This window comes from Streptomyces sp. CB02009 (genome assembly GCF_001905825.1).
In the GTDB taxonomy this organism is placed as follows: Bacteria; Actinomycetota; Actinomycetes; order Streptomycetales; family Streptomycetaceae; genus Streptomyces.
This window is the reverse complement of the sequence record NZ_LIVV01000002.1, coordinates 217,375-275,045: the sequence shown is the minus strand read 5'-3', so window position 1 is coordinate 275,045 and position 57,671 is coordinate 217,375. Positions and strand designations below refer to the sequence as shown.

General features: G+C 73.0%; 41 protein-coding genes and 3 pseudogenes (2 of these 44 only partly in view). 26 read left to right on the top strand and 18 right to left on the bottom strand.

Annotated features, from left to right (window positions below; genetic code table 11):
• The 3 genes from AMK27_RS08630 to AMK27_RS08620 form a co-directional block, all read left to right on the top strand.
• Positions 1-784, top strand: partial view of a GNAT family N-acetyltransferase gene (locus AMK27_RS08630; protein ID WP_073904446.1) — the 3' portion only. It extends 89 nt beyond the left edge of the window; 784 of the gene's 873 nt are visible here — the last part of the coding sequence; its start codon lies off the left edge, out of view; it ends in the stop codon at positions 782-784.
• Positions 785-1,527: 743 nt separating this feature from the next.
• A complete protein-coding gene (locus AMK27_RS08625) occupies positions 1,528-3,222 on the top strand; it encodes a S8 family serine peptidase (RefSeq protein ID WP_073905847.1) in 1,695 nt (564 codons plus the stop codon).
• A gap of 228 nt (positions 3,223-3,450) precedes the next feature.
• Positions 3,451-6,387, top strand: a complete 2,937-nt coding sequence (locus AMK27_RS08620; protein ID WP_073904444.1) for a helix-turn-helix transcriptional regulator — start codon at positions 3,451-3,453, stop codon at positions 6,385-6,387.
• A 7-nt stretch (positions 6,388-6,394) separates the two neighbouring features.
• On the opposite strand, the gene AMK27_RS08615 is transcribed toward AMK27_RS08620, so the two are convergent.
• Positions 6,395-7,210, bottom strand: coding sequence for a caspase family protein (locus AMK27_RS08615; RefSeq protein ID WP_073904443.1), 816 nt, complete (start codon positions 7,208-7,210; stop codon positions 6,395-6,397).
• Between the two features lie 123 nt (positions 7,211-7,333).
• Between AMK27_RS08615 and AMK27_RS08610 the strand changes: the two genes are divergently transcribed.
• From AMK27_RS08610 to AMK27_RS08600, 3 genes are all read left to right on the top strand, one after another.
• Positions 7,334-8,221: a DNA/RNA non-specific endonuclease gene (locus tag AMK27_RS08610; protein WP_073904441.1), complete on the top strand. Its 888-nt coding sequence runs from the start codon at positions 7,334-7,336 to the stop codon at positions 8,219-8,221.
• 181 nt (positions 8,222-8,402) lie between these two features.
• Positions 8,403-13,823: a trypsin-like peptidase domain-containing protein gene (locus tag AMK27_RS08605; RefSeq protein WP_079188303.1), complete on the top strand. Its 5,421-nt coding sequence runs from the start codon at positions 8,403-8,405 to the stop codon at positions 13,821-13,823.
• Positions 13,824-13,830: 7 nt separating this feature from the next.
• Positions 13,831-14,910 (top strand): trypsin-like serine peptidase, encoded by a 1,080-nt coding sequence (locus AMK27_RS08600; RefSeq protein WP_073904440.1) that lies wholly within the window; start codon positions 13,831-13,833, stop codon positions 14,908-14,910.
• Positions 14,911-14,957: 47 nt separating this feature from the next.
• On the opposite strand, the gene AMK27_RS08595 is transcribed toward AMK27_RS08600, so the two are convergent.
• Positions 14,958-15,635 carry a maltokinase N-terminal cap-like domain-containing protein gene (locus AMK27_RS08595; RefSeq protein ID WP_073904438.1) on the bottom strand — a complete coding sequence of 226 codons (678 nt, stop codon included), beginning with the start codon at positions 15,633-15,635 and terminating at the stop codon, positions 14,958-14,960.
• A gap of 157 nt (positions 15,636-15,792) precedes the next feature.
• Between AMK27_RS08595 and AMK27_RS08590 the strand changes: the two genes are divergently transcribed.
• Entirely contained in the window at positions 15,793-17,076 is a 1,284-nt protein-coding gene (locus tag AMK27_RS08590) for a serine hydrolase domain-containing protein (protein WP_073904436.1), read from the top strand.
• A 45-nt stretch (positions 17,077-17,121) separates the two neighbouring features.
• Complete coding sequence (locus tag AMK27_RS08585; protein WP_073904434.1) at positions 17,122-17,589, top strand: GreA/GreB family elongation factor; 468 nt, start codon at positions 17,122-17,124, stop codon at positions 17,587-17,589.
• Between the two features lie 40 nt (positions 17,590-17,629).
• Here AMK27_RS08585 and AMK27_RS08580 read toward each other — a convergent pair whose 3' ends face one another.
• The 4 genes from AMK27_RS08580 to AMK27_RS08565 all read right to left on the bottom strand — a co-directional run bounded on the left by AMK27_RS08580 (position 17,630) and on the right by AMK27_RS08565 (position 21,756).
• Positions 17,630-19,078: a phytoene desaturase family protein gene (locus tag AMK27_RS08580; protein WP_073904432.1), complete on the bottom strand. Its 1,449-nt coding sequence runs from the start codon at positions 19,076-19,078 to the stop codon at positions 17,630-17,632.
• Between the two features lie 40 nt (positions 19,079-19,118).
• Entirely contained in the window at positions 19,119-19,754 is a 636-nt protein-coding gene (locus tag AMK27_RS08575) for a DUF1345 domain-containing protein (protein WP_073904431.1), read from the bottom strand.
• 142 nt (positions 19,755-19,896) lie between these two features.
• Positions 19,897-20,763 carry a family 1 encapsulin nanocompartment shell protein gene (locus tag AMK27_RS08570; RefSeq protein ID WP_241847387.1) on the bottom strand — a complete coding sequence of 289 codons (867 nt, stop codon included), beginning with the start codon at positions 20,761-20,763 and terminating at the stop codon, positions 19,897-19,899.
• 6 nt (positions 20,764-20,769) lie between these two features.
• Positions 20,770-21,756 (bottom strand): Dyp-type peroxidase, encoded by a 987-nt coding sequence (locus AMK27_RS08565; RefSeq protein ID WP_073904429.1) that lies wholly within the window; start codon positions 21,754-21,756, stop codon positions 20,770-20,772.
• Positions 21,757-21,990: 234 nt separating this feature from the next.
• Here AMK27_RS08565 and AMK27_RS08560 point away from each other — a divergent pair, with 234 nt between their 5' ends.
• On the top strand, positions 21,991-24,327 hold the full coding sequence (locus AMK27_RS08560) for an FdhF/YdeP family oxidoreductase (RefSeq protein WP_445194841.1): 2,337 nt from the start codon (positions 21,991-21,993) through the stop codon (positions 24,325-24,327).
• A gap of 7 nt (positions 24,328-24,334) precedes the next feature.
• Here the strand turns inward: AMK27_RS08560 and AMK27_RS08555 are convergent, their stop codons facing one another.
• Entirely contained in the window at positions 24,335-24,517 is a 183-nt protein-coding gene (locus tag AMK27_RS08555) for a hypothetical protein (RefSeq protein ID WP_073904427.1), read from the bottom strand.
• Positions 24,518-24,698: 181 nt separating this feature from the next.
• Here AMK27_RS08555 and fdhD point away from each other — a divergent pair, with 181 nt between their 5' ends.
• Positions 24,699-25,535, top strand: coding sequence for a formate dehydrogenase accessory sulfurtransferase FdhD (gene fdhD, locus AMK27_RS08550; protein ID WP_073904425.1), 837 nt, complete (start codon positions 24,699-24,701; stop codon positions 25,533-25,535).
• A gap of 156 nt (positions 25,536-25,691) precedes the next feature.
• Here the strand turns inward: fdhD and AMK27_RS42965 are convergent, their stop codons facing one another.
• Together AMK27_RS42965 and AMK27_RS08545 are read right to left on the bottom strand one after the other, a co-directional pair.
• A complete protein-coding gene (locus AMK27_RS42965) occupies positions 25,692-25,856 on the bottom strand; it encodes a hypothetical protein (RefSeq protein WP_198955824.1) in 165 nt (54 codons plus the stop codon).
• A gap of 5 nt (positions 25,857-25,861) precedes the next feature.
• Positions 25,862-28,414 (bottom strand): ATP-dependent Clp protease ATP-binding subunit, encoded by a 2,553-nt coding sequence (locus AMK27_RS08545; protein WP_073904423.1) that lies wholly within the window; start codon positions 28,412-28,414, stop codon positions 25,862-25,864.
• 180 nt (positions 28,415-28,594) lie between these two features.
• Here AMK27_RS08545 and AMK27_RS08540 point away from each other — a divergent pair, with 180 nt between their 5' ends.
• The gene (locus AMK27_RS08540) at positions 28,595-29,869 is read left to right on the top strand and encodes a YhgE/Pip domain-containing protein (RefSeq protein ID WP_073904421.1); all 1,275 of its coding nucleotides are present in this window, start codon (positions 28,595-28,597) and stop codon (positions 29,867-29,869) included.
• Positions 29,870-29,920: 51 nt separating this feature from the next.
• Here AMK27_RS08540 and recQ read toward each other — a convergent pair whose 3' ends face one another.
• On the bottom strand, positions 29,921-32,035 hold the full coding sequence (recQ, locus tag AMK27_RS08535; protein ID WP_073904419.1) for a DNA helicase RecQ: 2,115 nt from the start codon (positions 32,033-32,035) through the stop codon (positions 29,921-29,923).
• Between the two features lie 251 nt (positions 32,036-32,286).
• Between recQ and AMK27_RS08530 the strand changes: the two genes are divergently transcribed.
• Complete coding sequence (locus tag AMK27_RS08530; protein ID WP_073904417.1) at positions 32,287-32,538, top strand: EF-hand domain-containing protein; 252 nt, start codon at positions 32,287-32,289, stop codon at positions 32,536-32,538.
• Positions 32,539-32,631: 93 nt separating this feature from the next.
• Here AMK27_RS08530 and AMK27_RS08525 read toward each other — a convergent pair whose 3' ends face one another.
• Positions 32,632-32,922, bottom strand: coding sequence for a hypothetical protein (locus AMK27_RS08525; RefSeq protein WP_073904415.1), 291 nt, complete (start codon positions 32,920-32,922; stop codon positions 32,632-32,634).
• Between the two features lie 193 nt (positions 32,923-33,115).
• On the opposite strand from AMK27_RS08525, the gene AMK27_RS08520 reads away from it, so the two are divergent.
• Positions 33,116-33,844 (top strand): YoaK family protein, encoded by a 729-nt coding sequence (locus AMK27_RS08520; RefSeq protein WP_073904413.1) that lies wholly within the window; start codon positions 33,116-33,118, stop codon positions 33,842-33,844.
• Positions 33,845-33,953: 109 nt separating this feature from the next.
• Here AMK27_RS08520 and AMK27_RS08515 read toward each other — a convergent pair.
• A pseudogene (locus AMK27_RS08515) lies at positions 33,954-34,445 on the bottom strand (carboxymuconolactone decarboxylase family protein); the annotation flags it as partial.
• A gap of 174 nt (positions 34,446-34,619) precedes the next feature.
• Here AMK27_RS08515 and AMK27_RS08510 point away from each other — a divergent pair.
• A complete protein-coding gene (locus tag AMK27_RS08510) occupies positions 34,620-35,543 on the top strand; it encodes a pirin family protein (protein ID WP_079188301.1) in 924 nt (307 codons plus the stop codon).
• Between the two features lie 118 nt (positions 35,544-35,661).
• Positions 35,662-36,006 (top strand): GNAT family N-acetyltransferase, encoded by a 345-nt coding sequence (locus tag AMK27_RS08505; RefSeq protein WP_073904409.1) that lies wholly within the window; start codon positions 35,662-35,664, stop codon positions 36,004-36,006.
• A gap of 107 nt (positions 36,007-36,113) precedes the next feature.
• Here the strand turns inward: AMK27_RS08505 and AMK27_RS08500 are convergent, their stop codons facing one another.
• Both AMK27_RS08500 and AMK27_RS08495 read right to left on the bottom strand, forming a co-directional pair.
• Positions 36,114-36,911, bottom strand: a complete 798-nt coding sequence (locus AMK27_RS08500) for a VOC family protein (RefSeq protein ID WP_073904407.1) — start codon at positions 36,909-36,911, stop codon at positions 36,114-36,116.
• A gap of 202 nt (positions 36,912-37,113) precedes the next feature.
• A complete protein-coding gene (locus AMK27_RS08495) occupies positions 37,114-37,938 on the bottom strand; it encodes a class I SAM-dependent methyltransferase (RefSeq protein ID WP_073904405.1) in 825 nt (274 codons plus the stop codon).
• 496 nt (positions 37,939-38,434) lie between these two features.
• Here AMK27_RS08495 and AMK27_RS08490 point away from each other — a divergent pair, with 496 nt between their 5' ends.
• Entirely contained in the window at positions 38,435-39,649 is a 1,215-nt protein-coding gene (locus AMK27_RS08490) for a glycoside hydrolase family 64 protein (protein ID WP_073904404.1), read from the top strand.
• 139 nt (positions 39,650-39,788) lie between these two features.
• Here the strand turns inward: AMK27_RS08490 and AMK27_RS08485 are convergent, their stop codons facing one another.
• The gene (locus tag AMK27_RS08485) at positions 39,789-40,535 is read right to left on the bottom strand and encodes an SDR family oxidoreductase (protein WP_073904402.1); all 747 of its coding nucleotides are present in this window, start codon (positions 40,533-40,535) and stop codon (positions 39,789-39,791) included.
• 110 nt (positions 40,536-40,645) lie between these two features.
• Between AMK27_RS08485 and AMK27_RS08480 the strand changes: the two genes are divergently transcribed.
• The 3 genes from AMK27_RS08480 to AMK27_RS08475 all read left to right on the top strand — a co-directional run bounded on the left by AMK27_RS08480 (position 40,646) and on the right by AMK27_RS08475 (position 45,257).
• Positions 40,646-41,146, top strand: coding sequence for an RrF2 family transcriptional regulator (locus AMK27_RS08480; protein WP_073904401.1), 501 nt, complete (start codon positions 40,646-40,648; stop codon positions 41,144-41,146).
• A 165-nt stretch (positions 41,147-41,311) separates the two neighbouring features.
• A complete protein-coding gene (locus AMK27_RS44150) occupies positions 41,312-41,437 on the top strand; it encodes a hypothetical protein (protein ID WP_274535740.1) in 126 nt (41 codons plus the stop codon).
• Positions 41,438-41,975: 538 nt separating this feature from the next.
• A complete protein-coding gene (locus AMK27_RS08475) occupies positions 41,976-45,257 on the top strand; it encodes a S8 family peptidase (protein ID WP_079188382.1) in 3,282 nt (1,093 codons plus the stop codon).
• Between the two features lie 464 nt (positions 45,258-45,721).
• Here AMK27_RS08475 and AMK27_RS41150 read toward each other — a convergent pair.
• Together AMK27_RS41150 and AMK27_RS08465 are read right to left on the bottom strand one after the other, a co-directional pair.
• Positions 45,722-47,026 (bottom strand): annotated as a pseudogene (locus tag AMK27_RS41150) (PAS domain-containing protein); the annotation flags it as partial.
• Positions 47,027-47,502: 476 nt separating this feature from the next.
• A complete protein-coding gene (locus AMK27_RS08465; protein ID WP_073904398.1) occupies positions 47,503-49,140 on the bottom strand; it encodes a PAS domain-containing protein in 1,638 nt (545 codons plus the stop codon).
• A gap of 349 nt (positions 49,141-49,489) precedes the next feature.
• Between AMK27_RS08465 and AMK27_RS08460 the strand changes: the two genes are divergently transcribed.
• The 3 genes from AMK27_RS08460 to AMK27_RS08450 all read left to right on the top strand — a co-directional run bounded on the left by AMK27_RS08460 (position 49,490) and on the right by AMK27_RS08450 (position 52,295).
• Positions 49,490-50,266, top strand: coding sequence for an MHYT domain-containing protein (locus tag AMK27_RS08460; RefSeq protein WP_079188298.1), 777 nt, complete (start codon positions 49,490-49,492; stop codon positions 50,264-50,266).
• Between the two features lie 513 nt (positions 50,267-50,779).
• Positions 50,780-51,268, top strand: coding sequence for a hypothetical protein (locus AMK27_RS08455; RefSeq protein ID WP_073904395.1), 489 nt, complete (start codon positions 50,780-50,782; stop codon positions 51,266-51,268).
• 331 nt (positions 51,269-51,599) lie between these two features.
• A complete protein-coding gene (locus AMK27_RS08450) occupies positions 51,600-52,295 on the top strand; it encodes a response regulator transcription factor (protein ID WP_073904393.1) in 696 nt (231 codons plus the stop codon).
• Between the two features lie 33 nt (positions 52,296-52,328).
• On the opposite strand, the pseudogene AMK27_RS08445 reads toward AMK27_RS08450, so the two are convergent.
• A pseudogene (locus tag AMK27_RS08445) lies at positions 52,329-53,228 on the bottom strand (class E sortase); the annotation flags it as partial.
• 334 nt (positions 53,229-53,562) lie between these two features.
• On the opposite strand from AMK27_RS08445, the gene AMK27_RS44145 reads away from it, so the two are divergent.
• The 4 genes from AMK27_RS44145 to AMK27_RS08425 form a co-directional block, all read left to right on the top strand.
• Positions 53,563-54,591, top strand: coding sequence for a peptidoglycan-binding domain-containing protein (locus tag AMK27_RS44145; protein WP_073904392.1), 1,029 nt, complete (start codon positions 53,563-53,565; stop codon positions 54,589-54,591).
• Between the two features lie 220 nt (positions 54,592-54,811).
• Positions 54,812-55,765 carry an alpha/beta hydrolase gene (locus AMK27_RS08435; protein ID WP_073904390.1) on the top strand — a complete coding sequence of 318 codons (954 nt, stop codon included), beginning with the start codon at positions 54,812-54,814 and terminating at the stop codon, positions 55,763-55,765.
• The gene (locus AMK27_RS08430; protein WP_073904389.1) at positions 55,758-56,924 is read left to right on the top strand and encodes an acyltransferase family protein; all 1,167 of its coding nucleotides are present in this window, start codon (positions 55,758-55,760) and stop codon (positions 56,922-56,924) included. The genes AMK27_RS08435 and AMK27_RS08430 overlap by 8 nt, the downstream gene beginning before the upstream one ends.
• Positions 56,917-57,671, top strand: the 5' portion of a protein-coding gene (locus AMK27_RS08425; RefSeq protein ID WP_079188296.1) for a sensor histidine kinase. It continues 577 nt past the right edge of the window; 755 of the gene's 1,332 nt are visible here — the first part of the coding sequence; it begins with the start codon at positions 56,917-56,919; its stop codon lies beyond the right edge, outside the window. Before AMK27_RS08430 ends, AMK27_RS08425 begins: the two co-directional genes overlap by 8 nt.

Genomic DNA, 57,671 nt, shown 5'->3' with positions numbered 1-57,671 from the left:
GGAGGGATGGAATCCGGGAGTCTCGGACGCCGCCCCGTTCTTCGCACAGGATCCCCGGGGGTTCTTCCTCGGCCGGATCGACGGGGAGCCCGTGTCCGCCATCTCGGTCGTCACCTACGACGACGCGTACGCGTTCCTGGGCTTCTACCTCGTACGGCCCGAACTCCGCGGCCTCGGTCACGGTCTGGCCACCTGGCGGGGCGCGCTCGCGCACGCGGGCGACCGGTCCGTCGGGCTCGACGGGGTGCCGGACCAGCAGGACAACTACCGGCGCTCCGGCTTCGTGACGGCCTACCGCACGGCGCGCTACGTGGGCGAGGTCCCGGCCCCCGACTCCCCCGTGACCGGTGTGGTGCCCGCCGGGACCGTGGACCCGGCCGCCCTCGCCGCGTACGACAGCACCTGCCACCACGCCGACCGGCCGCGGTTCCTCGCCGCCTGGCTGGCCACACCCGGCCATCGCGCGCTGGTACGGATCGTCGACGGACGTCCGGCCGGGTACGGGGTGGTCCGGCCGGCGCAGGACGAGGCGCGGGTGGGGCCGCTGTTCGCGGACACTCCGGCCGACGCGGCCGCGCTGCTCGACGCGCTCGCCGCCGAGGCGCGGGAGTTCGGCTCGGCGCGGATCGCGGTGGACATGCCGGAGTCGAATCCGGCGGCGGCGCGGCTGGCCGAGGAGCGGGGGCTGGAGCCGACGTTCGAGACGGCCCGGATGTACACGGGCCCGGTCCGCCCGGTGGCACACGCGCGCGTGTACGGGGTGACGACGCTCGAACTCGGCTGAGGCAGCGCCCTTCCGGGGCCCTCACGCCGACGGCACCCCGGCCCGGCCGCTCAGCCGCCCGCCCGCCGAGCCACCCAGCCACCCAGCCACCGACGGTACGGGGGCATTTCAGGTCCAGGTACGCGGGCAACTCCGACCCGCTCGCAGGGGGTGCCCTCGGGCTCCCGCCGAGAGGTGTGTACCTTTCCCGTGGAGCAGGTACGTACCAGCTCGCCGCAACGCGCCCGTAAAGGCCGCCGACCGGGCGTACTCCCCCCGCTCGGCGCGTGCATGACGCGGCGCCGACTTCCGTGCCCGCACCCCCGGTCGCACCTCCCCTCACCGGACCCCCGCCACCCCGTGAGGGGTGACAAGGGTTTTCCCCGTATCGGGTTCACCACCCCGTTCCCTACTGTCCTCCGCACCGGCAGATATCATCCCCCGACCGCACGCTGACAGGTGCATGCGGAGGGTGGCATCCGCCGGGGACGGCCTTGACCCGGGCCGTCGCGCCGGTGGCGGCGCACGGGCCCCCCAGCCCAGGGAATGCCGGATCGCGACCCCACTTCGCACCGGTGTCCCGCGCCGCCGCCACTGCTCCGCAGCTACGTCGTACTCGAAAGGGCCACACCTTGAACGGTTCCAGGCGGAGAGTCATATCCGTGGTCGCGAGCGCCGCGATCCTCGGCGCCGCTGCCACGACCGGGGCGATCGCCGCCGCCCCGGGCGCTGCCACCCCGAAGCCCGCACCGGCTTCGCAGACCATGCGGGCGCTCCCCAGCGCCCCGGTCGAGAAGGTCATCGTGACCTACAAGAGCAAGGCCGCCGAGGCCGGCTCGAACACCGCCGCGAAGAGCGACACGGCCGAGAAGGCCGCGAAGACGGGCGAGAAGCTCTCCTTCGAGCGTCGCCTCGCCGGCGGCGGCGCCCTGGTCGACCTGGGCGACAGCGCCACCAAGCAGGACGTGACGGAGGTCATGGCCGCGTTCCGCGCCGACCCGTCCGTCGCCTCGGTCGAGCCCGACATCCGCGCCTACGCGACGGCGGTCACGCCGAACGACACCGACTACACCAAGCAGTGGGACCTGTTCGAGCCCACCGGTGGCATGAACGTTCCTGCCGCCTGGGACAAGACGACCGGCTCCGGCGTCACCGTCGCGGTCATCGACACCGGCTACGCGGCCCACTCGGACCTGGCGACCAACGTGGTCTCCGGCTACGACTTCATCTCGACCTCCGCCGACGCCCGCGACGGCAACGGCCGTGACGCGGACGCCAAGGACGAGGGCGACTGGAACGCCACCGACAACGAGTGCGGCACCGGTTCCAAGGCCTCGAACTCCTCCTGGCACGGCACCCACGTGGCCGGCACCATCGGCGCCGTCACGAACAACACCAAGGGCATCGCGGGCATCGCGTACAACGCGAAGATCCAGCCCGTGCGGGTGCTCGGCAAGTGCGGCGGCTCGTCCGCCGACATCGCCGACGCCATCACCTGGGCCTCCGGCGGCAGCGTCCCGGGCGTCCCGGCCAACGCCACCCCGTCGAAGGTGATCAACCTGAGCCTGGGCGGTGCGAGCGCGACCTGCCCGAGCGTCTACCAGACCGCGATCAACGGCGCCGTCGCACGCGGTACCACCGTCGTCGTCGCCGCGGGCAACAGCAACGCCAACGCCTCCGGATTCACCCCCGCGAACTGCGCGAACGTCATCAACGTGGCGTCCACCAGCCGTGAGGGCAACCGGTCGTACTACTCCAACTTCGGCGCCATCGTGGACGTGGCCGCGCCCGGCGGCGAGACCCGTCGCTCGACCGACACGCCCGGCACCGTCACCACCCCCGAGAACGGCATCTACTCCACGCTGAACTCGGGCGCGACCACCCAGTCGGCCGAGAACTTCAAGCCCTACCAGGGCACCTCGATGGCGGCGCCGCACATCGCCGGCCTCGCCGCCCTGCTGAAGTCGGCCAAGAGCACCCTCACCCCGGCCGAGATCGAGTCCGCGATCAAGGCCAACGCCCGCCCGCTGCCCGGCACCTGCACCGGCGGCTGCGGCACCGGCATCGCCGACTCCGCGAAGACCGTCGACGCCGTCACCACCACCCCGCCGGCCGGCACCGTCTTCACCAACGCGACCGATGTGACGATCGTGGACAACGCCACCGTGTCGTCCTCGATCGCCGTCACCGGCCGCACCGGCAACGCTCCCGCCGCCCTCAAGGTCGGCGTGGACATCAAGCACACCTGGCGCGGGGACCTGGTCATCGACCTGGTCGCCCCCGACGGCACGGTGCGCAACCTCAAGGCGTCCTCCTCCTCGGACAGCGCCGACAACGTCCTGACCACGTACACGGTCGACGCGTCGAGCGAGGTCGCCAACGGCACCTGGAAGCTTCAGGTCCGCGATGTGGCCTCGGGTGACACCGGCTACATCAACTCGTGGAGCCTGACCTTCTAAGGCACCACAGCTCCACCACTGAACCACCCCCCACATCAGCATCATTGCTGGTCAGCGACGCGCTCGTGGTCTACACCACGGGCGCGTCCTGGCGTTCCGGGGCGCCGCCCGGCCGAGGCGGCCTGTCCGTATGCCGGACACAGGGCCTGGACTCCACCCGTGGGCTCCGTATTCTCTGCCCACGGGGCTCATGGGCCGGGGGCCCGAGCGCGCCGGAGGTGATGGACAGTGACGACAGCTCCGTACCTCGCCCTGCGCCCCACGGGTCCGGGGGGACCCCCCGCGCCGGTGGGCCGCGAGGAACTCCTCGCCCGCCTCGAACGCGCCCTCCACACCCGGGGCCGCGCCCTGCTCACCGGGCCCGCCGGAGTCGGCAAGACCGAGCTCGCGCTCGCCGAGGCGACCCGCGCCGAGGCGCGCGGCGAGACCGTGCTGTGGCTGGCGACGCTGCCCTCCGACCGCGAGATACCCGGGGCCTCTGCCGCCGCGCTCGTGGCCTCGGTGGCGGCGACCGTGCACCGTCCGGAACCCGGCGGCGGCAGGCGCCGCGAATCCCGGGCGACCGACAAGGCACCCGCCCGGCCCGAGTCCTCCGCGGTCTTCGACGAGCTGCCCGGGCCCCAGCGCACCGCCGTCGCCATGCTGTGCCGCGAGGCGCCGCTCGACGCCGGCGGCTGGGACCCCATCGCCCTGCGGCTCGGCATCGCCCAGATCCTCCGCACCCTGACCCGCCGAGGCCCCGTGCTCCTCGTCGTCGACGGCGTCCAGCACGTCGACGCGGACAGCGCGGACCTGCTCCGCTTCGCCCTCCACCTCGCGCCGCCCGCGCTGCGGGTGGTGGCCGTCGAGACACCGGAGCCGTACGGCGAGGCGGGCGAGCCCTACCGTGCTCCGCACCGCCCCGACGATCCGCACGCCGCGCACCTCTGGGTGCCGTCCGAGGCGGACGTGCTGCTCGTGCCGCCGCTGCACGCCGACGAGATCGCCGAACTCCTCATCCACCACCGGCTGCCCTCCCGGATGGCCGGCCGCATCCACCGCGCCAGCGGCGGCAACCCGCGGCTCGCGCTCGCCGTGGGCCGCTCGCTGGCCGACGCGCGGACCCCCGTGCACCACGCCGAGGCGCTGACGCTCTCCGGGCGCGCCCGCGACCTCGCCCGCCAGCTGCTCGGCGCCGCGCCCCTCGCCGTACGGGAGACGCTGCTGCTCGCGGCCCTCGCGCTGCGCCCCTCGTCGACGCTGGTGCGGCGGGCGGGACGGCCCAACGCGGAGGCCGACCTGGCGGCGGCCGAGCGGGCCGGACTCGTGTCGCTCGCCGAGGACGGTTCGGTGACCTTCACTGCGGGGCTGCTGCCCTCCACCCTGGTGCACGACGCCTGTTGGGCGGAGCGGAGCGCCGGGCACGCGGCTCTCGCGGAGGTCGTGGACGATCCCGTGGAGGCGGTACGGCACCGGGCGCTGGCCACCGACAGCCCGGACGAGGACCTGGCGGCCGAGGTCGCGAACGCCGCCGATCTGGCCCGGCGGCGCGGGAACAGCGCGCTCGCGGCCGAACTCGCCCTGCTGGCCGCCGAGTCGACGCCAGGACGGCACGGGACGCGGCGGATCGCGCGGCTCGTCGACGCGGCGGAGGAGGCCGCCCGCGCGGCCCGCGCCGACCTCGCCATGCGGGCGGCCACCGATCTGCTCGCCCGTGACGCGGTGCCCGCCGACCGGGTCAGGGCGCGGCTCGCCGTCCTCGACACGGCGGGGCAGGGGCTGACCGGGCTCGACGAGATGTACGTCCACGCCATGGAGGACTCGGAGGGCGACACCGCCCTGCGGGCCGCCGTACAGCTCCGGCTGGCCGTCAAGTACGTGCTCGCTGACGGCGATCCGCAGCGCTCGCGGACGGCGGCCGTCGAATCGGCCGCGCTCGCCGCCTCCATGGGCGACCCGCGCACGGCGGCGCAGGCGCTCACCGTGCAGGCGCGGATGGAGCGGGCCCTCGGCGCGCCGGACGCGGAGGCGGTGCTCGCGCAGGCCCGCGCGCTGGAGTTGGCCGAGCGGCCCCTCGGGATCCGCAACGCCGCCCAGATCCTGACGATCCGTCACGCCCTGTTCGACGACCGTCTGACGGACGCCCGCGACGAACTGAACGCGCTGCTGCCCCTCGTCCAGCGGCGCGGTTCGGTGGAGGACACGATCGAGCTGTTCTCCACGCTGGCCGCCCTCGAGTCCCGCAGGGGCGCCTGCGCGGCCGCGCTGTCGCACGCCGGGCAGTCCCTCGCCCTCACCCTGGAAGCGGGCCTCTCACCCGGCCCCGCCTGGTACACGCTGGCACTCGCGGAGACAGCCGGCGGCAGCTTCGCCCGCGCGGCGAGCTACGCCCGGCGCAGCGTCCAGGCCTCGGAGGAGGAGGGCGACCGGGTGTTCCTCTCCCGCAGCCGGTACGCGCTCGGCCGGGTCCAGCTCATCAACGGGGACGTCGCCGCCGCCCTGGAGACCCTGCGGCGCGTGCAGGCCGACGAGCGCGCCCAGTCGACCGTGGACCCGTCGATGCTGCGCTGGCACGAGGAACTGGCCGAGGCGCTGCTCGCCCACGACGAGGCGGACGAGGCCCTGGCGCTCCTCGACGAGGTGCGGCCGGTGGCGGCCCGGCTCGGCCGGTCCACCGTCCTGCTCGGCTGCGACCGCGCGTACGCCCTGTGGCTCGCGGCGGAGGGGCGTACGGACGAGGCGGCGCAGCTGCTCACCCGCACGGCCGAGGCCTTCGGCCGGGCCGGGCTGCCGCTGGAGCGGGGGCGGGCGCTGATCGCCCTGGCCCGGGTGGAGCGCCGAAGACGGCGCCGGTCGGCGGCGCAGAGCGCGCTGCAGACGGCGGCCTCGGTGTTCGAGCGGGCCGGAGCGGCGCCGTGGCTGGCCCTGGCGTGCGAGTCCCCCGCGGGCACCGTGGGCGAGCCACCCGGGGGCGGCTCCGGGAACGAGGAGGCGCTGCCCGCGCTCTCCGCGCTGACGGAGGCCGAGCTGCGGCTGGCCCGTCTGGTGGGGCAGGGCGCCAGCAACCAGGAGGCGGCGGCGAAGCTGTACCTGAGTGTGAAGACGGTCGAGGCGCGGCTGACCCGGATCTACCAGAAGCTGGACGTCCGGTCGCGGGCGCAGCTCGCGACGGCCCTCAGACCGTGAACGGCGCTCAGACCGTGAACGGCCGCTGATCCACGAACTCCGGGTCCGGGGTGCCGGTGAGGTGGAGGTTCGGGCTCTGCGTCGGGGGCAGTCTGCGCTGGATCGCCCGGTGGAAGTCGCGGTAGCCGCCGCGGAAGGCGCCGTCGTCCCACACCTGGAGCAGGGCCTCGGTGAAGGCGCCGTTGACGTCGCCGTCGGAGGCCTCCTGGTCGTCCTGGCAGGCCGAGACGAGGAGCGCGTCGGGGCCCGCTCCGTCCCGGGGGCCGGATGCGGCGAGGGAGCGCCGGAGGTCGGCGTAGAAACCCCGGTCGCGGTCGTCGAGCTGCCGCCGCGTCGGTTCGGGCATGAAGCGGGCGGTGGCGCCGGCCCCCGGTCCGCCGGGGATCTCGATGCTGCTGCCGCTGTGGCAGCAGTCGAAGAACGACACGATCCGTACGTCGTCGGCGAAGGCGTCGAAGGCGTGCCGGACCTCGTCGTCGAGGAACTGCCGGTCGTAGAGGACGAGGGTCTCGTCGAGCGCGTCCGGCTCGGTGTCGGAGCCGGCCGGGCCGTCGTCGGGCACCTGGCCGCCGTGGCCCGAGTAGCTGAAGACCAGGATGTCGCCGGGGCCGAGCCGGGCGGCGGCTTCGCCGAGCACGGCGGTCACGTTGGCGGCGGTCCCTTCGGGGGTGAGCAGGACCGTGCTCTCGAATCCGGCGGTTCGGGCGAGCCGCGCCATGTCGCGGGCGTCGTTCTCGCAGGCGACCAGGGTGCCTTCCCAGCCCTCGTAGCGGGCGGGGTCGACCCTGTTGAGTCCGACGTGCAGGGCGAGTCCGGTGGCCATGGGGTACCTCCTGGTGGAAGAGGAGGAGGAGGGCGGGAGGGCGGAGGGGAACCCGGGGCGTCTGATCGAGTGGCCTGTGGTCCGGCGCCGAGCGCGCCCCTCTCCACGCGGTACCTACATCGTATGAACCCTTCCGGCCCCCCGCCCCCTCCGGGCCCGGTCGGCGGGCGCCGCGCGGCGCTCGCCGACCGCACCGGCTACGACGAGGCCTTCCTCGGGCCGGTCGTCGCGCTGCCGCTGCCGGTCCGGCAGTCGATCGGGACGGTGATCCTGCCGTACACCCACTTCACCGTGGTCTTCCGGCCCGACCGGCGCCTCGCGGCCGCGACGGCCGTGTGCGTCGAGGGGCGGGAGCTGCTGGAGGACGTACCCCGTGAGGACGAATGGCGGTTCGACCCGCGGCTGCCGGAGGAGCAGCAGGCGGGCGACGACCTCTACCGGAACAACAGCCTCGACCGCGGGCATCTGGTGCGCCGGTTCGACCCGGTCTGGGGACCGTCGGCCCTGGCCGTCCGGGCCCACGCGGACACCTACCACTTCACCAACGCCGCTCCCCGGGCCGATGGTTTCAACCAGGGCAGGCAGCTGTGGCAGGGGCTGGAGAACCACCTGCTCGACCACGCCGCCGTCCAGGAGCGGAGGCTGGCCGTCCTCACGGGTCCGGTGCTGCACGACTCCGACCCGCCGTACCGGGGGATCCAGGTGCCGACGCGCTTCTGGAAGGTGGCCGCGTTCCTCCAGGACGGGGTGCTCGCGGCGGCCGCGTACGTGCTCGACCAGAGCCCCGACCTGAGCCGGGACGCGGAGCGGGCGCTGGCGGGGGCGACGACCGGAGCGCCGCCGCCGCTCGGCCCGTTCCGTGCGTACCAGGTGCCCGTCTCGGACGTCGCGGAGATCACCGAGCTGGAGTTCGGGCCGCTGCCCGACGTGGACGTGATGCCGGCGACGCACGCGCCCGAGGAGCGGTGGCGGCGGCTCGAATCGTACGAGGACATCGTGCTGCACCCCTGAGCCGCGGGCGCGCCCGCGGCCGTTCCGCGCCCGGTCCGCGCCCTCCGCGCCGCTCCGCCACACCGATTGCGACCCCTTAGGGCCGGTGAAACGATGGGAGGTACGGGCCGTCCGGCCCGATCAGTCACGTCCCGGCGCCGGAGCGACCGGCGCTGCGCCAAGAGCGCCGGGCAGGTGCGGTATGCCGCTCACCGAGACCGAGTGGGGACTCGTCGCCAACTGGGTGCGGGATCACCTCCTCGACTCCCCCGAACCACGCGAGAAGCTGTTGCGCTCCGGCCTGCCGGCCGACTTCGTCGACGACCTGCCGCTCACCCCGGAGGCCGACCGGAACGCCCGCCTGGTGGTGTCGGCCGCCCGCCGGGACATCGCCCACCAGCGCCGGCTGCTGTCCGTCCTCACCGGCCTCGACGCACTGGCCGCCATCGACGCCCCGCACGCCTACGAGCAGGGCGCCGAGGCCCGGAACCTCCTCACCCGGCTGCGGGAGGACGAGAGCCTGCGGCGCTCCCCCCAGGATCCCTTCCGGAGCCACCTCCTGAAGCACGGGACGGCGGTCTTCCTCGACCGGTCCGAGCTGCGCGAGAAGCTGCGGGGCTTCCTGGCGGACCCGGAGCAGACGGTGCTGATCGTCGACGGTCCCCCGGACAGCGGCCGCTCCTACACGTACGAGTTCATCCGTCACATCGGCCAGCACGAGAACTTCCGCCCGGTCCGGGTGACGCTGTCCCGCACGTCGACGGCGGCAGGTCTGATGGAGCGGCTGGCGGCGTTCGTCGCGGGTCCGGAGGCCGAGGGATTCCCGTTGAACCCCACACGGTTGAACGATCCACTGCCGTGCTTCGAGGACGCGGCGCACCGGATCGTCGCCCGCGCCAGCGCCGCCGAGGGCCGCCTCTGGCTGGTCCTCGACGACTGCGACCGGCTCGACCCGCACTCGGACGTGTGGGACGCCATCGGCGTCCTGGCCCGGGCGATCTACGAGCACACCCCGGTACGCGCCGGCAGCGTGCCCCGTCTGGTGCTGCTCGGCTACGCCACGACGATGCGCCAACTCCCGTACGAGATACGCAAGAACGAGTGCCGCGACACCACCCGCCCGGCCGACGAGGGCGATCTGCGCGCCTTCTTCGAGGAGTTCTTCGCCGACACGGCCTCCCCGGGGCAGGAGGACACCGTCCGGGCGCTGACGGAGACGGCCGTGGCCGAGGTGCTGCGGGCCGTGGCGGCCCCTTCGAACGGCGACAGCTACATGCGCCGGCTGTGCACGGCCGTGGAGGACGTCGTACGGATCCACCGGACGCTGCCACCGACGACGCCGCGGTCCGACGGGGCCGCCCACCTCCTGCGCGACGCGCTGCGCGCGAGCCTCACCGCCCCCGCGGCCGCCCTGCCCGACCCGCGCCGCTCCTACCGCGAAGCCGCCTGCCTGCTGCAGGAGTTCGAACCGGCACTGCTCCGCCTCCCCGGCGAGGAGCGGTCCACCGGACGGGCCGTCCTGGAGCTCGTCGACGACTGCACCGCGCTGCCCTCCCCCGGGGCCACCGTCTGGGCACTCAGGCCCGAGGTCCGCGAGGCGGCGCTCGCGGGACTCGCGGGCCCCGGAGCCGCGCTGGACTCGCTGCGGACCAACATCGGCCTGCGTCCCGAGGGCCCCGGCCCCGAGCGCACCGCCCTCGCCCTCCTCACCGGTGCCGGAGCGGCCCTGCCGCCTGCGGACCCGCGGCCCCCGGCCCCGGCACAGGCACAGGCACAGGCCCCCGTCGAGGACGTCGAGCAGCTGTCCCACACCCTGCAGGCCGTGCTCTGGCTGAGCCGGGTGCCCGGCGTGACCGGACTGCCCTCCGTCGACGAGGTCCAGCACCGGATCGAGACCGCCCGGCTGCTCCAGCCCATGCGCCGGCTGATCCGGGGGACCTTCCACGGGCGCACCGCCGAACTCGACTCCCTGCGCGCCTACATCGCGCTTCCCGAGGAACCGGCCGAGCCCCCGGTGCTGATGCACGGCATCGGCGGCATCGGCAAGAGCACCCTGCTCGCCAAGTTCCTCATCGACGCCCTGGCCGCCTCGCCCACCGGATTCCCCTTCGCCTACATCGACTTCGCGCGGCCCACGCTCTCCGTCCACGAGCCCTCCACCCTGATCGCGGAGATGGCCCGCCAGCTGGCGGTCCAGCATCCCTCCCTGCAGACGGAGTTCGAGGCGCTCGCGGACGAGTGCGAGCAGACGGCGGCGGCCCATCGCGGGGAGCGCAACGAGCTCGACGAGCTCCATCAGCTGGCCGGCACCCGGGCGACCCTCGCCCGCGACTACTCGGCCGACTTCCACGCCCGCGCCAGCGCCCGGGAGCAGGGACTCGCGCACCGCATCGCGTCCCTGGTCGCCGAGGCCGTCCGGCCGGAGCCCGGCGGGACGCGGCCGCCGTTCGTCGTCGTCCTCGACTCCGCCGAGGAGGCGCAGTACCGCGGATCCCCGCTGATCTCCCGGATGTGGGCCATCTGGGCGGCGCTGCGGGCGGACTACTCGCGTCTCCGGTTCATCGTCTCCGGGCGCGCGCCCTTCGACCATCCGGCCCGGGTCCTCACCCCGCGCACGATGGAGCTCGCCGAGCTCGACCACCAGGCCTCCGTGGAGCTTCTGCTGTCCTCCGGGATCGCCGACGAGGCACTGGCCGAGGACCTCGCGGAGCGGATCGGCGGCCATCCGCTGAGCCTGAGGCTGGCGGCCCGTACGGCGGTCACGGTGGGCGACGACTCCCCGGCGATCGGCGGACTCCTGCGCGGACTCCCCTCCCGGCGACGCTACTTCGACCGCCAGGTCGACCAGATGCTCATCCAGGGCACGCTGTACGACCGCATCCTCAAGCACATCGCGGAGGAGGACGTCCGGGCCCTCGTCCAGGCCGGACTCGCACTCCGCTTCATCACCCCCGACCTCGTGCGGGAGGTCCTGGCCGGGCCGGCGGGGCTGGAGGTGGCGACCGCCGCGGAGGCCCGGCGGCTCTACGGACTGCTCACCTCGCGCGTCGACCTGATGGAGTCGGCCGGTCCCGACGCCATCCGGCACCGGGCCGACCTCCGGGCCATCATGCTGCGCCTCTCGGACAGCGCGCGGACCGATCTGATGCGGGCCGTGGACCGCAGCGCCGTCGCCTACTACGCGGCCCGCGAGGGGGCCAGGAACCGCGCCGAGGAGATCTACCACCGGCTCCGCCTCGGGGAGAACCCCCGCACCGTGGAGGAACGCTGGGACCCGGGCGTCGCCGTCTACCTGGGCGGTTCGACGCACCTGGAGATGCCGCACCGGTCGGCCGCCTTCCTCCTCGGCAGGATCGGCGGCCACGTCCCCGACCAGATCATGACCGACGCCGACCAGGAGGACTGGGAGCGGATCGCCGCGCGCGAGGTCGAGGACCTGCTCACCCAGGGGTACGTGGAGGCCGCGGCGCAGCGGCTGGCCGAGCGGCGCCCGTGGACGCCGTGCAGCCGGCTGCACGCGCTGCTCGCCGAGACCCTCGCCCGCTCCGGGCGGACGGCCGAGGCGCGCGAGAGCGCCGAGCGGGACGCGGACCGGGCGGAGGAGGCGGGCTGCGCGGAGACCCAGCTGGAACTGCTCCAGCTGTCGGCGCGGCTCGCCCAGGACACCGGTGACTTCGCGGACGCGGACCGGGACCTCCAGGAGGCCGAGGAGATCGCCGCGGGTCTGGGACTGCGGTTCGAGTCCCTGGGCATCCTCGTCGCCCGGTCGCGGCTCGCCGACCTCGCCGACCTGACCGGGGTCGACGCGGTCCCGGCGCGGGAGCGGCTCGCCCGCACGCTGCGCGGGATGCCCGACGCCGACCTGGCCCGGCAGCCGTCCCTGGCCCGGACGGCGGCGGCCACGGCCTGCCCGGAGGACCCCCGGCTCCTGGAGCACACCCTGCGGCTGGTGGGGCTTCCGGCGGACGAGGAGGCGGTGGTCACCGAGCTCGCGCGCTGGATCGACACCACCCTGTCCGACGAGCCCGCGCTGCGGTGGCCGCTGACCCGCATCCTGGAGACGGCGGCGGGACGGGCCGCCGTCCACCCGGACGACGCGGCGCGGCTCGACCGCGAACGGATCGAGTGGGACCTGCGGGAGGCACGGCGGCGCGGCACCCTGGACAGTGTCGCCCGGCAGGTGCTCACCCTCCGGGACGACAGCGGGGCCCTGCTGCTCGGTGTGGCCTCCGCGATGGACGCGGGTCCGCATGTGCGCGGGGCGGCGCCTGAGGGCCCGGCCGGAGGCGTGCCGGAGGACGGTTCCGCGGGCGACGCCCCCGCCGGGACGCCGTCGGAGCCCTGGGCCGGCCCGCGCCCCCGCCACGGCGGCAAGGGGCTGTGGACCCGCCCGCCGCCGACCGCCGCCGGGGCCGCGCTCCGCAAGGAGCCCTTCCTCCGCCAGCAGGAGCTCGTCCGGGTCCGCAACGCCGCCATGGAGGCCGGGCTCGCGGACCGGGCCGTCCGCCCGGACCTGCTCGACGGCGTCCCCGGCTACTTCACGGCCACGCTCGGGCCCCTGGAGGACCCCCGGGAGCAGATCCACGCCGACCTGAACGCGATGAACCAGGTCGAGCGGCTCATCGACGGTCTGGTGCCGCTGGAGATCTGGCTGCACAACGCGATCGAGCAGACCGGGGAACCGGGCCCGCGTGCCGTGCTCCAGGGCGCTCTCGACACCGTCGCCCGCGCGAACACCGGCGAGGCGGACCTGCCGGCGGACCTGCTGCCCGGGGAGATGAAGGAGGAGATCGTCCTCCAGGACGACACCGTGCCCTACGAGTTCCTGCACGGCGGGATCCGGGCCGGGGCCTCCGTCGCACTCCTGCGCATCCCCCCGTACGAGTCGGGCGCGCCGCTGCTGCCGTCGTATCCGCACGGCGGCACGGGGTGGATGATCGCCCCCGATCTGCTGATCACCAACCACCATGTGGTGATGGCCCGTTCGGCCGAGCAGCCGGGCGTCCGTCCGTACGTGAGCGACGAGGACCTGCGGCTGCAGGCGCTCATGTCCCGCTCCCGCTTCGACTTCGTCGAGAACGCGGCGGTCGCCCCGGAGGCCACGGCCGGTGAACTCGCCGCCTGGGACCCGGGGCTGGACTACGCCATCGTGCGGCTCACCTCCGACCAGGAACGGCGCCCCACGCTCCGGATCGCGACCCGGCCGCTGCTCGTCCGCGAGCGGCAGCGGGTCCCGGTCAACATCATCCAGCACCCGGGCGGGCTGCCGAAGCGGGTCGCGCTGCGCAACAACCTGGTCTACCGGGCCGACGAGCACGACATCCTGTACTTCACCGACACCCGCGGCGGCTCGTCGGGCTCCCCGGTCTGCCTCGACGACTGGACGGTGGTCGGGCTGCACCGGGGGACGCGGAAGGTGGACGAGGTCGAGTTCCAGGGCGCCCGGACGCGGTTCGTGAACGTCGGCACCCAGATGAGCGGCATCCTCGCCCATCTCCAGGAGTTCACCCCCGAGTTGTACGAGGAGATCATGGCGGCCCAGTCGGGCCGGCCGGCTCCTGGGCGCACGGCGAGCGGTACGAACGGCACGAACGGCACGAACGGAAACGGTAAGCCGAGGTGAGTGGACCATGCCGAACGGATCACCGGGCGGGTCGCCGGTCGCGACCGCCACCGAGCGGATCTTCGGGGACCTGCAGGAGGTCGCCGCACGGGTGCGCGGCCGGCTGGAGGCGGAGATCACCGAGTCCTCCTACGAGCTGCCCGCCGACATGGCGCCGGCCTCGGAGATCTCGCGCTTCGCCCGCGACGAGCGGGCCCGCGTCCTGGAGGCCGGGGTCAGCGGTCTGGAGAAGCTGGCCACGCACCGGGAGGACGAGCTCGACGGCGACGAGTCCTTCGGTGTGGAGGCGATCGTCCTCATGGAGGGACGCCCGGCGATCCTGGTGCAGCGCCAGGACTTCGCCCCGCAGCACGACGAGTGGGCGGTCCTCGACGGCCAACGGCCCGCGATCCGGGAGTCCCTGACCCGGGTCGGCAGGGTGGAGGTGTCCGGCCACCCGCGTCTGGACTGGATCGGCACGGCGTTCCTCGTCGGCCCACGCGCGGTCATGACGAACCGTCATGTCGCGGTGGAGTTCGCCCGGTCGGCCGACGGCGGCGGCCGGTGGACCTTCGACCACGGGATGTCGGCGCGGGTGGACCCGGCGGAGGAGCTGCCGCTCGCGGGCGAACCGCCCGGTGCCTCGGTGCCGTACGAGATCACGGAGATCATCGGCGTCCACCCGGACGTCGACATGGCGCTGCTGCGGATCGAGCCGTCGGCGGACGGCGCCCTGCCCACCCCGCTCGCGGTCGCCGCGGACGCCCCGGCGAGCGTCCCGGGCCGCCAGGTGTACGTGATCGGCTACCCGGCCTGGGACGGCCGGCGCAACGAGCCGGAGTCGATGCGCCGGATCTTCATGGACGTCTACAACGTGAAACGGCTCCAACCGGGCGCGGCCACGGAGTTCACCCCGGGCGGCCTGGTCCTGAAGCACGACTGCTCGACCCTCGGCGGCAACAGCGGCTCCCCGGTGCTCGACCTCACCGACCACCGCGTCCTCGGCCTCCACTTCGGCGGCCGGTACGGCACGGGCAACTTCTCGGTCCCGCTGTGGGAGCTGGTGGACGACCCGCTGCTCACCGCGGCGGAGGTCAACTGGGTCTAACCGACCGGGGATCCAGGGGAGCCGTGTCGAGCGGCCGGGCTCGCGCGCTAGGACCCGAGACCGGTGACCGCGGCGGCGAACACGCCCCGGACGGAGGTTCCGTCGGGGAGCCGCCACTCGGCGGTCACTCCGGCGACACCCGGGTCCAGGTCCGTGCCGGCGTGGAGGACCCTCCGTACGCGCAGGGTCAGCGGGGCGGCCGCGCCGGGGGTGCGCAGCACCACGTCCGTGTGGTCCGGGCCGTCCTCGACCCGTACGAGCTCCGCCCCGGCCGCGTCCGCCTCGCCCTCCGCGCCCTCCGCCGTCTGCGGCGAGACGGCGACGGTGAGGTCCGGGACGTCGGACAGGGACTGGGCCTGGGCCTGCGCGCGGCCGGTGAGGAGCGCGTACAACTGGCCGACGAGCACCGGGTCGTGGGTTCCGTCGTAGATCCAGCGCTTGCCGAGGACGCCGTGCTCGGACGTGCCCACGAGGGCGTGCTCGGCGCCGTCCAGCGGCTCCCCGCGGTACGTCAGGGGGACCAGGTGGGCGGTAACCCCGTCGCCCTCTCCGTCGGTCACCACCATGAACTCGATGCCGACCTCGCCCGCCGGGTCGTCGAGCCGGAACCCGCCGACGCGCTCCGGCCGCGCCTCCCCGCCCGCGTGCCACTCCCGGGTGGGGAGCCACTCGGTGAGCAGTTCCAGCTTGGTCGGCTGCATGGTGGTCCGGTGGACGACGGCCATGGCGCGGGTCTCCCTCTCGCTCGCGGGCCGGGCCCCTCTGCTCCGCGGCCCGGTGATCGGCAACGTAACAGACCACGCGGCGGAGCCGCCGTGCGAGGCCCGGCGGCCCGGCCTAGCCTGGGAGTGGAGTGTTGTCCCCGGCCGGCAGGAGGCCGCCGTGAGGTACTCACGCACATGCCGCAGGCGCGTCTGCGCGGGCATCGCGGCTCTCGGACTCTTCGCCGCCCCGCTGGGCGCGGGCACCGCCCTCGCCGCCGGACCGTCCGCCCCCGGCGTGTACCCGGCGGCCCAACCACCGGTTCCCGGACCCTACTCGGTCCCCGCGGCGGTCTCGGCGCAGGGCGACTTCCCCGAACTCACCCCGGCCGTCACCGCACGCCTGGACAAGGCGATCCAGGACGTCATGAAGGAGACCGGCGTCCCCGGTGTCACGGTCGGCCTCTCGGCGCCCGGCAAGGGCACGTACATCCGCTCCTTCGGCGTCGCCGACAAGGACACCGGGCAGCCGATGCGGCCCGACCTGTACATGCGGATCGGCAGCGAGACCAAGACGTTCACGGTCACCGCGCTGCTCCAACTCGCCGACCGGGGCCGGCTGAACATCGACGACCCGATCTCGAAGTACGTCGACGACGTACCGAACGGCGACAGGATCACGCTGCGCAACCTCGCGTCCATGCGCAGCGGGCTCTTCAACTACTCGGCGGACGAGGGCTTCTACAAGGCGTTCACCTCGAACCCCGACCGGCCCTTCACCCCGCAGCAGTTGCTCGACTACGCCTTCAAGCACCCGATCCAGTTCCAGCCCGGTGCCGAGTTCGACTACTGCAACACCAACCTGATCCTGCTCGGACTCGTCGTGGAGAAGGTCAGCGGCACACCGCTGCACGAGTTCATCCAGACGAACGTTCTCGACCCGACGGGCCTGGACCGGACCGTCTTCCCGACCGACGCCGCGTTCCCGTCCCCGCACGCCCACGGCTACACCGTCCAGACCGCCTCGGGCCAGGTCGAGGACGCCACGAACTGGAACCCCTCCTGGGGCTGGGCGGCCGGCGCGATGATCTCGAACCTCCAGGACCTGCGCACCTGGGCACGGGTGGTCGCCACCGGCACGCTGCTCACCCCGGAGACGCAGGCCGAGCGCCTCAAGGTCTATCCGACGGACATCCCCGGTGCCGGATACGGCCTCGGCATCTTCAACGTCCAGGGCTGGATCGGCCACAACGGATCCCTGCCCGGGTACGAGTCGCTGACGATCTACCTGCCGGAGCCGCGGGCCACCCTGGTCGTGCTCCTCAACACGGACGAGCTGCACGACGGCAACGAGCCCAGCACCCTGTTCGGACAGGCCATCACCCGCGTCGTGACCCCCGAGCACGTCTTCGACATCCCGGTCACGGCGGCGGCTCCGAGCAGCCCGAGCCCCAGCACCAACTGACCGCCCGCGGCACACCACCCGTGCCGCCGCACCACGGGAGCAGGAATGACCGGTGGACCCGAGCCCATCAGCGCCGTCGCCCGCGAGGCACTGGAGCGGGAACTCGACGACCTCCGCACCGAACGCGAGGCCGTCGCCGTCACGCTCGAGGACGGAGGCGGCGATCAGACGGGCGACCGGGCCGACCAGGCCGACGAACTGGAGCGCGCCACGGAACTCGACCGGCTCGACCGCCGCATGGACGACATCCGGGGACGCCTGCGCGAGGCGGACGCCGCGGGCGCGCCGCCCACCGACGCGGTCGGCGTGGGCAGCACGGTGACCGTGCGGTTCGAGGACGGTACGGAGTCGACCGTCCAGATCGGCGAGGTCGCCGCGGTGCTCGACCGGACGATGGTCACCGCGGACAGCCCCCTCGGCGGCGCGCTGCTGGGCCGTCGCGCCGGTGACACCGTCACGTACGTGACCCCGGAGGGGCCGGCCTCCGCGGTCGTGCTGTCCCTCGGCGACTAGAGGGTGTCCTCACAGGGACTCGCGGGGCCGGCTCCGCGGACTAGCCGGCCTGTCGGCCGCTCTGCCACGAGGCCCGTGCCCCGAGGTGGCGCAGTGCCGACGCCGCCGCTCCCGCGCCGCACATGCCGTGGGCTCCGGGGCCGGGCGGGGTGGCGGCGGAGCAGAGGAACACGCCCGGCAGCCCGGTGGCGTAGGGGTCGAGCGCGGGGCGTGCGCCCAGGAGGAGCTGGGGGACGGTCTTGGCTCCGGTGAGGATGTCCCCGCCGGCGAAGTTGGGGTTGGCGGCGGCGAAGTCGGCCGGTCGGGTGACCTGGTGGCCCACGACCCGCTCGCGGACGCCGGGCGCGAAGCGTTCCAGCTGCCGCAGGACCGACTCGGTCGCGTCGCCTTCGTAGCCGTACGGCACGTGCGCGTACGTCCAGACGGGGTGGACGTCGCCGACGGACCGGGAGGGGTCGGCGAGGTACTGCTGTCCGACGAGCACGAAGGGCCGCCGGGGCATCCGACCCTCCGTCACCTCCCTCTCGGTGAAGGCCACTTCGGCGAGCGGGCCGCCGAGGTGCACGGTGCCGGCGCGCCGGGCCCGCTCGTCCGTCCAGGGCACCCCGCCCTCGACGGCGAGGTCCACCTTGAAGGCGCCGGGGCCGCGCCGGAAGCGCCCGTACGCGGCCGCCACCCGGGGTGGCAGCCGGTCGCCGTACAGTCGCCCGACCTGGCCGGGGTCCAGGTCGAGGAGGGTCACGTCGGCGGGCGGGAGCTGCCCGCGGTCGGTGATCCGCACACCGGTGTGGACCACTCCGCCGTGTTCGGCGAGGACGGCGGCCATGGCGCGCGAGATGGCGTGCGAACCGCCCTCGGCGACGGCCCACCCGGCGGCGTGTCCGGCGGTGAGGATGCCGAGCCCGATGGCCGAGCTGAACGGGTCGGAGAGCGGGCGGAAGGAGTGGGCCGCGACTCCCGCCCACAGGGCCCGCGCCTGCGGCGTGCGGAAGAGCCGGGCGAGGGCGGAGGCGGGCAGGGCGGTCGGCAGGCCGAAGCGGGCCAGGGACAGCGGATGCGCGGGGATCCGGAGGAGCGGGCCCATGACGTCGTCGGCGAGCGCGTCCCACCGCCGTACGGACGGCTCCAGCAGGGCCCGGTAGCGGGCGCCGTCGGCACCGAGCCCGGCGGCGGTCTCCGCGACGGACCGGAGCAGGACCCCGGCCGTGCCGTCGTCGAGCGGGTGCACGCAGTCGATCTCGGGCTGCCGCCAGCGCAGCCCGTGGCGCTCCAGGCCGAGCGCGCGGAGCGCGGGCGAGGTGACGGCCATCGGATGGATGGCGGAGCAGTGGTCGTGCAGGAGACCGGGCAGGATCGCCTCGACGCTGCGGGTGCCGCCGCCGATCTCCTCGGCGGCCTCCAGAACGGTGACCTCCAGGCCTTCGCGCGCGAGCAGGGCGGCGGCGGCGAGCCCGTTGGGTCCGGCACCGACGACGACGGCCGTGGTCATGACGTGGTCTCCAGGGGGCCGAGTCTCCGTGCGAACCGCCTCAGCCCGTGACGATGCCCGTGACGAGGTTGATGGTGGTGGCCAGGATACTCGCGCCGAAGACGTACGACAGGAGGCAGTGACGGAGTGCGACCGCGCGGATCGTCGTGCTGGAGACGTCGGTGTCGGAGACCTGGTAGGTCATGCCGAGGTTGTAGCTGAAGTAGAGGAAGTCGCTGTAGCGGGGCGGTTCGCGGGAGTTGAAGTCGATCCCGCCGCCGGGTCTCAGGTAGTAGATGTACGCGTACCGGGTGGCGTACATCAGGTGCAGCGCGGCCCAGGCCATGAACACCCCGGCGAGCGCGGTCGCCGCGGCGGCGTGGCTGAGGTCGGACCTGCCGATCAGCAGGAGGACGACGATGCCGACGAGTCCGGCCACCGCCGTTCCGACGACGGCCAGTTCCTCGACGACGGGCCGGAACTCCTCGCGGCGTACGTTGCGGTGGGTGGTGGTGGCGTCCATCGGCCACAGCGTGACCCAGCCTGCGACGACGAAGACCGTCTCCCCGACGGCGATCGCCGAGAGGACGCCCAGCGGCGCGTGGGTGGCGGCGCCGACGACGGCGCCGACCGCCGCCGCGACCAGCGCCGAGAGGGCGAGCCGGGGCACGGCGGAGAGGAGCAGCGGACTCTTCATGGCATCGGGCCTCCCGGCTCTCGGGCCTCCGTTCCCGCAGGGCTGTCGTGTCCCCCAGGCCTGTCGTGTCCCCCAGGGGCTGTCGTGTCCCGCAGGGCTCTCGTGTCCCCCAGGGCTGTCGTGACGGCCAGGTGGGACGCCCTCAGGCGCTCGGTGCCTCCAGGACGACCACGGCCTCGTCGGTGTACGTGCGGAAGGTGAGCGTCTCCTGGAAGTACAGGTGCACGCTCTCCGCGTCGTGGCCCGTGTAGCCGATCGCCAGGTCCTGGCCGAGGATCAGCTCGAAGTCGCCGCCGCGGGTGGACAGGACGAAACCGCCGCTCAGGGCCGGCGCCCAGATCGGCGAGCCGTCGAGCATGCGGCCGAGGTGGGCGGCGATCGGATAGCCGTGGTCGGAGGTCTCGCTGACCGCCCGGTACTCGTCGGCGCCGAGGAGCAGCGCGTAGGGGCCGTCGACGCCGGCGAGGCGCAGCGCGGTCAGGGCCCGGCTGACGGCGTCGGGGTAGTCGCGCGGTTCGGTGGGGAGCTGGACGGCCGGGTTGGAGGACCTGGCGCGCAGGCCGTCGACACCGGCCGCCCCGAATCCGTCGAAGATCGTGCGGTCCTCGACGAACGCCATGGCGCGCGCCGCGTCCTTGACGGGCTGCCAGTCGGAGTCCTTCGAGCCGCGCTCGACGTCGTCGACGGCGGCCCGGTCGACGGTGAAGGGCACCCTGAGTTCGAACAGCGGCTTCGCCTCGCGCAGCCGCGCGGTGACACCGGGGGCGGGCGAGCCCAGGTCGCCGAGGTGCCCGGTGCCGACGGCGGCGAGGTCAGGGCCTCCGGGGTCGGGCACGTCGACGACGCGGCGGCCCGCGACGTTGCGGCGGAACGTGCGGCGGGCCTCCTCCTCGATCTCGGCCCAGGCCGCCGGGGTGATCGGGGCGAGTTCGCGGTGCAGGTTGTTCGTGTCGGGACCCTGGTAGGGGTCGCTCGTGAGGCCGGGGGTCGTGGCGTCGGGGGTCGTCATGGGGAGTCAGGCTCCTTTCAGGCCGCCGATGCCCAGGGAGTCTCCCTGGCGGACGGCGGCGTCCGGCGGCGCGGCAGGCAGGTCGTCGAGGAGTTCGGCGCTCGGCACGAAGAAGAGGCCGCCGGTCACGGCGCGGGAGAAGTCGAGGATGCGGTCCGTGTTGCCCGGGGGATCTCCGAGGAACATGTTGCGCAGCATCAGCTCGGTGACGGCGGGCGTGCGGGCGTAGCCGACGAAGTAGGTGCCGAACTCGCCGCCGCCGACCCGGCCGAACGGCATGTTCGCGCGGAAGATCTGCCGGGTGACGCCGTCCTCGTCGACGATGGTGTTCAGCGCGACGTGCGAGTTCGACGGCTTGACGTCGTCGGGCATCTCCACGTTGGACGCCTTGCCTCGTCCGATGACGTGCTCCTGCTGTTCGACGGTGAGCGCGTCCCAGGCGGGCATCTCGTGCAGGTACTTCTGCACGATGACGTAGCTGCCGCCGCGGAAGCCGGGGTCCTCGTCGCCGATGTGGACCGCGGCGGCCGCCACCTGGCCTCCCGGGTTCTCGCTGCCGTCGACGAAGCCGAGGAGGTCGCGGTCGTCGAAGTACGCGAAACCGTGCACCTCGTCGACGACGGTCACGGCGGTGCCGAGGCTCTCCACGAGGAGCCGGGCGAGCTCGAAGCAGAGGTCCATGCGCCGGGCGCGTACGTGGAACAGCAGGTCGCCCGGGGTGGCCGGGGCCCGGTGGCGGGGGCCTCTGAGGGCCGGGAAGGGGTGCAGCTCGCGAGGGCGGGGACCGCCGACGAGCCGGTCCCAGGCCTCGGAGCCGATCCCGGCGACGCAGGTGAGGCCGTCGTCGGGGTGGCGGAAGGACACCGACCGGACGAGTCCTGACAGGTCCTGGAGCGCCTCCCGCACGGTGTCCTCGCCGCCGGGGTTGACGGTGGCCACGAGGAACACGGCAGCCCGGGAGGGCGGGGCGACGACGGGTTGGACGACGACCATGGGACTCCCGCCGAGAGATGGCAGACAAAAGACTGACAGACAAAAGACATGAAAAGGACAGCGCCAGCGTAGGCGCCCATGATCCGGTACGCAGCCCGTGCGGCCCCTCGGATCCGAGCGGCGCCCGCGATCGAGCCGAGTGGCACCCGCGATCCGGCGGGCATAGCCTGCCCAAAGGGGTGATTTCTGTTCGGCTGTGCCCCGAACATCCGCAGGTGAAAGGGTGACAACGCCGTGAGCACCGACCAGGACGCGCAGGAATCCCCGGCGCCCGGCGCCCCGGAACCCGTGGAGGCCCGGGTGGGGCCCACCCCCGAGGGCGACCCGGAGTTCCACCCCTACCACCACCCGGCGGCGGGCTGGGGCGCGGCCAGGAGCGTGACCGGCTTCCTCGTCCGCGAGGGCGCCCTCGTCGACGGCCCGCGCGCCATCATGCGGATGAACCACGAGAACACCGGATTCGACTGCCCCGGCTGCGCGTGGCCCGACGACACCAAGGGCCTGCACCTGGACATCTGCGAGAACGGCATCAAGCACGTCACCTGGGAGATGACGCGCAAGCGCGTCGGCGGCGAGTTCTTCGCCGCGCACTCGGTGTCCGAGCTGGCCGAGTGGAGCGACTACGACCTGGAGAACGAGGGCCGGCTGACCGAGCCGATGGTCTACGACCCGGAGTCGGACCACTACGTCCCGATCACGTGGAAGGACGCGTTCGAGGTGGTCGGCCGTGCCCTGCGCGGCCTCGACAACCCCCACCAGGCGTCCTTCTACACCTCGGGACGGCTCGGCAACGAGGCCACCTTCCTCTACCAGCTGATGGCCCGCGAGCTGGGCACCAACAACCTGCCCGACTGCTCCAACATGTGCCACGAGGCCAGCGGCCGCGCCCTTCAGGCCTCCCTGGGCACGGGCAAGGGCACCGTCGACCTGAAGGACTGGGAGACCGCGGACGCGCTGTTCATCTTCGGGGTGAACGCCGCGTCGAACGCCCCCAGGATGCTGACCGCGCTCGCCGAGGCGCACCGCCGCGGCGCGCAGATCGTGCACGTCAACCCGCTCGTCGAGGCAGCCGCCACCCGGACCATCGTGCCGCACGACTTCACGGACATGGCCCTCTTCAAGACGACGAAGACCAGCACCCTGAACCTCCAGCCGCGCATCGGCGGCGACATGGCGCTGATCCGCGGCATGGCCAAGGCGGTCCTGGAGCAGTCGGCGACCGACCCCAAGGCCCTCGACCAGGAGTTCGTCGACCGCCACACGAGCGGCTTCGAGGAGTACCGGGCGCTGTGCGAGGCCACACCGTGGGAGGAGATCGAGCGGCAGTCCGGACTGTCCCGCGCCGACATCCTCAAGGCCGCGCGGGTGTACGGCGAGGCCGACCGCTCCATCGTCAGCTGGTGTCTGGGCCTCACCCAGCACGAGCACGGCGTCGACACCGTCCGGGAGATCGTCAACCTGCTGCTGCTCCGCGGCAACCTGGGGCGCGAGGGCGCCGGCCCCTCCCCCGTACGCGGCCACAGCAACGTCCAGGGCAACCGCACCTGCGGCATCGACCACCGCCCGAGCGAGGCATTCCTCGACCGCCTCGCCGAGGTCTGCGAGATCGAACCGCCGCGCGAGCACGGCCTGGACACCGTCCGCACCATCGAGGCGATGCAGCGCGGCGAGATCAAGGTCTTCGTCGGCATGGGCGGGAACTTCGCGCTCGCCGCCCCCGACACCCCGCTCACCTACGCGGCGCTGCGCACCTGCGACCTCACCGTCCAGGTCAGCACCAAGCTGAACCGCAGCCACCTCGTCCACGGCAAGCAGGCACTGATCCTGCCGTGCCTGGGCCGCACCGAGAAGGACCACCAGCGCAGGGGCATCCAGAGCACCTCCGTCGAGGACTCGATGAGCATGGTCCACCTGTCGGTCGGCATGAAGCGCCCGGCTTCCCCGCACCTGCTCTCCGAACCGGCGATCGTCGCCGGCATGGCGCGGGCGGCGCTGCCCGACAGCGCGACGCCCTGGGAGTGGTACATCGAGGACTACGACCGCATCCGGGACACCATGGCCAGGGCCCTCGACGGCTTCGAGGACTTCAACCGGCGGGTACGCCTCCCGCTCGGCTTCCGCATCAAGCAGCCGGCCCGCGAACTGGTCTTCCTCACCCCGTCCGGGCGCGCCGAGTTCTCCAGCGCCCCGCTGCCCGACGTCGTACCCGAGCCGGGCACCCTGGCCCTCGGCACCATGCGGTCCCACGACCAGTGGAACACCACCATCTACTCCGACAACGACCGCTACCGCGGCATCAAGAACCTGCGCACGCTGGTCTTCATGAACCGGGCCGACATGCGGGAGCGCGGGATCGCCGACATGGGCCCCGTCGACATCACGAGCACCGCGAAGGACGGCTCCCAGCGGTCGGTCAGCGGCTACCTCGCGGTTCCGTACGACATCCCCCGGGGCTGCGCGGCCGGCTACATGCCCGAGATGAACGTGCTGTGCGCGCTGGTCGACTACAGCACGCAGAGCGACCAGCCGATCATGAAGCACGTCAAGGTGACGATCGTGCCCTCCGCGTGACGCTCCCTCATCCCCGTCGGGCGAGGTGCTCCAGGAGGAGGTAGCCACGCTCCGCCGCGGCGAGTTCGGTGGGGTCGATCTCCGCCGGCCAGAGCTCACCGGCGGCCGCGTCGTCCGTCTCCCGCAACTCCACCACGGCGTACTGCCCGGAGACCAGCGTCCTGGTGCCGCTGGACAGCGTCGCCGGCATCAGCAACTGCCCGACCTCGTAGGCAGCCCTCGTCCGCCTCGAACGGGCGCCCGGGGAGATGCCGGCCGCGGCCCCGTGACAGAGTCGGGGAAAGCCCCCGAACAGGCACGACCGGACGACCGGACGACCGGGCCGCACATCGAGCACCGTCGGAGCGGCGCTCAGAGGAGAGGAACGAACCATGGGACGAGTGACCGTACGGCGGCGCGTCCTGCGCGTGCGCGAAGGAGACTCCTCCTACCGCCCGGACACGCTGGCCGCCGAGGAGCCCATGGAGATCAGGGTCGGCGGGCGCCCGCTGACGGTGACCATGCGGACCCCGGGCGACGACTTCGACCTGGCGGTCGGCTTCCTGGTCAGCGAGGGCGTGGTGCACTCCGCCGAGGACGTGGCCGGGATCCGGTACTGCGCGGGGGCCACGGCCGACGGCGGCAACACGTACAACGTGGTCGACGTCGGTCTGGCGCCCGGCGTCGCCGCCCCCGACGCGTCCCTGGAGCGGAACTTCTACACGACCTCCTCGTGCGGTCTGTGCGGCAAGGCGAGCCTGGACGCGGTGCGCACGACGGCCGCCTGGTCGGTCGCCGAGGACCCGCTGCGGATCGGGACGGACGTCCTCGCGGCCCTGCCGGACCGGCTGCGGGCCGCCCAGCGGGTCTTCGACACCACGGGAGGGCTGCACGCCGCCGGGCTCTTCACCGCCGAGGGCGAGCTGGTGTGCCTGCGGGAGGACGTCGGCCGGCACAACGCCGTCGACAAGGTCGTCGGCCACGCGCTGCGCGAAGGACTCCTGCCGCTGCGCGAGTCGGTCCTGATGGTGAGCGGCCGCGCCTCGTTCGAACTGGTGCAGAAGGCGGTGATGGCCGGGATCCCGCTGCTCGCGGCGGTCTCGGCGCCGTCCTCGCTCGCGGTGGACCTCGCGGCGGAGAGCGGGCTGACCCTGGTCGGCTTCCTGCGCGGGTCCTCGATGAACGTGTACACGGGCGACGAGCGACTGGGCTCGGTGCCGGTGGCCTGACGCGCGTGTTCCTGCCGCGTGAGGCATACGCCCCGCGAGATCGCGAGCCGCACCGACATGGCAGCCGCCCTGGATCGGCTGCCCGTGGACTAGGAGGTGTCTTGTCGATCGGGCCCCGCGAGCCCGGCCTGATCGACAGGACACCCCTAGCGGGCCCTAGTCGGCCTGCCGCTCGCCGTCCGGGGGAAGGCCGACCTCCTCGCGGTCCTCCTCCAGGCGCGCCGCCAGTTCGTCCTCGTCCGGGCGGCGGGGCATGCCGCGGCTGTGCCCGGTGTCGGGGTCGCCCTCGACCTGTTCGTTCGACTTGTGGTGCGGGGCCATCGGTCTCACTCCTTGCCGTCGGTGGCGGCGGCCGCCGCAGGGGCCTCGGGGGCCGTCCCGGCGCCGTCGCCCTTCTGGATCGTGCAGTGGAGGGAGTCGTCGATCACGTCGGCGACGATCGTGTCCCCCGGCTCCGCCTCTCCGCCGAGCAGCAGCGAGGCGATGCGGTTGTCGAGTTCCGTCTGGATCGTGCGGCGCAGCGGGCGGGCGCCGAACTCCGGCTGGTAGCCGTGGGCCACGAGGAGTCTCTTCGCCGCCTCGGTGACGTCGAGGGTCATGCCCTGGGCGCGGACCCGGTGCTTGCTGCGGTCCAGGAGGTGGTCGACGATCTCCGACAGGTCCTTCTCGGTGAGGCTGTGGAAGACGATGATGTCGTCGATGCGGTTGAGGAACTCCGGCAGGAACCGGCCCCGCAGATCCTCCATCAGCTCGCCCTTGAGCTCGGCCGCGTCGCCCTCGTGGGCGAGGATCCGGTGGGCGCCGATGTTCGACGTCATGATGATGACGCAGTGCCGGAAGTCGACCGTGCGGCCCTGGCCGTCGGTGAGCCGCCCGTCGTCGAGGATCTGCAGCAGCGTGTTGAAGACGTCGGGGTGCGCCTTCTCCACCTCGTCGAAGAGGACGACGCTGTACGGGTTGCGGCGCACCTTCTCGGTGAGCTGCCCGGCCTCCTCGTACCCGACGTATCCGGGAGGCGCCCCCACGAGCCGGGCGACGGTGTGCTTCTCCTGGAACTCGCTCATGTCGAACCGGATCATGCGGTCGTCCTCGCCGAAGAGCAGTTCGGCGAGGGTCTTGGCGAGTTCGGTCTTGCCGACGCCCGTGGGCCCGAGGAAGAGGAACGAGCCGACGGGGCGGTTCGGGTCGCCCATGCCGGCGCGGTTGCGGCGGACGGCCTCGGAGACCGCGGTGACCGCCTCGTCCTGGCCGACGATCCGGGCGTGCATCTCCTCCTCCAGCTTGAGGAGCTTCTCCTTCTCGCTGGCGGTGAGCTGGGAGACGGGGATGCCGGTGCGGCGCGAGACGATGTCGGCGATGTCGGCGGCGGTGACCGAGACGACGCCCTCGCGGCGCTCCTCGATGCCCGCGATCTCGCCCTCCACATCGGCGATCTGCCGCTTCAGGTCCGAGGCCTTCTCGAACTGCTCGGCCGCCACGGCCTGGTCCTTCTCCCGCTGGAGCTTGGCGAGCCGGTCCTCCCGGCTGACGACCTCGGTGGAGCGGCCGGCGCTGCGCAGTCGTACGCGCGCCCCTGCCTGGTCCATCAGGTCGATGGCCTTGTCGGGCAGGAACCGGTCGCCGATGTACCGGTCGGAGAGCTCCGCCGCCGCCGTGAGGGCGCCGTCGGCGAACCGGACCTGGTGGTGGGCCTCGTAGGCGTCCCGCAGCCCTTCGAGGATCTGCACGGTCTCCTCGACCGTGGGCTCCGGGATGAGGACGGGCTGGAAGCGGCGTTCGAGCGCGGCGTCCTTCTCGATGTGCTTGCGGTACTCGTCGATCGTCGTCGCGCCGACGACGTGCAGCTCCCCGCGCGCGAGGGCGGGCTTCAGCATGTTGCCCGCGTCCATCGCGCCCTCGCCCGACGCACCCGCGCCGACGACCGTGTGGAGTTCGTCGATGAAGAGGACGATGTCGCCGCCGGCCTCCTGGACGTCCTCGATGACCTTCTTGAGGCGCTCCTCGAACTGGCCGCGGTACTGCGCTCCGGCCACCAGGCCGGACAGGTCGAGGGAGACGACCCGCTTGTCCTTCAGGGTGTCGGGCACCTCGCCCGCCACGATCCGCTGGGCGAGGCCCTCGACGATGGCGGTCTTGCCGACGCCGGGCTCGCCGATGAGCACCGGGTTGTTCTTGGACCGCCGCGAGAGGATCTCGATGGTCTGCTCGATCTCCTCGGCACGGCCGACCACCGGGTCGAGCTTCCCCGCCTTCGCCTCGTCCGTGAGGTCCCTGCCGAACTCGTCCAGGGTGGTGGCCGGCTGCTTCTGCTGCTTTGCTGCGGCCGGGGCGCCGCCGTCGGTGCGGGCCGCCTGGTCCGTGAGGCCGCGCAGCTTCTTCACGTCGTGGTCGTCGGCGCCCAGGAGCCGCGTCGCCCCGGAGTCGGAGTCGTCGAGGAGCGCCGCGAGGATGTGCTCGGGGCCGATGTACGACACGCCCGTCTCCTGCGAGCGGCCGTAGGCGGCGGCGAGCGTGCGCTTGGCCGCCGGGGTGAGTCCGGGCTCAGACGAGGGCTCGCCGGACTCCCGGGGCAGTACCCGGTCGAGCTGGGCGGCGAGCGCCTCGGGGTCGACGCCGACCTGGGACAGCAGCCTGCGGGAGGGGTCGACCTGGGTCGCCGCCCACAGCAGGTGTTCGGTGTCGAGGTCGGACGTGCCGTCCTCGACGGCCTTCCGGGCGGCCAGGTTGAGGAGTTCGTGCGAGGACTCGGTGAGGAGTCGGCCGATCGGTACGCGCTGGACGGCCGGGGGCGAGGACGCCGGCGACATTCCGAAGAACCGGTTCAGCATGTCGCTGAACGGATCGGACGAACCGAAGGGTGAACCGAACGCCATCGACATGTCAGCTCCAGAGACGCAAGTGAGGTCTTTTCCACTCAAACGTGACGTGTAGGGCGACGCAACCGGAGTGGCGCCCCTCGACCGACGGGCCTCTCCGCCCCTCCCCGCGCCCGACACGCCCGCCCCACCCGTACGGGCCGCAATCCCCGCCACGGCGCCGCGCGCGTCGACGATGACACCATGACGTCCGCGATCCCCCCGCACACCCCCGGCCCGCAGGTCCGCGCCCGGACCCTCGTCCGGAAACCCAAGCTGTGGCTCGTACCGACCGTCCTGAGCGCGCTGGTCGCCGTGGGCCTCTCGCTCCTCTACATGGGCGGCATCCTCAACCCGAACGACAACCTGCACAGGCTGCCCGTCGCCCTGGTCGACGAGGACCGGGGCACCCCGCTGCCCGGACAGCGGGAGCCCCTGGGGAAGCAGATCACCGACCGGATCGTCGCCGGCTCCTCGGACGACAGCGTCCACTGGCGGCGGCTCGACCGCGCGCAGGCGCAGGACGCGCTGGCCTCCGGCGAGATCTTCGGCGCCCTGGTCGTCCCGGAGGACTTCACCGCGTCCGTCGCCGCCCTGACCACGAACCGGGCGACGGTACGGCCGACGATCACCGTGCTCACCAATCCCGGCCTCGGCAGTCTGGGTTCGTCGATCACGGCCCAGATCAACCAGAGCGCGGCCCATCAGGCCTCGCTGGCCATCGGCAAGCAGCTCGCCGCCGGCACCGACGTCCCGACGACCCGGCTGCTCCTGGCCGACCCGGTCGCCGTCACCACCCAGGTCGGCCATCCGATCGGCCGGCACAGCGGTCTGGGCCTGACCGCGTTCTACTACACCCTGCTGCTCGTCCTCGGCGGCTTCATCGGCGGCAACCTCGTCAACAGCGGCGTCGACACGTCGCTCGGCTACGCCGACAGCGAGATCGGCCCCTGGCACTCCCGGTACCCGACGGTCCCGATCGACCGCACGCAGACGCTGGTCCTGAAGATGCTGATGACGGCGGGCATCTCGCTGCTCACCACGACGCTCGTCATGGTGGCCACGATCACGGTCCTGGGCATGGACGCCTCCCACCTGCCGATGCTGTGGCTGTTCTCCTACTGCGCGACGGTCGCCGTCGGTCTGGGCGTCCAGGCCATCAACGCCGCGTTCGGAGGCATCGGCCAGCTCGTCTCCATGTTCGTCTTCATCGCCCTCGCCCTGCCGTCCTCGGGCGCGACCGTCCCCCTGGAGGCCACCCCGGGCTTCTTCCGCTTCCTGGGACTCTTCGAGCCGATGCACCAGCTCGGCGCGGGTGTCAGGTCCATCCTGTACTTCGACGCCCGCGCCGACGCGGGTCTGGCCCGCGGCTGGATCATGATCGCCGTGGGCACGGCCCTGGCCCTGGCCTTCGGCTTCGCCATGACCCGGTACTACGACCGGCGGGGCCTGCGCCGCCTCACCCCGCAGCCCGCCTGAGCGGGACGGGGTGAGGAATCCGCGGGTGGGGCGGCGCCCGTCGCCGGCCGGCTACCGCCAGTCGTCGTAGGGCGGAGGCGGCTCCTCCATCCCGTCCATGTCGTAGGGCGGCTCCTCGTCGTACGCGGCCTCGTACTCCGGACCGGAAGGTGCGGACGGCGCGGGCCGCGCGGGGGCGGCGGACCTCGCGGACGGCGCGGACCTCGCGAGGGCGGCGGACCGCGCGACGGGGACCGCCGGGTCCGCCGCGTCCGCGGGCGCGTCGGCGGAAGCCGCACCGGCCTCGGTTCCCGGTGCGGCGGCCGCCGCGTCGGCCCCGCTCTCCGCCAGCGCCTCCAGCACCCCCTCGGCGTACTTCGCCAGCTTGGCCTCGCCGACGCCGCCGATGGTGCCGAGCTCCTCGACCGTCGACGGGAGCTGCGTCGCGATCTCCCGCAGCGTGGCGTCGTGGAACACGACGTACGCCGGGACGCTCTGCTCGCGTGCCGTCGCGGCCCGCCAGCCGCGCAGCGCCTCGAAGACCGGGACCGCGGCCGCCGGCAGGTCGACCGGCACCCGGGCTCCCTTCCCGGAGCGCCCGCCGGACTCCTTGCGGGAGGCGGCGGCCGGCGCCTTCTCCTTGCGCAGCGTGACGGTGCGCTGCCCGCCGAGCACCTCGCCGCTCTTCTCCGTGAGCACGAGCGTGCCGTAGTCGCCCTCGACCGCGAGGAGCCCCAGCGCGAGGAGCTGCCGCACGACCCCGCGCCACTCGGCGGTCCCCAGGTCGGAGCCGACGCCGAACACCGAGAGGCCGTCGTGGTCGAACTGGATGACCTTGGCCGTCTTCTTGCCCTGGAGGATGTCGATGATCTGTCCGGCGCCGAACTTCTGACGGCGCTCCTTGGCCAGCCGCCACACGGTGGACAGCAGCTTCTGCGCGGCGACGGTGCCGTCCCAGGACTCGGCCGGGGTCAGGCATGTGTCGCAGTTGCCGCAGGGCTCGCCGGACTGGCCGAAGTAGGCGAGGAGGCGGACGCGGCGGCAGTCGACCGTCTCGCAGAGCGCGAGCATGGCCTCCAGGTGCATGGCGAGGGCGCGCCGGTGCTGCTCGTCACCCTCGGAGCCGTCGATCATCTTGCGCTGCTGGACGACGTCCTGGAGTCCGTACGCCAGCCAGGCGGTGGCGGGCTCGCCGTCGCGGCCGGCGCGGCCGGTCTCCTGGTAGTAGCCCTCGACGGACTTGGGCAGGTCGAGATGGGCGACGAAGCGCACGTCGGGCTTGTCGATGCCCATGCCGAACGCGATGGTCGCCACCACGACGACCCCGTCCTCCCGGAGGAAGCGGGCCTGGTTCGCCGCGCGCGCACGGGCGTCCATGCCCGCGTGGTACGGGACGGCGTCGATGCCGTTCTCCACGAGGAGGGCGGCGGTCTTCTCCACGGAGGCGCGGGAGAGGCAGTAGACGACTCCGGCGTCCCCGGCGTGCTCGGCCCTGATCAGTTCGAGCAGCTGCTTGTGCGGGCTGTTCTTCGGGACGATGCGGTACTGGATGTTCGGCCGGTCGAAGCCGGCGACGAAGTGCCGGGCGTCCTCCAGGCCGAGCCGCGCCGCGATCTCCTTGTGGGTGGACTCGGTGGCCGTCGCGGTCAGCGCGATCCGGGGCACCTTGGGCCAGCGCTCGTGGAGCATGGACAGCGCCAGGTAGTCGGGCCGGAAGTCGTGGCCCCACTGGGCGACGCAGTGCGCCTCGTCGATGGCGAAGAGCGACACCTTGCCCCGGTCGAGGAGCCGCTGGGTGCCCTCGGTGCGGAGCCGCTCGGGAGCCAGGTAGAGCAGATCGAGCTCGTCGGCGAGGAAGGCCTGCTCGACGGCCTGCCGCTCGTACGGATCCTGGGTCGAGTTCAGGAATCCGGCCCGCACCCCGAGCGCCCTGAGCGCGTCGACCTGGTCCTGCATGAGGGCGATCAGCGGCGAGATCACCACGCCGGTGCCGTCTCTGACCAGGGCCGGGATCTGGTAGCAGAGGGACTTTCCGCCGCCGGTCGGCATCAGCACGAGGGCGTCGCCGCCGTCGACGACCTGCTCGATGATCTCCTGCTGCTCGCCTCGGAAGGAGCTGTAGCCGAAGACGCGGTGGAGCACCTGCGCTGCCTCGGAGATCACGGCGGAACCGTCGGAAAGGACCATTCACCCACCCTATCGGCCGCCACGGACACCCCGGCCGCACCGCCGGAACCTGTGGACAACTCCTCGCCGCCTCCACGCACGGCGGCCCGCGCCGTGCGACGGGGCTCGACGACGGGTTTCGACGACGGAGCTCGACGACGGTTCTCAACGACGGGGCCCTGAGGCAACGCGAAGGGCGAACCCCGCGTCCTTCTGCACAGGGACGCATCGGCCGATGCACCAGCCGCGGCCACAGGGAAGCAGGACACATCATGAGCGACAAGGCCCGCACTCTCTTCGACGCGCTCGATCTCGACCATGACGGCAGCCTGACGCGCATCGAGGTCATCAACGCGCTGCGGGCCAAGGGCCCGACTCTGGCCGCACAGGGGGTCATACCCGCGTGGGGCGTGGGGACGGACGACGACGCCTCGGCCCTGTTCGACCAGGCCGACCAGAACGGCGACCGCGTCCTGTCGTTCGAGGAGTTCGCCGCGCTGGTCGACCGCCGCTTCGGCTGGTGACGCGAACCGCCCCACACACAGACCGCCCCACACACAGAGAGAACCGGCACCGCGCTCCCCGCGCGGTGCCGGTTCTTCCGTCCGGAGGACCGGTCAGGAGATCTCGGGCAGCAGCCCGGTGGCCGGCGCGGCCAGGTCGGTGAGCTGGCGGAGCTGGTTCACCTGGTGCACCTGGCTGAGCCCGCCGAGCTGGCCCGCGATGCCGGGGAACTGCCCCTTGGACTCCTCCGGGATCCCGGTCGTGGCGATCGCGTCGAGCTCGCTGACCGGGTTGATCGGCGGGCCGAGCGGGCTGGTGGTGGCGGCCTGCGCCGCGGACGCGCCGAGGCACGAGAAGGCGGCGGCGACGGCGAGAACTGAGGAAATGCGTCGTGTAGAGATCACACCCTCACAACGCCCCGCCCCGCCGACGGACACGGCCGTACCCCTCCGGCCTCGGCCCGCTCCGGTGTGCCGGAGCACCGTACACGGCCCGCTCCGGCGTGGCGGGGCACGCGATCGGGAGTGAACCGGTGTACGTCACAGAAGGGCTTCGGAACCTGGCCGCGGACCCCGTCGCGGAAGGAGTGTCCGAGGCATGCGCAGACTGCTGGTCGACATCGCCCACACGCTGGTGCCGCCCAAGGGCGACAGGCACGGGCCGCTGCCGCCTCTCATGCTGGCCCTCACCCTGGTCACCGGACTCGTGGACGCGGTCAGCTTCCTGGGGCTCGGGCAGGTCTTCGTCGCCAACATGACCGGCAACGTGGCGCTCCTGGGCTTCGCCCTCGCGGGCGCCGGGGGCCTGTCCGCGCCCGCCTCCCTGGTGTCCCTGGCCTCGTTCCTCGCCGGCGCGGTGGCGGGCGGCCGGTTCGGTGCCCGCTTCGCCGCACACCGCGGGCGGCTGCTCGCCTCGGCGCTCGCCCTGCAGGCGGGGCTCGTCGCGGCGGCGCTCGTCGTCGCCCTCGTGGCGCACGACACCGTGGGCCCGCCGGGCCGGTACACCCTGATCGTCGCCCTCGGCCTCGCCATGGGGATGCAGACGGCGGTGGCCCGCCGCATCGGCGTGCCGGACCTGACCACGACCGTGCTGACCCAGACGCTGACCGGCCTGGCCTCGGACTCCGCCCCGACCGGTGGCGACGACCCCCGGCCGGGGCGGCGGATCCTGTCCGTCCTGGCGATGGTCCTCGGCGCGCTCGTCGGCGCCCTGCTCCTCGACGCCGGACTCGCGGTCGTCCTGGGAGTGGCCCTCGCCCTGCTCGTGGTGGCCGCCGCCGTCACGAGACGTCTGGCGGCCACCGACGCGGCGTGGATCAGGCCGTAGCGTCCACGGGGAGCGGCGCGGAGACGGGGGCGGAGCCGGAAGCCGAGGTAGTGGCGGAGACGGTGGAGGTGGCGGGGGACGTGGTGGTGGCGGGGGATGTGGTGGTGGCGGCGGCGCGTACGGGGTGACGGCTCAGGATCGACACGCGGTTGAACGCGTTGATGGCGATCGCCACCCAGATCACCGCCGAGATCTCCTCGTCGTCCAGGACCGCGCGCGCCGCACCGTACGCCCGGTCCTGCGCGAGGCGGTCCGCCGGGTCGGTCGTGGCCTCCGCCAGGGCGAGGGCCGCGCGTTCCCGTGCGGTGAAGAGCTCGGTGTCCCGCCAGGCGGGGAGCACGCCGAGGCGCCGGGTGGTCTCGCCGGCCCGGAGCGCGGCCCTGGTGTGGACGTCGAGGCAGGACGCGCAGCCGTTGATCTGCGACACCCGGAGGTTGACCAGCTCGACCAGGATCCGGTCGAGCCCGGCCTCCGCGGCGGTCGCGCGGACGGCGTCGGCGGTGTGGACCAGGGCCCGGTAGGCCGCGGGGCTCTGTTTGTCGAGGTAGACCCGCCGCCCGTCCGTCGTACCGTTCACGTCACGCGGGGCGTTACCGTCCATCGGGTCGCTCGCGTCGTTCGCGTCGTTCGCGTCCTTCACGTGGTTGATCGCGTCGTTCACCATGCGCTCCTTCGAGGAATCCGTGCGCGTCACGGGTTCTGGGGCTATGATCATCCATAGTTGTTGAAAGCGAAACTATATCGCTTGACGAGGACGGACGGAGAGGGGTCGGGCATGAGCGACACGGAGGTCGAGATTCTCTCCGCGCGGGACGTCCCGCTGGGCGGGCCGCGCGCCATGACCGTACGGCGCACCCTGCCCCAGCGGTCCCGCACCCTCATCGGCGCCTGGTGCTTCGCCGACCACTACGGCCCCGACCGGGTCGCAGAGTCCGGCGGCATGGACGTCGCCCCCCACCCGCACACCGGTCTGCAGACCGTGAGCTGGCTCTTCAGCGGCGAGATCGAGCACCGCGACAGCCTCGGCAGCCACGCGTTCGTACGGCCCGGGGAGCTGAACCTCATGACCGGCGGCCACGGCATCAGCCACACCGAGGTCTCCACCCCCGACACCGCCGTCCTGCACGGGGTGCAGCTGTGGGTGGCTCTGCCCGACGCGCACCGCCACGCCGAGCGCGACTTCCAGCACCACGCCCCGAAGCCGGTGCGGCTCGACGGCGCGGAACTGCGGGTGTTCCTCGGCTCGCTCGCCGGCGATACCTCCCCCGTACGCACCTTCACCCCGCTCCTCGGCGCCGAACTCCTCATCGACCCCGGCGCCACGGTCGTCCTCCCCGTCGATCCGGCGCACGAGCACGGTCTGCTCGTCGACGAAGGGGACGTCCGGCTCGCCGGAACCGTCCTCCGCCCGGCCGAACTCGGCTACGTCGACACCGGGCACGACACCCTGACCCTGACGAACGAGTCCGACCACCGCGCGCGGACGGTCCTCATCGGCGGTACGCCCTTCGGCGAGGAGATCGTCATGTGGTGGAACTTCATCGGCCGCAGCAACCAGGACATCGTCGAGGCCAGGGAGGAGTGGGAGCGCGCCTCCGACCGGTTCGGCCACGTCGACGGATACCCCGGCGACCGCCTCCCCGCCCCGGCCCTGCCGAACGCCGCACTCACCCCCCGCGGAAACCCGCCCCGCGCCTGAGCCATTCGCCCGGGCCACGCACCCGCGGCAGGCACCCGAGCCCCGCGCCATCGCACCGCATCGCGGCGCACCGCACGAACCCTCGACCCTCGACCCTCGACCCGAGAGGCACGCCATCATGACCGAGCAGGCAGCAACCACCCCCGTCGTCCGCCGCGTCGACCCCCGCCACCGCTACGAGATCCTCGTCGACGACCAGCGCGCCGGCCTCACCGCGTACCGCGACCGCGACGACCGGCGCGTCTTCTTCCACACCGAGATCGACGACGCCTACGCGGGCCAGGGCCTGGCCTCGATCCTGGTCGAGCAGGCGCTGACCGACGTGCGCGCGTCCGGGATGCGGATCGTGCCGGTCTGCCCGTACGTGGCCAAGTTCCTCAAGAAGCACGAGGAGTTCGCCGACATCACCGACCCGGTGACGCCGGAGGTCCTGCAGTGGCTGGAGGGCCAGTTGGCCCGCTGACCTGCGCGGCCCCGGACCCGTCGGCCCCCGGGCCAGGCACCACCGACCCAGGCACCACCGACCCAGGCCCCACCGGCCCCGGCGCAGCCCCGACCCGGACCCGCCGCTCAGCCGGCGGGCGGGGCCAGGACGACGAAGTCGGCGTTCGACGGGTCGAGGCAGACGGCGAGCCGTCCGACGCCCTCCGCGTCGTCCGGCCCCATCTGCACGTTGCCGCCGCTCGCGGTGACCCTGGCCACCGCCGCGTCGCAGTCGGTGACCGCGAAGACGGGGTGCCAGTACGGCCGCCCGTGCGCGAGCGCGAGGTCCGCCTCGCTCACCTGCATGAGGCCGCCGTGCATGCGCTCCTCGGGCAGTCCCGCGGGGGTGATGACCGTGTACGTGCCCTCCCCGCCGGGCATCGGCATGTCGCTGTACTGCCACCCGAAGACACTGCCGTAGAACTGCTTGGCCGCCGCGGCGTCGGTCGTGTACAGCTCGGTCCAGGACAGCGAGCCCGGCGTGTCGACCTGCTCGACACCCTTGTTCGAACCCGGCTGCCAGACGGCGAACTGGCCGCCCAGCGGGTCGCTGTACTGCGCCATGCGACCCCACTCGTCGAGATCCATGGGAGCGACCCGCACAGTGCCGCCGGCCTCCTCGACGGCCCGGGTCGTGGCGTCCGCGTCGGCGACGCTGTAGTAGATCATCCAGGCGGAGCGCGCGCCCTTCTCGGTGAGCTTGCCGAGACCGGCGACGATCTTCCCGTCGCTCCGGAACATCCCGCCCTCCATGTCCTCCCCCTCCCCCATGGACTCGTAGTCCCACCCGAGCACACCGCCGTAGAAGGCCGCGGCGGCCGGGACGTCGGGAGCGCCGAGGTCGAGCCAGCAGGGGGAGCCGGGGACGAAGTCGGTGGTGATCATGGCGAAGGCCTTTCGCGGTTCCGGGGTACGCCGGGTACGCCCTCAGCCTCGCATCGGACACGGCCCCCCGCCCGTCGGCCGATCCGCGTCGGCGCGGGCCCTCCCCGGCACGGGAGCCGCCCCTCACCGAGCGCACGGTCCCTGCCGTCCCCGGCGTCCCCGGCGGACCGTCCGGAGACGCCCCGCCCAGGAGGGCAGACGGTCACAGACCCTCCCCCGGCTTCCGTCCCCAGGCCGTGAGCATGCCCGCCGACAGCGCGGCGCATCCGTCGGATCCCAGGTACCGGATCGCCGCGTCCACGGCCGCGTCGTCGACCAGACCGGTCGCCAGCATCGGCGCCCTGCTCCGCTCCCACGTGTCCGCCCAGAAACGGCTGATCGGGCTCCCCGCCAGCAGCGGCGGCACATGGATCTCGGCGGCCACGGGCAGCAGACCCGCATCACGCAGCAGTTGCGGGTACGACGGCACCCAGGAGACGTCCGTGCCGATGGTCTCCCTCAGCGCCTGCCACATCGCCCGCATCACCAGGGTGTACGGGGTGCCGGGCGCCCGGTCGCTCGTCAGGTCCACCGCGTCGCTGAGCACCAGCACGCCGCCGGGTTCGACGAGTTCGGCGAGTCTCCTGATCACACGGTCCCGCTCGGGGAGGTGCATGAGTACGAAACGCGCGTGGACGAGCCGGAACCGTCCGGGGTCGAAGTCCGGGTCGGTGACGTCGGCCTCGATGACGTCGAGGCCGGTCACCGGGCGCTCGACGAGAAAGCGCACATCGCGGTCCACCGCGAGCACGCCCGTCACTCCGGCCTCGTCGAGCAGGCGACGGGAGACCGTTCCCGTGCCGGCTCCGACGTCCAGGCACCGCCACCCCGGACCGACCCCGAGCGCACGGAAGCGCGCCATGGTGATGTCGTCGTAGGCGAGCGCGCCGTAGTCGATGCGCTCGCCCTCACCGGCCCGTTCGGGAGGGAACACGGCCTCACCGTAACGGCCTTCACCCGGTACGCCCCCGCGCGGGGCGGTGGTCACGCCGTCACCCGGGTGCCGGGGCGGGCGTCGGGCTCGACGCGCTCCGGCGCCCGGTCGGCGGGACCCGGCAACGGCGGTTCCTCGAACGGTGTCATGACCGGATCCCTTCAGGTGGGGGGCGGTTCCGGGTGGCGGGGAGCGTCGCCGCCGTCCTGGACCCCGGCGCAGCGGCCACCTCCCGTCGATCCTGCACGGACCACCGCCCGCAGGTCCGAGGCGCGCCGCGCCTGCGCCGATCGGGCGTCCCGAACCCGCCCCGAACCCCGAACCCGCCGCGCCTGACCCAGCCAGACCCGCCCCCTGGTCCGCCCCCCGAACCCCGGACCCACCGCCCCTGGTCCGGCCCGAACCCCGGCCCGCGCACACACCGCTCCACCCTCAACCATTGACAGGTCCATCTCACTCTCACCATTCTTGAGAGCGCTCTCAACCCCAAGACCCCCCACCCACCCACGGATTCCCCCCACACGGAGTCCCCACCTCCGAGGAGCCCCACGTGTCCGCACACCGCAGGCGCAGGCACAGCCGCGCCGCACTCGTGACCCTGGCCGCCGCCGCGCTGATCGGCACCGTCGTCACCGTCGCCGGCCCGTCCGACACCGTCCAGGCCGCCGTCCCCGCGACCATTCCGCTCACCTTCACGAACAACTCCGGCCGCGGCGAGCAGGTCTACGTCTACAACCTCGGCACCGAGCTCTCGACGGGCCGGCAGGGCTGGGCCGACGCGAACGGCACCTTCCACCCCTGGCCGGCCGGCGGCTCCGTCCCCGTCCCCGCACCGGACGCCGCCATCGCCGGTCCCGCCAACGGCGGATCGATGACGATCCGGCTGCCGAAGTTCTCGGGCCGGATCTACTTCAGCTACGGACAGAAGCTGGTGTTCAAGCTGGCGACCGGCGGTCTCGTCCAGCCCGCGGTGCAGAACCCCAACGACCCCAACAGGAACATCCTCTTCAACTGGTCCGAGTACACGCTCAACGACTCGGGCCTCTGGCTCAACAGCACCCAGGTCGACATGGTCTCGGCGCCCTACGCCGTCGGCGTGAAGCGGCCCAACGGCACCGTCGCGAACGCGGGCCGCCTCAAGCCCGGCGGCTACCGGGGCTTCTACGACGCCCTGCGCGGCCAGCCCGGCGGCTGGGCCAACCTCATCCAGACCCGCGCCGACGGCACCGTGCTGCGGGCCCTGGCCCCGGGCCACGGGATCGAGGCCGGCGCGCTGCCCTCGGGGGTGATGAACGACTACATCAACCGCGTCTGGACGAAGTACGCCTCGTCGACCCTGACGGTGACACCGTTCGCGAACCAGCCGTCCGTGAAGTACTTCGGCCGGGTCTCCGGGAACGTCATGAACTTCACCAACACGTCGGGGGCCGTCGTCACGTCGTTCCAGAAGCCCGACTCCGACAGCGTCTTCGGCTGCTACAAGCTCCTCGACGCCCCCAACGACCAGGTGCGCGGCCCCATCTCCCGTACGCTCTGCGCGGGTTACAACCGCTCCACCCTGCTGACGAACCCGAACCAGCCGGACACGTCATCGGCCGACTTCTACAAGGACGCGGTCACCAACCACTACTCCCGCAAGATCCACGCCCAGATGGCCGACGGCAAGGCCTACGGCTTCGCCTTCGACGACGTCGGCGCGCACGAGTCGCTGGTGCACGACGGCAACCCGCAGCAGGCGTACGTCACGCTCGACCCGTTCAACTAGGGCGACGGGGCCGACAGAAGGACGGTCGAACCGTCGGCCCGCCGCCGCACCGGCGGGCCGACGGGACCGGCCGGACCGACGGAACCGCTCCCGACCTGGTCGCGAGCCGTGCGAAACGGGCGGCGGGCAGCTGGGCCGATCAGCCCGCGAGGGACGCGCTCAGCCAGTCGCGGTAGCGGGTGGCCGCCAGGTGGGCACCCGTCCCCGGCGTGAGGACGTCCCCGGGGACGGCCGCGAACAGGCCCGCCCGGTCGTCGACGACGACGGGCCGGTCGTCACCGCGGGCGGCCAGGGTGATCCGGCCGATCTCGTCCAGTGCGAGGACGTCGGGCCCCGCGACGTCGAGGGTGCCGTTCAGCGGCTCCCCGACGGCGACGTCGGCGAGGGCGGCGGCCACGTCCGCGGAGGCGATCGGCTGCAACGGGGTGGCGGGCAGACGGACTTCGCCGTCGGTCGCCGTCCAGGACAGCACGGCGTCCATGAACTCGAAGAACTGCGTGGCGCGGACGATCGAGTACGGCGCGGGGCCGTCGCGCAGCAGGTCCTCCTGGAGCACCTTGGCCCGGTAGTAGACCAGGTCGGGGACCTGGTCCACGCCGACGATCGAGAGCGCGACCTGGTGGCGTACGCCCGCGCGTTCGCCCGCGCCCAGCAGGTTGGTCACGGTGGTGCGGAAGAAGTCGAGCGACTGGTCGTCGAAGGTCGGGGAGTTGCTGACGTTGACGACCGTACGGGCACCGGCGAGCGCCTCGTCCAGGCCTGCGCCGGTGAGCAGGTCGACCCCCGAGGAGAGGGAGGCGGCGACCACGTCGTGACCCGCCTTCCGGAGCAGGGCGACGACCTGGGAGCCGATGAGGCCGGTGCCGCCGATGACGGTGATCTTCATGGTGTGCCTTCCTTCGCGGACCCCGCGGGGCCCCTGGGACGCAAACTCGGATACCCGATGTCCGAGATGATACTCGGATAGGATGTATCCGAGTCAAACGGGGAGGCGACATGAAACTGTCCGGTGGTGTGGAGTGGGCACTCCACTGCTGTGTGGTGCTCACGACCGCGAGCCGACCGGTGCCCGCGGCCCGCCTCGCGGAGCTGCACGACGTGTCGCCGAGCTATCTGGCCAAGCAGATGCAGGCACTGTCGCGGGCCGGCCTCGTGCACTCGGTCCAGGGGAAGACCGGCGGATACGTGCTGACCAGAGGGGCCGCCGAGATCACCCTGCTGGACGTCGTCCAAGCCGTCGACGGGTCGGATCCGGCGTTCGTCTGCACCGAGATCCGCCAGCGGGGACCGCTGGCGACGCCGCCGGAGAAGTGCACGAGAACCTGCCCCGTCGCCCGCGCGATGGGCGCCGCGGAAGCCGCGTGGCGCGCCTCGCTCGCGGGCACCACGATCGCCGATCTCGTCTCGACGGTGGAGGACGAGAGCGGGCCGGAGGCACTCCCGGGAATCGGCTCCTGGCTGACGGCCGGGACGGACCCGACCACGGGCGCGTCCTGACGCGAGGGCTCGACGGGCGAGGGCCCCGCATGCACGGGCCCGACGGGGCCCCCACGCACGGGCCGGACAAGTGCGGCCCGCACGCGCGGGCCTGACGGGTGACATCGGTGCGGGTCGGCGGTGCCTCCGCCACCGGCCGGAGGCGCGGCGCCCGATACTCCCGCCATGAGACCAGCCCGCTCCCTCTTCCGGTCCCGCGCCGCCGCGGTCACCGCCCTCGCCGCGCTCCTCGGGCTCGGCTCCCCGGTCACGGCCCTCGCCCCGAACCACCCGATCCCCGACTTCGGCTGACCCGCGCGCACCGCCGCGACGGCTCCGGCCCGGCGACCATACCGCCGCGACGGCTCCGGCCCGGCGACCACACCGCCGCGCCCGCTCCGGCCCGGCGACCGCCGCCGGGCCGGCTTCCCGCACCCTGCGGGAAGGGCCTTCCCCCAGGGTGCGGATACGGCCAAGAGGAGGGACGCGCTCCGGCCGCGAGCGCGCGGTCCCCGGAAGCGCGGCGGGCACGGCGCAGCGGACGGTCCGGGGGCACCGGTGTCGCACAAGGATCGCCCGGCCGTCATGGTGCCGTCACAGAGCCGTCGTGGCCCCATCGCACGCGGGGCCCTCCGGATGGCCGGAAACCGTGCACCCGGATCCCCCACGCCCGTCACGCCGTTGATCAGCTCACATACTGCGCTCACCTGTCGGCGGGCGTCGTTGCGCCCCGGCCGGAACCGACCACTCGACCTCATCCCAAGCTCCTGGGGGAGACTTGCGCGCACATGTGAAGAGAACACGTGCCTTCACCATCGCAGCGGCCACATCCGTGGCCCTGGTGGCAGGCATGACCGGCCCCGTGTCGGCCGCGGCCGACACCCCGCGCCCCGGCGGCGACCAGCGGATCCCGCTCGTCACCGGCGACCGCGTGGTGGTGAACGCCGAGGGCCGGATGGTGGGCTTCGAAGCCGCCCGGGGCCGTGAGCAGATACCCGTACAGGTGCAGCGCGTCAAGGACCGTACGCTGGTCGTGCCCAGCGACGCGCAGCCGCTGATCGCCGCCGGCAGGCTGGACCAGCGGCTCTTCGACCTCGATGTGCTCACCGACGCGCGGCTGCGCGAGAGCCACCGCGACGGGCTGAAGCTGATCGTGCGGTACGAGGGCGGCGCCGGTGCCGCACGGGCCGAGGTGCGTACGGCCGGCGACACCCAGCTGCGGCGGACGTTCCCGACGCTGGGCGCCGACGCCATCCGTACCTCCCCGGACGACATCGCGAAGGTGTGGGACGCGCTGACCGACCGGCGGAGCAGCGGCCTGCGGGCCACCGCCCCCGGCATCAGCACCGTATGGCTGGACGGGGTGCGGTCGGCGAGCCTGGACCGCAGTGTCCGGCAGATCGGCGCCGACAAGGCCTGGGAGGCCGGGTACGACGGCACGGGCGTCAAGATCGCCGTCCTCGACACCGGCGTCGACAAGACCCATGACGACCTCAGCTCCCAGGTCGTCGGCGAGAAGAACTTCTCCGCCTCCCCCGACGCCGTGGACCGGGTCGGACACGGCACCCACGTCGCCTCGATCGCCGCGGGCACGGGCGCCAAGTCCGGCGGCCGGTTCAAGGGCGTCGCCCCCGGCGCCAAGCTGATCAGCGGCAAGGTCCTCGACGACGACGGCTTCGGCGACGACTCCGCCGTCCTCGCCGGCATGGAGTGGGCCGCCGCCGAGGGCGCGGACGTGGTCAACCTCAGCCTCGGCAGCCCCGACAGCCCCGGCGTCGACCCGCTGGAGGCGGCGGTCGACCGGCTGTCCGCCGAGAAGGGCATCCTGTTCGCGATAGCCGCGGGCAACGAGGGCGAGAGCGGTGCCTCGACGATCGGCTCGCCGGGCAGCGCCGACGCCGCGCTGACCGTCGGCGCCGTCGACCGGGACGACCGCCTCGCGGCCTTCTCCAGCACCGGCCCGCGCGCCGGTGACGGCGCCGTCAAGCCGGACGTGACCGCGCCGGGCGTGGCCATCGCCGCGGCCGCCGCTGCCGGAAGCGCGATCGACACCCGCCCCGGAACGCCCCACCCCGCTCCGGGGTACCTGCAGATCGACGGCACCTCGATGGCCACCCCGCACGTCGCGGGCGCGGCGGCGATCCTGAAGCAGCGTCATCCCGACTGGAAGTCCACCGAACTCAAGGGCGCGCTGACCGCGTCCGCCAAGGCCGGCGACTACACCGCCTTCCAGCAGGGCTCCGGCCGCGTCCAGGTCGACAAGGCGCTGACGCAGAGCGTCATCGCCGATCCCGTCTCGCTGAACTTCGGCACGGCGCAGTGGCCGCACGCGGACGACCGGCCCCTCACCCGGAAGGTCGCCTACCGCAACCTCGGGAGCACCGACGTCACCCTCGACCTGTCGGTGGCGACGCTCGACCCGAAGGGCAAGCCGGCCCCGGCCGGGTTCTTCACGCTCGGCGCCGACCGGGTGACGGTGCCGGCCGGCGGCCGGGCCGAGGTCGACCTGACCGCCGACACCCGGATCGGTGACGCCGACGGCAGCTACTCGGCCCACGTCACCGCCACCGCCGCGGGCCAGTCGGTCCGCACGGCCGCGGTGGCCGTCCGCGAGGCGGAGTCGTACGACGTCACGCTCCGGGCCGTCGGCCGCGACGGCGCCGACGCCCAGACCTTCCACAGCACGCTGATCGGCGTCTCCGGCGCCGCCGCCGGTTTCGAGACCCGCATCGACAACGAACCGGGCAGCCACACCCTCCGGGTCCCGAAGGGCACGTACACCTTCAACACGGCCGTCTACCAGGACCCGTCGGACTACACCAAGGGCACCGACTGGATCGCCCAGCCGAAGCTGGAGATCTCCGGCGACACCACCGTCACCGCCGACGCGCGCATCACCAAGCCGGTGGACCTCACCGTGCCGGGCATCGACGCGGTGGACTACGGCGGCACGTACTACGAGCTCGGCGGCACCGACATCGGCCGGGTCGGAAACGGCTGGGTCCTCAGGAGCTTCGCCGGTTTCCGCACCGCCCACCTGGGTCCGGCCGTCACCGACGGCTCGCTGCTGCAGACCTGGGACGCCCACTTCCTCAAGGACGCCACCAGCCAGTACTCGGTGGCCTTCGGCGGCAGGACGACCAAGGTCTCGACGGGCTACACCAAGCACGTGAACGCGAACGAGCTGGCCACGCTCAAGGTCGGCCTCGGCGCCTCCGCCCCCGGGAAGTCCGCCCTCGTCTCCCCCTTCGCCCGCATCCCGGGCGCGCCGGAGGGCAACGGCTTCTCCGACCTGCAGCCGGCGCCGGGCACGCGCACCTTCTACGTCTCCACCGCCGACGACGTCGAGTGGGTCACCAAGTTCACCCAGGCGGGCGAGCGCGACCAGTGGGGCTACCCGGCCTTCGAGGGCAGCTGGGAGATGACCCGGCCGAAGCGGTACGAGGCCGGCCGGACGTACCGCGAGACGTTCAACACCGGTGTCCTCGGCCCGCTCCTCGGCGGGAACGCGGGCGTGTTCCGCACGGCGCCCGACCCGGCGACGGGCGAGCAGCAGCTCGTCGGCTCGCTGCCGCTGCTCGCCGACGGCACGGGCCACTCGGGGTACTCCCCGTACACCTCGGCCACGTCGACGCTGTACCGCGACGGCGTCAAGGTCGCCGAGAACGACGACGCGCTGACCGGCTCCCAGCCCTTCACGGTCGACGGCTCCGACGCCGAGTACCGCCTGGTGACGTCCGTGGAGCGCTCGGCGCGGCTCGCCGCCGCCTCGACACGTGTCGAGACCGGCTTCACGTTCCGTTCGAAGCCGGTCACGGCGACCACCGCACTGCCGGTGTCCACGGTCCGCTTCTCCGCCCCGGTCGACCTCGCCTCCCGCGCCCCGGAGCACGCTCCGGTCGTCGTCCCGGTGACCGTGCAGGGCTCCGCCGCCGGAAAGAACCTCATGTCCCTGGAGGTCTCGGTGAGTTACGACGGCGGGAAGACCTGGCAGCGTGTTCAGGTCCGGAACGGCGCGATCTCCGTGAAGAGCCCCGCGAAGGACAACGGGATCTCGCTCCACGCGGTGGTCAAGGACAAACAGGGCAACACGTCGACGCTGACGGTCCACGACGCGTGGCTCGGCAAGTGACCCCGCTCCGTTAGACATCGGACGCCGGACGGGGGACCGTTCGGCGTTCGCACCCGCACGGCGCCACCACCCTCGGGTGGTGGCGCCGTGCGGCCGTGACGGCCCCGTGCGCGTCAGGCGGAGTCGCGCCTGATCCTGGCGAGGAGCTGGACGATGCGCTGCTGCTCGGCCGCGGCGCCACCGCCCAGGAGACGGGGGGCCGGCTCGGCCGGGACCGCGTACGGGCGGGAGCGGGCGGCCGTCCGGTCCCGGTGCGCGCCGACCGCGGCGCCGATGATCCAGGAGCCGGCGACCGGGTCCTGGACGGCCCTCGGGAGGCGGGACGACGCGAGCCACGGGGTCGCCGGGACGGGCGGGGATGCCTGCGGGATCTGGACGACATAGGTGAGGCCGGAACCCCGGGGGTGTTCCCGCGCCGTGAGGTCTCCGCCGTGGGCGTCGATGATCCCGCGCGCGACGAGGACGTGGGCGGGGTCGTTCACCGCCGTGGGGCCGGAGATCTCGACGCGCAGCCGGTCGCCGCGCAGCGACGCCGTGATGACGACGGTGGTGTCGGCCCGGGGCACGGCCCCCGCGCGGGAGCGGGCAGACCCCGCGGAGGTGACCCCGGACGCGTCGGCGATCAGATGGGCCAGCGCGGTCGACGTGCGCGCCGGATCGACCGTGACGACGACGGGCGGGGCGTGCACGGCGAACTGCGTCCGGTGCGGACCGGTGAGCGCGGAGGCCTTGTCGATGCCGGCGGTCACGAGGGTGCCCAGGGTCGTGGGGTGCCGGGCGACGGTGGGCACCGTCTCTTCCCGCTGCCGGGGCTCCGGATCGACCGCGGCGGGCGCGTCGGCTCCGTCCGGCCGCAACCCGGCGAGTACGGCGGTCAGTTCGGCGTGCCGGGCGGCGAGAGCGGCGTATCGCTCCGCCTGCTTCCCTCGCTCGGCGGCGTGCCGTGCGATCAGCTCCTCGTAGGGCCTGCGGTCGGTGAAGGTCATGACGGCGCCGACGATCCGGTCCCCGTCGCGCACGGGGGCGGTGGTGAGGTCGACGGGTACGGGGGCGCCGCCCCTGGACCACAGGACCTGGCCGCGCACCCGGTGCTTCCGGCCGGACCTGAGCGTGTCGGCGAGCGGGGACTCCCCGTACGGGAACGGGGTGCCGTCCGCGCGTTTGCCGAGGATCAGCGGATGCAGCTCGGCGCCGTCGAGCTCGGCGGTGCGGTAGCCGAGGATCCCGGTGCAGGCGGGGTTCGCGAGGACGACCCTGCCGTCGGTGTCCGTGCCGACGACGCCCTCCGAGGACGCCCGCAGAATCATCTCGGTCTGCCGTTGCGAGCGGGCCAGTTCGGCCTCGGTGTCCGGGATGCCCGTGAGATCGCGGACCACGAGCATCAGCAGCTCGCCGCCGGCGCACCCGGGGTGCAGCCCGTGCGGGTCGTTCCCCTCCTGGCCGTCCTCCAGGCCGACCGCGGTCACCTCCACCGGGAACTCGGCGCCGTCCGCGCGTCGGGCGGTCATCCGCTTGGCCGTGGTCATGGCCCGCTCGCCCGCGGGCTGCGGGCGGTGCGCGGAGCGCGGGACCAGCCGTGTGTCGAACGTCGGCAGCAGATCCGGCAGTTCGCGTCCGACGAGCGCGGTGCCGGGGGTCTCGAACATGCCGAGGGCGACGGTGTTGGCGTTGACGACCGTGCCGCTGCCGTCGACCAGCACGAGGCCGTCGGGGAGGGCGTCGAGGAGGGCCGCGAGGCGGGCGGCGCCTCGGGAGAGGGGCAGGACCATGGCGACGTTTCCTTTCCGGGCCCGGGAACCGGCAGATGTCCGGATGCCGGGACGGCCGAACCTGCGCGGGGAGGAGGGTGGGAGCCCAGCGGTGGTGGGTGAGCTACGGAAGACCTAACCATCCGGTGGTGGCATATGTGAGGTGCGGACGTGCGGGACGGCGATCCTTAAGGGTTCCTTGAGGTCTTGATCAGGCTGGGATGAGGCGGCCCGGAGTGCGGCCCCCCTTCTCCCGTACGGCATGACGATGTGTCATATATCGTGTCTCGTATGACACATGAGCAGTAGGTTTATGCCATACTTCTTCCGCGTGCACGAGGTCACCCACTTCCCTGGGGCACCTCCGTCCTGCCCGGCGTCCCCCGCTGGAGGGCAGGGCGTCATCTGCGCGCGCTCCGCACGGCGCGGATGATCCGGTCTCCCCCGTCCGGCCGTCCGCGCCGTGCGCCTTCCGGATTCCTCCGGCTCCCCGACGGCTAGGCCGTCAGGGAACGGTGGCGGCCCGTGGGCCGGAGTGCGGCCGCGGACGTCTCGCCGACATCGGCATCGGCATCGGCATCGGCCGTGCCCTCGTCCTCGACGGCCGAGGGCAGCTCCAGGACGTAGGTGCTGCCGCTGACGCCCGGCGCCCGGTGCGTGCGAAGCGTCCCGCCGTGGGCGGTGGCGATGCCCTGGACGATGTCGACGTGCTCGCGCGCCCCGCCGTTGTAGGGGCCGCGCACCTCGATGCGCAGCAGGCTGCGCTGGTGGAGGGCCGCGACGAAGACGTGGTGCGGGCCGAGGTCGGCCGCGTCGTCCTCGGTGTGGATGACATCGGCGATCAGCCGGCCGACGGCGTTCGTCATGTCGTCGGGGTCCACATGGACGAGGAGCCTCGGGGCGTGGACCGAGAACCGCACGCGCCCCGGTCCCGCGAAGGTCGCCGCCGCCCGCACTCCTGCCTGCACCACCTCGTCGATGAGCACCGTGCGCCGCTGCGGTCCCACCGGTGTGCTGTCGTGGCGGTACGGCTGGGACCGGCTGTCCACGAGGGCCATCGTCATGCGCACGTCGGCCGCCAGCGCTTCGAGGCCGGCGGTCGCCTCGGGCCACAGCGGGCGGGAACTGTCGTCCGCCAGCCGGCTCAGCTCGGCGTACAGGTGGTGCAGCGCCCCCATCAGGGGGCCGGAGAGGAACTCGGTGAGCTCGCGGGTGTGGCCCACGGCCCGGTCGGTACGCCGCTGCTGCCGTTCGAGTTCGGCCTTGTGGTTGCGGAGGCAGCGGGTCTGCGCGGCGACGTACTCGTCGGCGAGCCGCTCGTAGGGGCGGAGGTCGGTGAGCGCGACGACGGCGCCGACGACCCGGCCCTCCTCGGTGACGGGGCGGACGGAGACGTCCGCGGTCAGACGGGTGCTGTCGCCCGTCCTCAGCTCCTGCGCGGGGAGCCTGCTCGGGAGGCCGGTGCGCAGGGCACGGGTCAGCGGGGCGTCCTCGGCGTCGAGGGGCTCGCCGTCGTACCCGAGGAACACGAGCAGGGAGCGCAGCTCGCGTCCGCCGAACTCGGAGGCCTTTCCGCCGAGCAGACGGGCCGCCACCGGGTTGACCAGGTCGATCCTGCCCTCGGCGTCGGTCCCGATCAGCGCCTCACCGGCGGTGCGGAGCACGGTCTCGGCCTGCAGGAGGGAGCGCGACAGCGCCGCTCGGTCGTCCTCGTCCGGCGTCACGTCCCTCAGCGAGATGGCCAGGGAGGAACCGTAGGGGATGCCCTCGTGGAAGGTGTGCCGGTCCAGTCGTACGGTGCTGATCTCGGCGGCGAAGCTCCGGCCCCCGGCCGCCCGGGCCGTGGTGCGGACGCGCGCCGTGTGCGGGTTTCCGGGGTCCTCGGGGGCCGCCGGCGGGCGGGTCAGGTTCCAGTCGAAGGACGGCAGGAAGTCCAGCACCCCCCGCCCCTCGACCGTGTGCCTCTCGTGTCCGAGCAGGGCGGCCGCCGCCAGGTTCGCCCTGACCACGGTGCCGTTGTCGTCGACGATCAGCACGGCGTCGGGAACGAAGTCCACCACGTCCTCGTGAGGCCGGACCGCGTGGCCCGCCGCCCTCTCGGGGGACAGCACCGCATGGCTGTTCTCGAAGTTCACCGCTGATCTCTTCCCGCCTGTCGGGCCGCCTGTGGGCTCTCGTTCGTCTGCGAGGCCGGGGCACGGGCGAGGGCGGGCCTCCCGCCCTAGCTTCTCGGGTTCCGTCCGAACCACGTCGTCGCCCGCCCACCGCCGGTCATGTGCCCCGCGCGTCCGCCACATGGAAACACGGGAGGGCCTGTTAGCCATGTGTGCGCACCCATACTTAGGACTTTCTTAAGGAAGGTGCCCGAGCATGCCATCGAGGTCATAAAACATGCGTCCGCCCACAGACATATGTCGGGTAGAGTCCGCCGGGACCTCGCGAGTCCTGACACATACACACTTCATGAACAGCCAGGGGAAATTCATGCAAGGCACGATCGACGGCTTCAGCTATGGGCTGGTCACTCCTGTCGCGGGGTACATCACGGCGTGCCTCGGATCGGCGCTGGGGCTGCGGTGCACGGTCCGATCGGTACGCAGCGGCCGCAGAATGCCCTGGTGGCTCTTTCTGGGATCGGCGTCCATCGGATGCGGGATCTGGACCATGCATTTCATCGGGATGCTCGGCTTCAAGGTGCGGGAGACCGCCATCGACTACGACGGGCCGCTGACCCTGGCGAGTCTGCTGTTCGCGGTGGTGTCGGTCGGTGTCGGCGTCGGTGCCGTCGCCTATCGGGGCACGCGCCTCCCCGTTCTCCTGGCCGCGGGCCTCTTCACCGGCCTGGGTGTGGCCGGCATGCACTACACGGGCATGGCCGCCATGCGGATGAGCGGCAGTGTCCAGTACGCGCCCACGACCGTCCTCGCCTCCGTGGCGATCGCGGTGGTGGCGGCCACGGCGGCGCTCTGGGCGGCGGTCTCCGTCCGGGGGCTGTCGGCCGCGATCGGCGCGAGCCTGGTCATGGGCGTGGCGGTGACCGGCATGCACTACACGGGGATGTCCGCGCTCTCCGTGGAACTCCACACCCATACGACGACCGGCGCCGGGACGGGGTCGCCGACCGCGGTCGTCCTGCCCATGCTGGTGGGAGCCCTGGCGTTCCTCATCGTGGCCGGGACCATCGTGATGTTCGACCCGCTGCTGATCCTCGGCGACGACGAGGCGGACATCGACCGGCGCCCCCGGGTCGCGCGCCGCTGACCCGCACCGGGCCCGTGCCCGGCGCCCGCTTCCCGGTGGTTCCACCGGGAAGCGGGCGCTTTTTGTTTATGTCGCAATTTCTTGGCCGTGAATTGGTCACATGGCCAATAGTGCTCGCCGATGGCATGCCCGATACCCGAAAACCGAGTATGTGAAGACCATGCCTTACAGTGGTCGTCGGCTTACGCAGCCGACCGTGCGCCGCAACACGCCATCAGGTGCACTCGGATTCCGCGTCCTCCCGTGGCATCCGCGGCGTGACCGCGAGTTCGAAGGGAGCGCGTGCCATCAGCAGACACAGCGACGTGTCGCGGCTCCGCACCCTCGAGTCGACGCCTCTCGGCACGGCCTGGGCCTGGTCCGCCGCGGCGCGGCACCACTGATGTGATCCCTCTCCGGAAAAGCGCAGAGCGACAAACGGAAAGCGGAACAGCGAAAAGCGGAACAGCCGACAGCGGAAAAGCGACGGGGCGACGCCGTGTGCGTCCCACCCCATTCGACGAAGAGGGAAGTATGCCGGGAGAAACAGAGCTCACGTCCGCATACAGCAGTAAGGTCGCCGACGATCTCCAGCACAATGTGGCGGAGCAGGAGCGGATCCGCGGTGAGGTCGCCCGTCTCACGGCCGAACTCGACGAGCTGATGCACGACCACGGCGTTCTTCTCAGTCTCCAGCAGGCGCTTCAGGCCGGCGCCGCCGAATCCGGCGGCCAGGTCCCCCGGCAGAAGGCCGGGAAAGCGGGGAAGGCCGGGAGAGGCGACAAGAATTCCGCTGCCGGAAAGCCCACGCTCGTCGAACTGATCCGCCATCACCTCGCCGCGAGCAGTGCTCCCTGCTCCGCCTCCGAAGTGACGACCGTCCTCGCCGAGCAGCACCGCGACCGGCACATCCAGACCACTGTCGTACGCACCTCCCTGGAGAACCTGGTCGCCAAGGGCCGTGCACACCGCACCAAGCAGGGGTCCTCCGTCTTCTACACCGCCGCCACCCCCGCCGAGTAGCGCGGCGGTCCCTCCTGCCCTCACGCCCGACGGGGCCGTCCGGGGCCGGCGATCCCCTCCACCGACGAGGGCTGACGGCGATCGCCGTCAGCGGCAGACGCCATCTTAGGAGGCGATCCGCGAGGGAGGGGTTAACGCGGGCTCTCCCTTGCCTTAAAGATCCTTAACCGGGCAGATGTGCGGTCCCGCCCCTCGGCGGTGGCCGCCCGGGGCGATGAGCCGCCGACCTCGCCCTGAGTACTTCGCAGCCGACACATGCCATGCCCTTGCCCCTCCTTCGACACCTGCCCCGGCCTCTCGGAACATATGTGTGTCACGTAGCGTGCCTCGCATGGCAAAGGTGCTTCTCGTCGACGACGATCCGTCCGTTCGCTCCGCCCTGCACAGGCGGCTCTCCGACGCCTCCTACACCGTGCGGGACTGCGGGACCGCTCTGGGCGCGCTGCGCGCCGTCCTGAACGAGCCGTTCGACGTGATGGTGCTCGACCTGGGCCTGCCCGACCTCGACGGGCTGGAGATGCTCAAGATGCTCCGTACCGTCTCGGACATCCCGGTCGTCGTCGTGACGGCCCGGCGCGACGAGCAGGAGATCGTGCGGGTCCTGGGCAGCGGCGCCGACGACCACCTCGTCAGGCCGTTCTCCGTGGAGCACCTCATCGCGAGGATGACCGCGGTGCTGCGGCGCGCGGCCTCCGGCAGCGGGGGCCTGTGCCCGGACGTCGTCGAGGTGGGCGGGCTCGCCGTCGACGGGGCGCGCCGCCTGGCCGTCCTGGACGGCTCCCCGCTCGACCTGACGCGCAAGGAGTTCGACCTCCTGGAGTACCTGGCGTGGCGCCCCGGAGTCGTGGTGGCGCGCAGCGAACTGTTCCGGCAGGTGTGGCTGCAGACCTACCGCGGGGAGCGCACGGTGGACGTCCATCTCTCCTGGCTGCGCCGGAAGCTCGGGGAGTCGGCGACCCGGCCCCGGTACCTTCACACGGTCCGCAACGTCGGGATCAAACTGGAGGCCCCGGGGGCGGCGGCCTGAGGGACGTGGCGGCCGCGTGGGTTCCCCGGCTCGTCAGCCCCCGAGCGCTTTCGGCTTTCCCTGGCTGCGCGGGCGTTCCTCGACCAGCCTGCCCCACACGATCATGCGGTAGGTGCTGGTGAACTCGGGCGTGCAGGTGGTCAGGGTGATGAACCGGCCGGGCTCGGTGAAGCCGGAGCCCTTGGGCACGGGTTCGATCACGGAGACGTTCGAGGGCGCGGTCTGCGGGAGGATGCTCGCCATCTCGTAGGTGTAGTAGGCGGTGCGGGTCTCGACGACGATGGGGTCGCCGGGCTGGAGCCGGTTGATGTAGCGGAACGGCTCGCCGTGGGTGTTGCGGTGGCCGGCGACCGCGAAGTTGCCCTGCTTGTCGGAGGGCATGGCCGTCTTGAGGCTGCCCTCGGCGTAGTGGCCGACCATGCCCTTGTCGAGGACCTTCGCCTTGTTGATGCCCTCGGCGACCGGGACGACGACGTCCAGCTTGGGGATGTACATGATGGCGAAGCCCTCGCCGGGCTCGAACGCCCCCGGCTTGCTGTCGTCCCCCGCGCCGTCGTCGTTGGCCCAGGTGTCCTCGATCCGCTCCTTGGCCCGGTCCGTCTCCTGCCCGGCCAGCACGTTCGTCCACCACAACTGGTACGTCACGAACAGCAGCATCACCACACCGAAGGTGATGAACAGCTCCCCGACCGCACGGCTGGCGATGACACCGACGCTGTCCTTGGCGGCGCGGGCGGCCCGCCGGGCCGCCACGCGGGAGAGCGGAGGCCCGTCGGCGACGCGGGCAGCGCCCAGGTCCGACGCGGGCACGGTCCGGCGGCGTCTGCCGCGGCCCTTCTTGGCGGCGGCGCGGCGGCGTTCGGCCCGGCCGGACCCTGAGACCGGAAGGGGTTCGACGGGTGCGTGCGCGGTGCGACGACGCCCGCGCCGCGCTCTGCCGCGTGTGCTGTTCCGGCCGGGGTCGACGCGCCATGGCATGTGCTTCTGCCTCCTGTTTTCTATGGCATCACCCGGAACTGTATATGCATGACCCCGGGTGCCGGCGCCCGGTGAAGTCGGCTGCTCGGAGGCCGATCTGGTGGCACGTCAGCCACATGTACATGTGTGGACGTGATGTGCGTCACTTATTAAGGGTTGTTTAAGAATCAACGTCGCGAGCGCCCGACTTTGCGCCACTCGTCCCCAGTTGACGCTTGTCTTGAGCGGCGGTCAAAGTCTCCTCTACTCCCTCCCACCTTCACCGCTTCACCACATATGGAGCACCCGCATGCGCAACAGGACTGCCCTGACCACCGCAGTCGCAGTCGGCTCCGCCCCCGAACCGGAGCCGTGTCCCGCGCCTGGTGACGACGTCTTCGGGAAGGTCGCCCGCCCCGGCGGCGACGGCCCGGGGGCCCGCGAACAGGACGTCGAGCTCTTCGACGCCACGCCGGGCCCGCCGACGGTCCCCGCGGCGGGTGGCTCACGCGCGCGCCACCGTGCGGGGAAGCCCCGGCACCTGCGGAGGGCCCCGCGGGCCCGGAGGGCCGCGCCCGCCGCCAAGCCCGTGGACCGGGGCGGCATGTCGCTGCCGCTGCTGATCACGGGCGCGCTCGCCGCGGGCATCGGACTGTCGGTGGGGCTGACCTCGGGGATGGAGCGGGAGCCCGCGGACAAGCTCAGCCTCACGATGCCCGATCTCCCGCCGCGCCAGGAGACCCCGGACGCCGAACCACCCTCCCCCGCCCGGACGTCGGGGCCGACACCCCCTTCCGGGCCCACGACGCCGGCCACCGCGCCCCCGACCACGGCCACGGCCACAGGCACTGGCACCGGCACGGCGAGGCCCCCGGCCGCCGGCCCGACCACCGCTCCGCCGACCGAGTCCGCCCGTACGACGAGCTCCGAGGCGCCCCGCACCACCACGCGGACCTCCCCGCCGCCCACGCACCCCGCCACCCACCGTCCCGACCCGGCCCCGAGCCGCACCACCCCGCCGCCCGAACGCCCGGACACCCGGGTCCTCCGCCTGGGCAGCACCGGGCCCGAGGTCGAGGACCTCCAGCGTCGGCTCCGGCGGCTCTACCTGTACTTCGGATCGGCCGACGGCACGTTCGGCCCCTTCTTGGAAGCGGCCCTGAGCCGCTATCAGATGCTCCGCGGCATCCACGAGGAGCGAGGCGTGTACGGCCCGCTGACCCGCGCCGCCCTCCAGGCCGAGACCCGTCGCGGCGACCGTCCGGACCACCGCGACCGGGGCGGCCGTGACAGGTGGAGCGCCCTGGGCGGATGGAGCGGCCCGGGCGGCACCGGCTGACCCCGCGACGCGCGGACCCCTCGGATCTCGGGAGCCGTTCCGGAGGAGCACGCACGAACCCCCGCACAAACCCCCGGGCACGAACCCCGCACCGCCCCGTACCCGTAGTACTCCAGAGCTACGCGGCAAGTGTCCCCCCTGGCGGGACGTCGGTTACCCGGCGTGATCCATAGCTTCGGCACCGGAACAGAGGACCACCCCGGTACGGAAGGACCACGCCATGGCGTCCCGCCCGCGCAGCCGCCGCCTGCGCCGCACCCTGCTCGCCGCTCTCGTCGCCGCCTCGGTGGCGGTGCCCACCGCCGGTGCGGCCGGGCCGGCCGCCGTGCCCGCACCCGCGCCCGCCCCGCTGGCCCCCCTGTCGCTCGCCTCGCCCGGCGAACTCACCGCGCGGTACGCCGCCAACCGCTCCGCCGTCCGGGCCGCAGAGGCCATGGCCGACGCCCACGGCGACCACGGACGCGCCGCCACCCTGCGGGCCATGGCCGGGGAGGACCACCGGCTCCTCTGGTTCGACGGCCGAGACGGCGGCCGCAGCGTCGAGGTGTTCGGGGACCTCGCGGGCGCCACCCGGACAGCCGTCCTCGTGCCCGGCTCCGACACCCGGCTGGACAGCGCGCGCCTCCGGTCCGGGGCCGCCGCCCTGCAGCGTGAACTGGGCCGTGGGACAGCCGTCCTGACCTGGCTCGGTTACCGGACCCCCGCCACCCTCAGCGCCGCCGCGACGACCTCCGGCCGCGCCGAGGAGGCCGCCCCGCTCCTCGCGTCCTTCATACGGGAACTGGCCGCCGCCGCACCGCGGGCGCGCCTCACCCTGCTGTGCCACTCGTACGGCTCCGTCGTCTGCGCCGAGGCCGCGGAGGGTCTCCCCGTCGCCGGTCTCGTGCTCTACGGCAGCCCCGGCACCGGCGCCGGCCGTGCCGCCGACCTCCGTACCCCGGCCACCGTCTGGGCCGGCCGTGGCACGGACGACTGGATCTCCCAGGTCCCGCACGTCCGCGCCTCCCTGCCGTTCGGCGAACTCGGCTTCGGCACCGACCCGGTCGCCCCGGAGTTCGGCGCCCGGGTCTTCGACGCCGGCACGGGCGGCCACAGCGACTACCTCCGCCCCGGCTCCATGTCCCTGCGGAACATGGCCCGGATCGTCGCGGGACGGGATCCGGCCGATGCGTGACCTCGCCCGCCGGATCGACGCCGCGACCCCGCCCGGCCGCGACCGCGCCCTCGACGCCCTTCGCGCCCTCGCCATCCTCGGCGTGGTCCTCGGACACTGGCTCGTCACGGCGCTGACCAGCGACAGCGGCACCCTTCGGGCCGTCAGCCCGTTGAGCCGGCTGCCCGAGTTCACCCCGGTCTCCTGGGTGTTCCAGACGCTGGCCGTCTTCTTCCTGGTCGGCGGACGGGTCGCCGCCGGGAGTCACACCACCGCCCTCGCCCGGGGCACGTCCTACCGCGACTGGCTGATCGCCCGCCTCGGCCGGCTGTTCCGGCCCGTGGCCGTCGTCCTCGCCGTATGGGCCGCCGCGGCACTCGCCATGACGCTCGGCGGGGTGCCCTGGCAGACCGTGCACACACTGGGCAGGCTCGTTCTCTCCCCGCTCTGGTTCCTGCTGGTCTTCGCCGCCCTCACGGCGGCGACCCCGCTGGTCGCCAAGGTGCACCCACTGTGGCCGCTCGCCGTCGTCCTGCACGTCGACGCGGTCCGCTTCGGCCTCGGCGGACCCGACTGGCTCGGCTGGACGAACGTGGTGGCCGGCTGGCTCGTCCCGTACTGCCTCGGCGCCCTGTGGGCCCGGCGCGGCGTCAGGGAACGGGCCCTCGGACGGACCCTGCTGATCACGGGTGCGGCGGCCACCGCCCTGCTCGTCGTCCTCGCCGGCTATCCGGCGTCCATGGTCGGCGTGCCCGGCGCGGCCGTCTCCAACCTCAACCCGCCCACGCTCGCCGCCGTCACCTTCGGCATCGCCCAGTGCGGCGCGGCGTTCGTGTGCGCGGGACCGCTGCGCCGGGCCCTGCGCCGGCCCGCCGCCTGGGCGGCCGTCGCCCTGCTCAACCTCGGTGCCATGACGGTCTTCCTGTGGCACCAGACCGCGATGATGGCCGTCACCGTCCTGGGCCTCCTCGCCTCCGGACTGACCGGGCACGGCCCGCTGCCCGGTCTGCACACCGTCCCCGACGGATACGGCTGGGTCCTCGCACGCCTCGCCTGGCTGCCCGTGTTCGGGCTCGCGCTGCTCGTGTGCGCCGCCGTCTTCCGTACGTACGAAGCGGGCGGCGGGCGTCCGTCCCGGGCGCGGCGACCCGCCGCGAGGAAGCAGGTGCGGCGTGCATAGGGTGGACCTGACCGGTAAGGGGGAACGGGTGGGGGACGGTTACGGGCGGGCGCTGGGCGCCGCCCTGCGCAGGGCCCCGGGCACGCTGCGCCGCGGACTGTGGACGACGGCTCGCGACCCGCTGCCCCGTCAGACCTGGTTCGGCTGGCTCCCGCACGGGCACCTCGTGCTGCTCGCCGTCTTCGCGGGCGTCGCCAAGATGGCCGAGTACGGGGAGGCGATGACCGTCCTCACCCCTCCGGTCGAGCTCCTCGTGATCCTCCAGGCCGCCTCCCTCATCCTCGCCCTGAGCCGCCCGGTGCCCGCCTGGTGGCTGTCCACGCTCAGCCTGGTCCTGCTCTCCGAGATCGCCGACGCGACCGTCGGACCCGACATGCTCTGGCCCTGGAGCATGTGGGGCATCGTCATGCACACCTTCGTGGTGCTGCTCCTCGCGCTGCGCGTCCCCCCGCTCGTCACCGCCGCCACGCTCCTGCTCACCGTGCTCTCGGGGCTGTGCAGCACGGCCGTGCCCTCGGGCATCGTGCACAACGAGGAACTGGCCGGCGGCGCGCTCGCCTTCTCGGTCGCCGCGGTCGTCGGCGCCTCCCTGCGGCTGAGCCGGGTGGCCCGGAACAAGCTGGTCGAGCAGGAGGTCCTCACCGCCGAGGAGCGGGCCATGCGCACCGTCCTGGAGGAGCGCGGACGGATCGCCCGCGAACTCCACGACGTCGTCGCCCACCACATGTCCGTGATCTCCATCCAGGC

Coding starts and splice junctions, on each gene's coding strand:
- recQ (WP_073904419.1), bottom strand. CDS start 32,035: ATGGTCCTTTCCGACGGTTCCGCCGTGATCTCCGAGGCAGCGCAGGTG.
- AMK27_RS08500 (WP_073904407.1), bottom strand. CDS start 36,911: ATGATCACCACCGACTTCGTCCCCGGCTCCCCCTGCTGGCTCGACCTC.
- AMK27_RS44145 (WP_073904392.1), top strand. CDS start 53,563: ATGCGCAACAGGACTGCCCTGACCACCGCAGTCGCAGTCGGCTCCGCC.
- AMK27_RS08595 (WP_073904438.1), bottom strand. CDS start 15,635: ATGGCCGTCGTCCACCGGACCACCATGCAGCCGACCAAGCTGGAACTG.
- AMK27_RS08475 (WP_079188382.1), top strand. CDS start 41,976: ATGACCGGCCCCGTGTCGGCCGCGGCCGACACCCCGCGCCCCGGCGGC.
- AMK27_RS08450 (WP_073904393.1), top strand. CDS start 51,600: ATGGCAAAGGTGCTTCTCGTCGACGACGATCCGTCCGTTCGCTCCGCC.
- AMK27_RS08610 (WP_073904441.1), top strand. CDS start 7,334: ATGAACCCTTCCGGCCCCCCGCCCCCTCCGGGCCCGGTCGGCGGGCGC.
- AMK27_RS08605 (WP_079188303.1), top strand. CDS start 8,403: ATGCCGCTCACCGAGACCGAGTGGGGACTCGTCGCCAACTGGGTGCGG.
- fdhD (WP_073904425.1), top strand. CDS start 24,699: ATGGGACGAGTGACCGTACGGCGGCGCGTCCTGCGCGTGCGCGAAGGA.
- AMK27_RS08570 (WP_241847387.1), bottom strand. CDS start 20,763: ATGACGACCCCCGACGCCACGACCCCCGGCCTCACGAGCGACCCCTAC.
- AMK27_RS08455 (WP_073904395.1), top strand. CDS start 50,780: ATGCCGGGAGAAACAGAGCTCACGTCCGCATACAGCAGTAAGGTCGCC.
- AMK27_RS08555 (WP_073904427.1), bottom strand. CDS start 24,517: ATGCCGGCGACGCTGTCCAGCGGCACCAGGACGCTGGTCTCCGGGCAG.
- AMK27_RS08565 (WP_073904429.1), bottom strand. CDS start 21,756: ATGGTCGTCGTCCAACCCGTCGTCGCCCCGCCCTCCCGGGCTGCCGTG.
- AMK27_RS42965 (WP_198955824.1), bottom strand. CDS start 25,856: ATGGCCCCGCACCACAAGTCGAACGAACAGGTCGAGGGCGACCCCGAC.
- AMK27_RS08625 (WP_073905847.1), top strand. CDS start 1,528: ATGCGGGCGCTCCCCAGCGCCCCGGTCGAGAAGGTCATCGTGACCTAC.
- AMK27_RS08585 (WP_073904434.1), top strand. CDS start 17,122: ATGACCGGTGGACCCGAGCCCATCAGCGCCGTCGCCCGCGAGGCACTG.
- AMK27_RS08545 (WP_073904423.1), bottom strand. CDS start 28,414: ATGTCGATGGCGTTCGGTTCACCCTTCGGTTCGTCCGATCCGTTCAGC.
- AMK27_RS08510 (WP_079188301.1), top strand. CDS start 34,620: ATGAGCGACACGGAGGTCGAGATTCTCTCCGCGCGGGACGTCCCGCTG.
- AMK27_RS08435 (WP_073904390.1), top strand. CDS start 54,812: ATGGCGTCCCGCCCGCGCAGCCGCCGCCTGCGCCGCACCCTGCTCGCC.
- AMK27_RS08480 (WP_073904401.1), top strand. CDS start 40,646: ATGAAACTGTCCGGTGGTGTGGAGTGGGCACTCCACTGCTGTGTGGTG.
- AMK27_RS08580 (WP_073904432.1), bottom strand. CDS start 19,078: ATGACCACGGCCGTCGTCGTCGGTGCCGGACCCAACGGGCTCGCCGCC.
- AMK27_RS08540 (WP_073904421.1), top strand. CDS start 28,595: ATGACGTCCGCGATCCCCCCGCACACCCCCGGCCCGCAGGTCCGCGCC.
- AMK27_RS08615 (WP_073904443.1), bottom strand. CDS start 7,210: ATGGCCACCGGACTCGCCCTGCACGTCGGACTCAACAGGGTCGACCCC.
- AMK27_RS44150 (WP_274535740.1), top strand. CDS start 41,312: ATGAGACCAGCCCGCTCCCTCTTCCGGTCCCGCGCCGCCGCGGTCACC.
- AMK27_RS08460 (WP_079188298.1), top strand. CDS start 49,490: ATGCAAGGCACGATCGACGGCTTCAGCTATGGGCTGGTCACTCCTGTC.
- AMK27_RS08575 (WP_073904431.1), bottom strand. CDS start 19,754: ATGAAGAGTCCGCTGCTCCTCTCCGCCGTGCCCCGGCTCGCCCTCTCG.
- AMK27_RS08430 (WP_073904389.1), top strand. CDS start 55,758: ATGCGTGACCTCGCCCGCCGGATCGACGCCGCGACCCCGCCCGGCCGC.
- AMK27_RS08520 (WP_073904413.1), top strand. CDS start 33,116: ATGCGCAGACTGCTGGTCGACATCGCCCACACGCTGGTGCCGCCCAAG.
- AMK27_RS08485 (WP_073904402.1), bottom strand. CDS start 40,535: ATGAAGATCACCGTCATCGGCGGCACCGGCCTCATCGGCTCCCAGGTC.
- AMK27_RS08600 (WP_073904440.1), top strand. CDS start 13,831: ATGCCGAACGGATCACCGGGCGGGTCGCCGGTCGCGACCGCCACCGAG.
- AMK27_RS08505 (WP_073904409.1), top strand. CDS start 35,662: ATGACCGAGCAGGCAGCAACCACCCCCGTCGTCCGCCGCGTCGACCCC.
- AMK27_RS08530 (WP_073904417.1), top strand. CDS start 32,287: ATGAGCGACAAGGCCCGCACTCTCTTCGACGCGCTCGATCTCGACCAT.